General features: G+C 64.6%; 55 protein-coding genes (1 of these 55 cut by a window edge). 24 read left to right on the top strand and 31 right to left on the bottom strand.

Annotated elements, in window-relative coordinates:
• A protein-coding gene (locus tag A3AS_RS0133675; RefSeq protein WP_018321887.1) for a tyrosine-type recombinase/integrase crosses the window boundary here: on the bottom strand, positions 1–591 show its beginning. Its footprint begins 792 nt before the window's first position; 591 of the gene's 1,383 nt are visible here — the first part of the coding sequence; its start codon is at positions 589–591; its stop codon lies off the left edge, out of view.
• 293 nt (positions 592–884) lie between these two features.
• Between A3AS_RS0133675 and A3AS_RS0133670 the strand changes: the two genes are divergently transcribed.
• Together A3AS_RS0133670 and A3AS_RS0133665 are read left to right on the top strand one after the other, a co-directional pair.
• Positions 885–1,115, top strand: a complete 231-nt coding sequence (locus tag A3AS_RS0133670) for a hypothetical protein (protein WP_183230334.1) — start codon at positions 885–887, stop codon at positions 1,113–1,115.
• A gap of 38 nt (positions 1,116–1,153) precedes the next feature.
• The gene (locus A3AS_RS0133665) at positions 1,154–1,552 is read left to right on the top strand and encodes a hypothetical protein (protein ID WP_018321885.1); all 399 of its coding nucleotides are present in this window, start codon (positions 1,154–1,156) and stop codon (positions 1,550–1,552) included.
• A 44-nt stretch (positions 1,553–1,596) separates the two neighbouring features.
• On the opposite strand, the gene A3AS_RS0133660 is transcribed toward A3AS_RS0133665, so the two are convergent.
• Positions 1,597–2,163, bottom strand: coding sequence for an SET domain-containing protein (locus A3AS_RS0133660; RefSeq protein WP_018321884.1), 567 nt, complete (start codon positions 2,161–2,163; stop codon positions 1,597–1,599).
• Between the two features lie 163 nt (positions 2,164–2,326).
• On the opposite strand from A3AS_RS0133660, the gene A3AS_RS0133655 reads away from it, so the two are divergent.
• On the top strand, positions 2,327–2,932 hold the full coding sequence (locus tag A3AS_RS0133655) for a hypothetical protein (RefSeq protein ID WP_026202631.1): 606 nt from the start codon (positions 2,327–2,329) through the stop codon (positions 2,930–2,932).
• Positions 2,933–2,955: 23 nt separating this feature from the next.
• Here the strand turns inward: A3AS_RS0133655 and A3AS_RS0133650 are convergent, their stop codons facing one another.
• Entirely contained in the window at positions 2,956–3,684 is a 729-nt protein-coding gene (locus A3AS_RS0133650; protein WP_018321882.1) for a TetR/AcrR family transcriptional regulator, read from the bottom strand.
• 106 nt (positions 3,685–3,790) lie between these two features.
• Here A3AS_RS0133650 and A3AS_RS0133645 point away from each other — a divergent pair, with 106 nt between their 5' ends.
• The 6 genes from A3AS_RS0133645 (at position 3,791) to A3AS_RS0133620 (ending at position 8,101) form a co-directional block, all read left to right on the top strand.
• On the top strand, positions 3,791–5,188 hold the full coding sequence (locus A3AS_RS0133645; protein WP_018321881.1) for a carotenoid oxygenase family protein: 1,398 nt from the start codon (positions 3,791–3,793) through the stop codon (positions 5,186–5,188).
• 83 nt (positions 5,189–5,271) lie between these two features.
• On the top strand, positions 5,272–5,544 hold the full coding sequence (locus A3AS_RS0133640; protein ID WP_018321880.1) for a hypothetical protein: 273 nt from the start codon (positions 5,272–5,274) through the stop codon (positions 5,542–5,544).
• 76 nt (positions 5,545–5,620) lie between these two features.
• Positions 5,621–6,196, top strand: coding sequence for a hypothetical protein (locus A3AS_RS0133635; RefSeq protein ID WP_018321879.1), 576 nt, complete (start codon positions 5,621–5,623; stop codon positions 6,194–6,196).
• A gap of 12 nt (positions 6,197–6,208) precedes the next feature.
• Positions 6,209–6,763: an inner membrane-spanning protein YciB gene (locus A3AS_RS0133630; RefSeq protein ID WP_018321878.1), complete on the top strand. Its 555-nt coding sequence runs from the start codon at positions 6,209–6,211 to the stop codon at positions 6,761–6,763.
• Positions 6,764–6,869: 106 nt separating this feature from the next.
• A complete protein-coding gene (locus tag A3AS_RS0133625; protein WP_018321877.1) occupies positions 6,870–7,166 on the top strand; it encodes a hypothetical protein in 297 nt (98 codons plus the stop codon).
• Positions 7,167–7,180: 14 nt separating this feature from the next.
• Positions 7,181–8,101: a hypothetical protein gene (locus tag A3AS_RS0133620; RefSeq protein ID WP_018321876.1), complete on the top strand. Its 921-nt coding sequence runs from the start codon at positions 7,181–7,183 to the stop codon at positions 8,099–8,101.
• 182 nt (positions 8,102–8,283) lie between these two features.
• Here A3AS_RS0133620 and A3AS_RS0133615 read toward each other — a convergent pair whose 3' ends face one another.
• Positions 8,284–9,939: a fumarate hydratase gene (locus tag A3AS_RS0133615; RefSeq protein ID WP_018321875.1), complete on the bottom strand. Its 1,656-nt coding sequence runs from the start codon at positions 9,937–9,939 to the stop codon at positions 8,284–8,286.
• Positions 9,940–10,149: 210 nt separating this feature from the next.
• Here A3AS_RS0133615 and A3AS_RS0133610 point away from each other — a divergent pair, with 210 nt between their 5' ends.
• The 3 genes from A3AS_RS0133610 (at position 10,150) to A3AS_RS0133600 (ending at position 11,929) form a co-directional block, all read left to right on the top strand.
• The gene (locus A3AS_RS0133610) at positions 10,150–10,623 is read left to right on the top strand and encodes a hypothetical protein (RefSeq protein ID WP_018321874.1); all 474 of its coding nucleotides are present in this window, start codon (positions 10,150–10,152) and stop codon (positions 10,621–10,623) included.
• 341 nt (positions 10,624–10,964) lie between these two features.
• The gene (locus A3AS_RS48625) at positions 10,965–11,138 is read left to right on the top strand and encodes a hypothetical protein (protein WP_018321873.1); all 174 of its coding nucleotides are present in this window, start codon (positions 10,965–10,967) and stop codon (positions 11,136–11,138) included.
• A gap of 116 nt (positions 11,139–11,254) precedes the next feature.
• Complete coding sequence (locus A3AS_RS0133600) at positions 11,255–11,929, top strand: isoprenylcysteine carboxylmethyltransferase family protein (protein ID WP_018321872.1); 675 nt, start codon at positions 11,255–11,257, stop codon at positions 11,927–11,929.
• A gap of 340 nt (positions 11,930–12,269) precedes the next feature.
• Here the strand turns inward: A3AS_RS0133600 and A3AS_RS0133595 are convergent, their stop codons facing one another.
• The 10 genes from A3AS_RS0133595 to flgB all read right to left on the bottom strand — a co-directional run bounded on the left by A3AS_RS0133595 (position 12,270) and on the right by flgB (position 21,511).
• Complete coding sequence (locus tag A3AS_RS0133595) at positions 12,270–12,977, bottom strand: glutathione S-transferase (protein ID WP_018321871.1); 708 nt, start codon at positions 12,975–12,977, stop codon at positions 12,270–12,272.
• A gap of 203 nt (positions 12,978–13,180) precedes the next feature.
• Positions 13,181–13,864 (bottom strand): hypothetical protein, encoded by a 684-nt coding sequence (locus tag A3AS_RS0133590; protein WP_018321870.1) that lies wholly within the window; start codon positions 13,862–13,864, stop codon positions 13,181–13,183.
• A 144-nt stretch (positions 13,865–14,008) separates the two neighbouring features.
• Positions 14,009–15,016 carry a Tim44 domain-containing protein gene (locus A3AS_RS0133585; protein ID WP_018321869.1) on the bottom strand — a complete coding sequence of 336 codons (1,008 nt, stop codon included), beginning with the start codon at positions 15,014–15,016 and terminating at the stop codon, positions 14,009–14,011.
• Positions 15,017–15,347: 331 nt separating this feature from the next.
• Entirely contained in the window at positions 15,348–17,927 is a 2,580-nt protein-coding gene (cckA, locus tag A3AS_RS0133580; RefSeq protein WP_018321868.1) for a cell cycle histidine kinase CckA, read from the bottom strand.
• A 154-nt stretch (positions 17,928–18,081) separates the two neighbouring features.
• Positions 18,082–19,161 (bottom strand): flagellar biosynthesis protein FlhB, encoded by a 1,080-nt coding sequence (gene flhB / locus A3AS_RS0133575; RefSeq protein ID WP_018321867.1) that lies wholly within the window; start codon positions 19,159–19,161, stop codon positions 18,082–18,084.
• A 4-nt stretch (positions 19,162–19,165) separates the two neighbouring features.
• Positions 19,166–19,942 carry a flagellar biosynthetic protein FliR gene (fliR, locus tag A3AS_RS0133570; RefSeq protein WP_018321866.1) on the bottom strand — a complete coding sequence of 259 codons (777 nt, stop codon included), beginning with the start codon at positions 19,940–19,942 and terminating at the stop codon, positions 19,166–19,168.
• 17 nt (positions 19,943–19,959) lie between these two features.
• Positions 19,960–20,223 carry a flagellar biosynthesis protein FliQ gene (gene fliQ / locus A3AS_RS0133565; protein ID WP_018321865.1) on the bottom strand — a complete coding sequence of 88 codons (264 nt, stop codon included), beginning with the start codon at positions 20,221–20,223 and terminating at the stop codon, positions 19,960–19,962.
• 92 nt (positions 20,224–20,315) lie between these two features.
• The gene (gene fliE, locus A3AS_RS0133560) at positions 20,316–20,624 is read right to left on the bottom strand and encodes a flagellar hook-basal body complex protein FliE (RefSeq protein WP_018321864.1); all 309 of its coding nucleotides are present in this window, start codon (positions 20,622–20,624) and stop codon (positions 20,316–20,318) included.
• 16 nt (positions 20,625–20,640) lie between these two features.
• A complete protein-coding gene (flgC, locus tag A3AS_RS0133555) occupies positions 20,641–21,066 on the bottom strand; it encodes a flagellar basal body rod protein FlgC (protein WP_018321863.1) in 426 nt (141 codons plus the stop codon).
• A gap of 40 nt (positions 21,067–21,106) precedes the next feature.
• Complete coding sequence (flgB, locus tag A3AS_RS0133550; protein WP_018321862.1) at positions 21,107–21,511, bottom strand: flagellar basal body rod protein FlgB; 405 nt, start codon at positions 21,509–21,511, stop codon at positions 21,107–21,109.
• Between the two features lie 352 nt (positions 21,512–21,863).
• On the opposite strand from flgB, the gene A3AS_RS0133545 reads away from it, so the two are divergent.
• Both A3AS_RS0133545 and fliP read left to right on the top strand, forming a co-directional pair.
• A complete protein-coding gene (locus A3AS_RS0133545) occupies positions 21,864–22,835 on the top strand; it encodes a flagellar biosynthetic protein FliO (protein WP_018321861.1) in 972 nt (323 codons plus the stop codon).
• Positions 22,832–23,590 carry a flagellar type III secretion system pore protein FliP gene (fliP, locus tag A3AS_RS0133540; protein ID WP_018321860.1) on the top strand — a complete coding sequence of 253 codons (759 nt, stop codon included), beginning with the start codon at positions 22,832–22,834 and terminating at the stop codon, positions 23,588–23,590. Before A3AS_RS0133545 ends, fliP begins: the two co-directional genes overlap by 4 nt.
• Before the next feature lie 38 nt (positions 23,591–23,628).
• Here the strand turns inward: fliP and A3AS_RS0133535 are convergent, their stop codons facing one another.
• From A3AS_RS0133535 to A3AS_RS0133525, 3 genes are all read right to left on the bottom strand, one after another.
• A complete protein-coding gene (locus tag A3AS_RS0133535) occupies positions 23,629–27,351 on the bottom strand; it encodes a hypothetical protein (protein WP_049815064.1) in 3,723 nt (1,240 codons plus the stop codon).
• A gap of 181 nt (positions 27,352–27,532) precedes the next feature.
• Positions 27,533–28,423, bottom strand: coding sequence for a tetratricopeptide repeat protein (locus A3AS_RS44160; protein WP_063707634.1), 891 nt, complete (start codon positions 28,421–28,423; stop codon positions 27,533–27,535).
• Positions 28,424–28,527: 104 nt separating this feature from the next.
• On the bottom strand, positions 28,528–29,154 hold the full coding sequence (locus tag A3AS_RS0133525) for a FecR family protein (protein WP_312009933.1): 627 nt from the start codon (positions 29,152–29,154) through the stop codon (positions 28,528–28,530).
• A 440-nt stretch (positions 29,155–29,594) separates the two neighbouring features.
• On the opposite strand from A3AS_RS0133525, the gene A3AS_RS0133520 reads away from it, so the two are divergent.
• Positions 29,595–33,695 carry a VCBS domain-containing protein gene (locus A3AS_RS0133520; RefSeq protein ID WP_198293746.1) on the top strand — a complete coding sequence of 1,367 codons (4,101 nt, stop codon included), beginning with the start codon at positions 29,595–29,597 and terminating at the stop codon, positions 33,693–33,695.
• Between the two features lie 22 nt (positions 33,696–33,717).
• On the opposite strand, the gene A3AS_RS0133515 is transcribed toward A3AS_RS0133520, so the two are convergent.
• The 5 genes from A3AS_RS0133515 to fliL all read right to left on the bottom strand — a co-directional run bounded on the left by A3AS_RS0133515 (position 33,718) and on the right by fliL (position 37,460).
• The gene (locus A3AS_RS0133515; RefSeq protein ID WP_018321856.1) at positions 33,718–33,915 is read right to left on the bottom strand and encodes a hypothetical protein; all 198 of its coding nucleotides are present in this window, start codon (positions 33,913–33,915) and stop codon (positions 33,718–33,720) included.
• Positions 33,916–34,518: 603 nt separating this feature from the next.
• The gene (locus tag A3AS_RS0133505; RefSeq protein ID WP_018321854.1) at positions 34,519–35,283 is read right to left on the bottom strand and encodes a MotE family protein; all 765 of its coding nucleotides are present in this window, start codon (positions 35,281–35,283) and stop codon (positions 34,519–34,521) included.
• A gap of 9 nt (positions 35,284–35,292) precedes the next feature.
• Entirely contained in the window at positions 35,293–35,730 is a 438-nt protein-coding gene (locus tag A3AS_RS0133500) for a DUF6468 domain-containing protein (RefSeq protein WP_018321853.1), read from the bottom strand.
• Entirely contained in the window at positions 35,727–36,929 is a 1,203-nt protein-coding gene (gene fliM / locus A3AS_RS0133495; RefSeq protein ID WP_018321852.1) for a flagellar motor switch protein FliM, read from the bottom strand. The genes A3AS_RS0133500 and fliM overlap by 4 nt, the downstream gene beginning before the upstream one ends.
• Positions 36,930–36,959: 30 nt before the next feature.
• The gene (gene fliL, locus A3AS_RS0133490) at positions 36,960–37,460 is read right to left on the bottom strand and encodes a flagellar basal body-associated protein FliL (protein WP_018321851.1); all 501 of its coding nucleotides are present in this window, start codon (positions 37,458–37,460) and stop codon (positions 36,960–36,962) included.
• Between the two features lie 377 nt (positions 37,461–37,837).
• On the opposite strand from fliL, the gene flgF reads away from it, so the two are divergent.
• Genes flgF through flgH form a run of 4 tightly spaced genes read left to right on the top strand, consistent with a single transcriptional unit; the run spans position 37,838 to position 41,334 of the window.
• Complete coding sequence (flgF, locus tag A3AS_RS0133485; protein WP_018321850.1) at positions 37,838–38,602, top strand: flagellar basal-body rod protein FlgF; 765 nt, start codon at positions 37,838–37,840, stop codon at positions 38,600–38,602.
• 16 nt (positions 38,603–38,618) lie between these two features.
• Positions 38,619–39,407: a flagellar basal-body rod protein FlgG gene (gene flgG, locus A3AS_RS0133480; protein WP_018321849.1), complete on the top strand. Its 789-nt coding sequence runs from the start codon at positions 38,619–38,621 to the stop codon at positions 39,405–39,407.
• A gap of 22 nt (positions 39,408–39,429) precedes the next feature.
• The gene (gene flgA / locus A3AS_RS0133475; protein WP_026202628.1) at positions 39,430–40,563 is read left to right on the top strand and encodes a flagellar basal body P-ring formation chaperone FlgA; all 1,134 of its coding nucleotides are present in this window, start codon (positions 39,430–39,432) and stop codon (positions 40,561–40,563) included.
• Positions 40,564–40,572: 9 nt separating this feature from the next.
• Positions 40,573–41,334, top strand: a complete 762-nt coding sequence (gene flgH / locus A3AS_RS0133470; RefSeq protein WP_018321847.1) for a flagellar basal body L-ring protein FlgH — start codon at positions 40,573–40,575, stop codon at positions 41,332–41,334.
• A gap of 134 nt (positions 41,335–41,468) precedes the next feature.
• On the opposite strand, the gene A3AS_RS0133465 is transcribed toward flgH, so the two are convergent.
• The 5 genes from A3AS_RS0133465 to A3AS_RS0133445 all read right to left on the bottom strand — a co-directional run bounded on the left by A3AS_RS0133465 (position 41,469) and on the right by A3AS_RS0133445 (position 46,617).
• On the bottom strand, positions 41,469–42,635 hold the full coding sequence (locus tag A3AS_RS0133465; RefSeq protein WP_018321846.1) for a PcfJ domain-containing protein: 1,167 nt from the start codon (positions 42,633–42,635) through the stop codon (positions 41,469–41,471).
• Positions 42,636–43,141: 506 nt separating this feature from the next.
• Complete coding sequence (locus A3AS_RS0133460) at positions 43,142–43,921, bottom strand: 2-keto-4-pentenoate hydratase (protein ID WP_018321845.1); 780 nt, start codon at positions 43,919–43,921, stop codon at positions 43,142–43,144.
• Between the two features lie 441 nt (positions 43,922–44,362).
• The gene (locus tag A3AS_RS0133455; protein WP_018321844.1) at positions 44,363–45,163 is read right to left on the bottom strand and encodes a phytanoyl-CoA dioxygenase family protein; all 801 of its coding nucleotides are present in this window, start codon (positions 45,161–45,163) and stop codon (positions 44,363–44,365) included.
• 261 nt (positions 45,164–45,424) lie between these two features.
• Complete coding sequence (dksA, locus tag A3AS_RS0133450) at positions 45,425–45,790, bottom strand: RNA polymerase-binding protein DksA (RefSeq protein ID WP_008554760.1); 366 nt, start codon at positions 45,788–45,790, stop codon at positions 45,425–45,427.
• Between the two features lie 215 nt (positions 45,791–46,005).
• The gene (locus A3AS_RS0133445; RefSeq protein ID WP_018321843.1) at positions 46,006–46,617 is read right to left on the bottom strand and encodes an NAD(P)-dependent oxidoreductase; all 612 of its coding nucleotides are present in this window, start codon (positions 46,615–46,617) and stop codon (positions 46,006–46,008) included.
• A 149-nt stretch (positions 46,618–46,766) separates the two neighbouring features.
• Between A3AS_RS0133445 and A3AS_RS0133440 the strand changes: the two genes are divergently transcribed.
• Positions 46,767–47,138 (top strand): helix-turn-helix domain-containing protein, encoded by a 372-nt coding sequence (locus tag A3AS_RS0133440; protein WP_018321842.1) that lies wholly within the window; start codon positions 46,767–46,769, stop codon positions 47,136–47,138.
• A gap of 181 nt (positions 47,139–47,319) precedes the next feature.
• Here A3AS_RS0133440 and A3AS_RS0133435 read toward each other — a convergent pair whose 3' ends face one another.
• Positions 47,320–47,733, bottom strand: a complete 414-nt coding sequence (locus A3AS_RS0133435; protein WP_018321841.1) for a flagellar assembly protein FliX — start codon at positions 47,731–47,733, stop codon at positions 47,320–47,322.
• 284 nt (positions 47,734–48,017) lie between these two features.
• On the opposite strand from A3AS_RS0133435, the gene A3AS_RS0133430 reads away from it, so the two are divergent.
• From A3AS_RS0133430 to A3AS_RS0133415, 4 genes are all read left to right on the top strand, one after another.
• Entirely contained in the window at positions 48,018–49,142 is a 1,125-nt protein-coding gene (locus tag A3AS_RS0133430) for a flagellar basal body P-ring protein FlgI (RefSeq protein WP_026202627.1), read from the top strand.
• Positions 49,142–49,510 (top strand): flagellar assembly peptidoglycan hydrolase FlgJ, encoded by a 369-nt coding sequence (gene flgJ, locus A3AS_RS0133425; RefSeq protein ID WP_018321839.1) that lies wholly within the window; start codon positions 49,142–49,144, stop codon positions 49,508–49,510. Before A3AS_RS0133430 ends, flgJ begins: the two co-directional genes overlap by 1 nt.
• Before the next feature lie 11 nt (positions 49,511–49,521).
• On the top strand, positions 49,522–50,016 hold the full coding sequence (locus A3AS_RS0133420; RefSeq protein ID WP_018321838.1) for a hypothetical protein: 495 nt from the start codon (positions 49,522–49,524) through the stop codon (positions 50,014–50,016).
• 163 nt (positions 50,017–50,179) lie between these two features.
• Entirely contained in the window at positions 50,180–50,539 is a 360-nt protein-coding gene (locus A3AS_RS0133415; protein WP_018321837.1) for a hypothetical protein, read from the top strand.
• Between the two features lie 70 nt (positions 50,540–50,609).
• On the opposite strand, the gene flaF is transcribed toward A3AS_RS0133415, so the two are convergent.
• The 3 genes from flaF to A3AS_RS0133400 form a co-directional block, all read right to left on the bottom strand.
• Positions 50,610–50,978, bottom strand: coding sequence for a flagellar biosynthesis regulator FlaF (gene flaF, locus A3AS_RS0133410; protein ID WP_008554779.1), 369 nt, complete (start codon positions 50,976–50,978; stop codon positions 50,610–50,612).
• 294 nt (positions 50,979–51,272) lie between these two features.
• The gene (locus A3AS_RS0133405) at positions 51,273–53,561 is read right to left on the bottom strand and encodes a DUF1522 domain-containing protein (protein WP_018321836.1); all 2,289 of its coding nucleotides are present in this window, start codon (positions 53,559–53,561) and stop codon (positions 51,273–51,275) included.
• 219 nt (positions 53,562–53,780) lie between these two features.
• Positions 53,781–55,372, bottom strand: a 1,592-nt coding sequence (locus tag A3AS_RS0133400; protein ID WP_018321835.1) for a DUF1522 domain-containing protein, incomplete at its 5' end; no start/stop codon positions are given.

Raw genomic sequence — 55,372 nt, 5'->3', positions numbered from 1 at the left:
AGCCTGCATCGCCCGGAAGAAGGCAAGCACGTCAGGACGCTTGATGTCCGGCCGGTAGAGCTTGCCGAAACGATCCTTCAGGTAGCCGGCCCATCTTTCGAGTAGCGCGATGGTTTCGGGACTGCGCACGGTGACAAGCCTGCCACGTTTGATCTTCTCGGTTTTCTTCTCGGCAAGCCATTCGTCGATCCACGCGCCGAATGGGCGTTCAGCTGCCTGGCGATGCCGTTCGAATTGCTTTTCGATTGAGGGATCGACCGGCCTGTCTTGTGCGAGCAGGGCCTTTGCGGTGTCACGTTTCTGGCGGGCTGTGGCGAGCGAGACGGTGCCATCGTTGCCGTTTCCGTAAGACCCGATGGAGTAGGTCTTCTGCCTGCCGTGAAAGCGATAGGCCATCCGCCAGAGCTTGGAGCCGGCCTTGCCCGGCCTGTTCGGGTCTGGCGCGATCAAGAGATAGAGACCGCCGCCAGTCACGTCCGAAATCTTGGTGGCTCTCCACGCGCCGTTCTCGAACTTCGGTCGGGCGACGCGGCAGTCGACATCGGTCCTGATCTGTTCGGGAGCGGCGTGCTCCTCCTTGTTGCGTGCCATCTGCTTTGGATTTCCTGTTATTCGGAATATCGAAAGTTGCCAAGAACGTTTGTTCTTCCGGTACCAACAGATACCAACAAAAGTGCCAACAAATCGGATGGCTAGGAGCGTATGAGAACAAACAGTGACGAACACCGATGTACGTAGAAGCATTTGTTTTTCAAGGGATTTTGTGCACCTCGCGAATAGCGTCGAACAATTTAGAACGGTCTTGAATAGGCGCCTTTCTTACCCACGAGGTAATCGAATTGGCCCTCGGGCCGGCGCATCTTCGGTTGCAACAGGAGATGACCATGATCGCGCTGCTGCTCTACCGGACCGTCGCAGACCACCTTGTTCCCTGGGCCACGGCCTTCGCAACGCGGATGCTGGCGCGCAGCCTCAACATGCCGGAGCCGCTGGTGCATTCGACCGGCGACTATGTGCTCGCGCAGGTCACGGCCTTCGAGCACGGCGTCGGCAGGAGCCTTTGTCCGTTCCGCCTCGCTCGCCTGCTCCGCGCCTGGTGGCGCGCATGGCACTGAGTTTCACCCCGAGCCCACCCCAACCATGGAGACCTCTGATGATCGATGCTTCCACCTTCCTGCGCCGCGCCCTGTTGGCCGACGCCATCTTCAGCGGCGTTGCCGCCCTCGGCTTCACTTTCGGCGCGAGCGCGTTCGCTGCTCTGTTCAACCTGCCCGAAGCGCTGCTGCGTGAGACCGGCCTGTTCCTGATCGCCTACGCCGCGCTGGTCGGCTGGCTGGCATCACGGGCCTCGGTGGCGAAGGCGCTCGTGCTGCTGGTCATGATCGGCAATGCGGCCTGGACCGTCGGCAGCATTGCGCTGCTGCTCTCCGGCGCGGTGTCGCCGAATCTTGCCGGCGCGCTCATGGTCGTCGCGCAGGCGATCGCCACCGGCGTGTTCGCCGAGCTGCAATATGTGGGATTGCGGAGAAGTGCGAGCGTTGTGGCGGCTTGAGGCCCGGGCTTGGCCGCGCATCAGTCGCGGCCATCGCGCCTCGGCTACGCCTTGGCGCGGCCGACCTTGCCGGCAAAGTGCTTGCCGTTCAGCTTCTTCTTTTTCACGGACGCGGTTTTCGCGCCCGCCTTCTGCGCCTTGCGCTCCGTGCGCGCCTTCACCTTGGCGCGCTCGGCCCGCGCCTCGGCGCGCAGCTTCTTGCGCTTCTTCTCGCAAGACTCGCACTTGCAACCGATCGGCTTCAGATAGGCTTTGAAATAGTCGGTGCCGTAATCGTAATTGATCTCGTCGCCCGGCTCGATGTTCCTGATGGCGCGGATGAAGACCTTGCGCTCGCGCGGCCGGACGTCGGACTCGGCGTTGGGCCGGCAGGAGTGGTTGATGTAGCGGGCGAGGTTCTTGCGCACCGAACCGTCGATGGTCCAGCGGCCATTGAGCTCGAACAGGTACTTATTCTCGATGTCGTCCTGCTCGGGGATCCGCGAATCCAGGATCGGTCCGAAATAGCGGATGATCCGGGTGCCCTTCTTGATCGGCTTGGTGGCGAAGAGGCCGAGCCCGGTCTTGGAGCGGCCGACGCGATAGGGTTTTTGCGAGGAGATGGCTGACATGATCAAGTAAAGGAGGACGCGAACGAGGCTGGAAGAGCCCAAGCGAAGCCGCTCTTCTAGAACGATTCCGCGCCGCTGTCAGGTCTATCGCACACCTGTTTGAACCTTGCCCACAATGAAGACGTCTGATGCTACGGAGTTCCCTGCGCTCGAAGCCCTCATGATGAACCACGTCACCTGCATCGGCCTGGCTGTCGTGATGATCTGCATCGGCCTGAACAGCGCCGCCGCCCAATCCGTGGGCAGCACATACACCTCGACCGCGCCCAAGGATTGCCGCAAGATCGGCAAGTCCAGCGAGCTCGACGGCAGCACCATGCGCATCTGTCCGGGCAAGGACGGCCTCCTGGTGCTGATTGCCAAGGACGATCTTCGCGAAATCGTCTCGGTCGGCCGCAATCGCAGGACGGCGGCCGAGGAACCGGCAGCTAAGGTCTGGTTCGCCCCGTTCAATTCGTCGGAGACCACGATCGAATGGCGCGCCGTGGGCGCAAAGCCGTTTGCGATCATCCAGCGCTGGCACATCGCCGATAACGCCGATCCCGACAAGCAGGGCCGGCCCAACACCAAGGCCATGCTGGTCGTGACCCGGCTGCCGCCGAGCCCGGTCTGTCACGTCGCCTATGTCGATGCGATCGCCAATCCCACCGCCAACGAGCTTGCGCGCAAGGCTGCGGACGATTTCGCCCGCGGCTTTGCCTGCGGCAAGGACGAGGTGAAGATCATCGGCACGCGCGGCCGCGCCGTCGAGCTGGCGACGATGCGCTAGAGCGTTTTCGGGCTCAACAGTCTCTACACGGGAAGTTTCGTGCTGATGGGCGCCGTCAGCATCGCCTCCAGCAGGCGTTCGGCCGTCGTCCCCTCGGGCAGCCGCCCGAGGATGTCCGCGAGCCGTCCATCGAGCAGCAGCATGGTGAAACCGTGCACCATCGACCAGGCGCGCGCGATCGCGGCGCCCTGGTTCAGCGTCAGCGCGTCTTCGCTGATCTGCTCCTGCCGCATCATGCCGATGGCGTTGGCAAGGCCCGCGAAGGAGGCTTCGGCGGCCTCGTGCAGCGAGGGTCTCGAATAATCCAGCCGCTCGGTGCGGAACATGATGCCGTACATGCCGGGATGCGCCTGCGCATAGGCGACATAGGCCTTCGGCCGCGCCAGCGCGCGCGCGAGCGGCGTGGTGGCGGCGTCGGACGACGAGGCCATCGCGGCGTTGAACTGGCGGAAGCCCACGGCCGCGAGTTCGCTGAGCAGGCCGGTGAGATCGCCGAAATGATGGGTCGGCGCGGCATGCGAGACGCCCGCCTCGCGCGCCACCGCGCGCAATGTGAGACCGGCGAGCCCGTCGCGTTCCAGCACCCGTTCGGCGGCCTTGAGCAGCGCCTCGCGCAGGGCGCCGTGATGGTACGGCGACTCGGTCTTCGCGCTCGCCGCGCCGCGCCTTGGGCGCGATGCCGCAGTCGACGTTGTCTTGCTGGGGGCACGCGCGCTTCGCGCCGTTTCGCTCTTGGTATCGGTCTTGGCCATTTGCAAGCTATATGACGCAATATTGACAGTGTAAAGATTTCGCTTGACCGATGCGGCAACCGGCGCTATCTGATCTTTACGATGTAAAGATAGGGAGGGATACGCCGTGCAGCACGACGCCGTCGCCGAGCGCCGCAACAATATCGCGCCGATCCCGTTTGAAGCGGACGCGCCATTCCTGAAGATCATCGGCGAATTGCCGCGCGAGTTAAACGGCGTGCTCTATCGCAACGGTCCCAATCCGCAGTTCGATTCCCCCGGCGCGCATTGGTTCGTCGGCGACGGCATGCTGCACGCCTTCCATCTCGAGAACGGCCGCGCCAGCTATCGCAACCGCTGGGTCCGCACGCCGAAATGGCTCGCCGAGCACGATGCCGGCCGCGCTTTGTTCGGCGGCTTCGGCCGCAAGCTGCCGGACGCGCCGGCTGATCTCACCGATGGCGGCGTCGCCAACACCAACATCATTTTCCATGCCGGCAAGCTGCTGGCGCTGGAAGAAGCGCATCTGCCGACCGAGATCGAGCCGGGCACGCTGGCGACGCGCGGCTATCACAACTACCAGGGCCGCGTCGCCGGCAGCTTCACGGCGCACCCGAAGATCGATCCGGTGACCGGCGAGCTCGTGTTCTTCGGCTACAACGCGGCGGGGCCGCTGACGCCTGCCCTCTCCTACGGCTCGATCGATGCCGCCGGCAAGGCGACGCGCTTCGAGCGGTTCGAGGCGCCCTATGCCAGCATGGTGCACGACTTCATCGTCACCGCGAACCACGTGCTGTTTCCGATCCTGCCGATCACAGGCAGCATGGAGCGCGCGATGCGCGGGCAGCCGCCCTATGCATGGGAGCCGGACAAGGGCGCCTATGTCGGCGTGATGAAGCGGAGCGGCGCGGCAAAGGACATCGTCTGGTTTCGCGGTGAAGCCTGCTACGTCTTCCACATCATGAACGCGTGGGAGGATGACAACCGCATCATCGCCGACGTCATGCAGTTCGAGGAAGCGCCGCTGTTTCCGCATCCCGACGGCCGGCCGACCGATCCGGAGAAGTCGCGCGCCCGGCACTGCCGCTGGACCTTCGATCTCTCGGGGAATACCGATCGCTTCCAGCAGACCTATCTCGACGATCTCACCGGCGAATTCCCGCGCATCGACGACCGCCACGCCGGGCTGAAAAATCGCCACGGCTGGTACGCCTGCGCCAATCCGCGCCAGCCGATGTTCGGCGCGCTCTCCGGCGTCGTCCATCTCGACGGCAACGGAAGGCGTCTCGGCCATTATCTGCTGCCCGCCGGCGACACCATCTCCGAGCCGGTGTTCGTCGAGCGATCGAAGGATGCGGCTGAGGGCGATGGCTGGCTGCTGGCGGTGGTCTGGCGGGCGCGGGAAAACCGCAGCGACCTCGCCGTGTTCAATGCCACCGATGTCGAAGCGGGTCCCGTCGCGCTGGTGCAGCTCGGCCACCGCGTGCCCGACGGCTTTCACGGCAATTGGGTGGGAGCGCAGTAACTCCCGTCCTTCTGGGGCGCGCCACTTGGCGCGCGCGCCCGGAGCCACAGCACGGACGTGTCACCAAAGAGGCCCGTATCCAGATGCCCTCAATCACCGCAGACTTCCTCGCCATCCTCGCCCTGGTCTGCGTCGCGCTCACATTCGAAGTGATCCATCTGCGGCGGAGCGGCCAAGTCATCTTCAACGGCGTCATCTTCAACGGCGGCATCCTGCTCGCCCTCGGCCTCGCGATCGCCTGCGCGCTCCCCATTCTGTCGCGCCTGCCCTGGGCGGAATTGGCCGACGAGGCGTCCGACCAGGCCGTTGCAGCCCTTCATCTTTTGGAGGTTGCCTACGTTATTTTGACACTGTAAAGATTCCTCTTGACCCGACCTCGCCTCTGAATTATTGATCTTTACATCGTAAAGATCGGCCTGACCGAGGTAGGCAATGGCGATTTTCCTGATCCTTGCGCCCTACGGCGCTTACAGCCTCCTGATGCTGGTGACGTCGGCCGCGATGAGCGTGTTCGTGGCCTCCGCGATCTGCCTCGGCACCGTCGCAATCGATGTGGCGCGCGGGCGCTCGGTGAAGACCCTGGCCGCAGGCTCGCCGATCGTGTTCGCCGCAATCGGCCTCTACCTCGTGCTGCTCGACCCGCAGCTCGGAACGCTCGGCGTCAAGCTGTCGGTCGATATCGGCATCTTCGTCATCTCGCTCGGCTCGCTGCTGGTCCGCCGTCCCTTCACGTTGCAATATGCGCTTGAAGCAGTGCCGGCCGAGACCGCGGCGATGCCCGGCTTTCTCTATGCCAATTACGTCATCACCGGCGCCTGGACCGTGGCCGCGCTGTTGATGGCGGCTGGCAATCTCGCGCTGCTCTACGTCCCCGGCCTGCCGCTCTGGTCGAGCCTTGCAGTCGCCTTCGCCGCCCGCAACAGCGCCATCTACTTCACAAAATGGTATCCCGAGTATCGCCAGATCAAGTACGGTACGCCTGCCCGCGCATTGCCCAACGCCCACTGAACAGGATTGACGATGAAGGACGTATTCGCCCGCCTCGGCTCCGATCTCTTCTCCGCCATCCTCTTCCTCGTCATTTATCTTGTCACCGACAACGTCATCCTGGCGACGTCGGTGGCGATCGCCGGCGCGATCGCGCAGGTGATCCACGCCCGCATCAAGGGCCAGCAACTCAACTACATGACGTATGCGAGCCTCGCGCTCGTCGTCGGACTGGGCGGGATCACACTGCTGACCAATGATCCCCGCTTCATGATGGCAAAGCCTTCGATTGCGCATTTCGCCATCGGCGCGATCATGCTCAAGCGCGGCTGGATGCTGCGCTACATGCCGCCGATCGTCGTCGAGACCGTTCCGGAATATGTGACGGCTGCGGGCTATGCCTGGGCGCTGCTGATGTTCGTCATCGGCGTCGGCATGATCGTGGTCGCTTCCACGGGCGATCTGAAGCTGTGGGCCTTCTATCTCACGGTGGTGGCCGGCGGTGCCAAGATCCTCGCCTTTGCCGTGCAGTATGTCGTTCTAAGGCTCATCGTCACCAGCCGCCGGCGCGCTGCAGCCCGCGCTTAAATGCCCTATCGCAGGGTTAGGCAGGAGCTGCGAGTTGGGTTATAGGCTCGCTTAAGGACTGGCCGCGGATCGTCGCGGTCCGCCGGGATTTGTTCGGGAGACGGGAATGGCCGTAGACGGCAACTGGAATCTGACCATGACGACGCCGATGGGCGAGCGCCAGACCACGCTGAGCCTGAAGGCCGCCGGCGGCACGCTCACGGGCACGCAGCAGGCGGAAGGTAATACCACCGAAATTTTCGACGGCACCGTCTCCGGGGACAACGTCTCCTGGAAGGTCTCGATCGACAAACCGATGCCGCTCACGCTCGAATTCACCGGGACCGTCTCCGGCGATAGCATCAACGGCGAGATGGGCATTGGCCCGATGGGCAGCTTCCCGTTCACCGGCGCCCGCGCCTAAGGCCGCGCAACATCATGCGCGTGCTTCGTCTCATCGCGGCGACGATGCTGTGCGTCGCGACACAAGCGGCGCGCGCGGATGACACCGAACCGGCGTGGCGCGCAAGCGCGCTCGCCCTGCTCCCGGCAGGCTATGTCGCCGGCGCCGCTTATCGAACCGATGGCTCGATGGGATATCTCGCGGTCTATCCGGCGACGTCGAACGATCCGAAAACACCGGCAAGTGTGTTCGCTGCGCGCCAGGCCCTCGTGGTCACGCTGACGCCGGATGCAACACGCGCCGTGTCAGCCGAGTTGAAGCCGCGCGCGGAGCCCGATCCCGACAATGACGAGACCGATTTCGCAAAGCTGCACGCCGATCTCGCCGCCGGACGTGCAAAGCTGCCCGAGGGCACCGAGCCCTGCAGTCTCGGCGCCTGGTCCGTCGACAAGGATCCTGCTGGCCTCAACGTGCGCGCCGAGCCGTCAGCGACGGCTCGCGTGCTCGGCACGCTGCCGCCGCCCTACCGCTTGAAGTTAGGCGGCGCCGAGAACACGCCCGACGGCGGCTGGCTCACCGAATTCCGTATCATCGGCTTCAAGAACGGCTGGTTTCTGATCGAAGGCGCCAAGCCGCCGGGCAAGGACTACGAGGACGAGAAGATATATCCGCGGAACGCGCCCAAACCCTATGCCGGGCGCGGCTGGGTCGCCTCCAACAAGGTCGGCGCGAGCTACGCCAACGGCTACACGCGCGCGGGCGGGCTGTTCCAGGCTCCCTTCGTCGATGCGAAATGGATGCCGGCCCAGCGCGAGCTCGGCGGCCCGATCGATGGTGACGGCGGCCCGAAGCGCCTCTTCGCCTGCAGCGGCTTCTGGGGTCTGGTCGAGAGCCATGATGGCGTCCGCGGCTGGTGGCGCGCGCTGTGCTCCAATCAGGTAACGAACTGCAGTTAGTGAAATAGAGCGACCAAGCACCGCTCTCGTGTCCCGGACGCGGTGCAGCGCATAGCGCTGCTCCGCAGAGCCGGGATCCATCTTTCGCCGATGGACGCCGGATCAGCAGCGCATCACCATAGCGCGTCGAACACGCGCGTTAACGCGCTTATGGTGCTGCGCAGCGTCCGGGGAACGCGGCCTCAGCTCAAATTCAACTCCTTGAAGAAGTCGTTGCCCTTGTCGTCGATGATGATGAACGCCGGGAAGTCGACGACTTCGATACGCCAGATCGCTTCCATGCCGAGCTCGGGATATTCGAGCACCTCGACCTTCTTGATGCAGTGCTCGGCAAGGTTCGCCGCGGCGCCGCCGATCGAGCCGAGATAGAACCCGCCGTATTTCTTACAGGCCTCACGCACGGCCGGCGCGCGGTTGCCCTTGGCCACCATCACCATCGAGCCGCCGGCGGCCTGGAACTGGTCGACGAAGGAATCCATGCGGCCCGCGGTGGTCGGACCGAACGCGCCGGAGGCGTAGCCCTCGGGTGTCTTGGCGGGACCGGCGTAATAGACCGGATGGTTCTTGAAGTAGTCCGGCAGCGGCTCGCCCTTCTCCAGCCGCTCGCGCAGCTTGGCATGGGCGCTATCGCGCGCGACGATCATGGTGCCGGTCATCGAGACCCGGGTCTTGATCGGATACTTCGAGAACGTCGCCAGAATGTCCTTCATCGGCTGGTTGAGGTCGATCTTGACGACCTCGCCGCCGAGCGCCTGCTCGACCTGCGGCAAATATTGCGCCGGGTTGTGCTCGAGCTCCTCGAGATAGACGCCGTCCCTGGTGATCTTGCCGAGCACCTGTCGATCGGCCGAGCAGGACACGCCGAGCCCGATCGGGAGCGATGCGCCGTGACGCGGCATGCGGATCACGCGGACGTCGTGGCAGAAATATTTGCCGCCGAACTGCGCGCCGACGCCGAGCGATTGCGTCATCTTGTGGATTTCCTTCTCCATCTCGACGTCGCGGAAGGCGTTGCCGTCCGGCGAGCCGTGGGTCGGCAGCGCATCGAGATAGCGCGCGGAGGCGAGCTTCACCGTCTTCATGCAGAGCTCGGCCGAGGTGCCGCCGATCACGATCGCAAGATGATAGGGCGGGCACGCCGCGGTGCCGAGGGTGAGGATCTTCTCCTTCAGGAAAGCCAGCAGCCGGTCCTTGGTCAGCACCGAGGGCGTCGCCTGGAACAGAAAGCTCTTGTTGGCGCTGCCGCCGCCCTTCGCCATGAACATGAACTTGTAGGCGTCATCGCCCTCGGCGTAGATCTCGCACTGCGCCGGCATGTTGTTTGCGGTGTTCTTCTCCTCGTACATCGAGAGTGGCGCGACCTGCGAGTAGCGCAGATTGCGGCGCAGGTAAGCGTCACGCGCGCCTTCCGACAGCGCCGCCTCGTCGTCGCCGTCAGTGATGACGTTGCAACCCTTCTTGCCCATGATGATCGCGGTGCCGGTGTCCTGGCACATCGGCAGCACGCCGCCCGCGGCGATGTTGGCGTTCTTCAAAAAGTCCAGCGCGACGAACTTGTCGTTCGGGCTGGCCTCGCCGTCCTCCAGGATCGCGCGGAGCTGCTTCAGATGGCCGGGGCGCAGGTAATGATTGATGTCGCCGAAAGCCGCCTCCGACAGCGCCCGCAGCGCCTCGCGCGACACCACCAGCATGTCCTTGCCCAGGACCTTCTCGACCCTGACGCCCTCGGCCGTGATCTTCTTATAGGGCGTCTCGTCCTTGCCCAGCGGGAACAGCGGGGTGTGCTTGTAGGGCGGAACGGGCTTTGACGGGTCGGGAAAGGCGGTCGGAGCGTTCATGGGCGAATCTCGGGGTTTGGGGCCACGCGCGGGCCCTCGCGTAGAAGCGTTCTAAGCCCATTTTGGACGGAAAAGGAAGGGACCGATACGCATGAGAGCGCGCGGCCAGGGCTCGGGAAGGCATTGGCGCAGCACGTGGAAATGCCCGTTCCCACCCTTGCACTTCGCGCCCGACGACGCTTGAATGCGCGCCCTAAGGGGCTTTTCATCATGACATTGAACTTGAACGTCCGCGGCGCGATCCTGGTCGCCGCCGCCATCAACGGCCTTGTGACCCTCATTTCGCCCGCACGCGCCGACCGCTGCGACGACAGTGCCAAGGAGCTGGCGAACCAGGTCGATCGCCTCAAGGTGAATTTCCGGGCGGCCAACGTTGTTTACCTGACGCACCCGGCGGCCAAGGAGCTGTCCGTGGGTTGCCGCGGCGACAAATATTCGATCGAGCTCTATGCCAAGGGCGATCGCAAGCCGACGCCGGAATTCTATGCGCTGGTGGGATCGATGGCGGCGATCGTCTTCACCGTGACCAAGGACGACACCACGACGGGGGCGACACGCTGCCTGAAGCGGATGGGTCTGCTGCGCGGCGACAAGATCAGCATGCGCTATCGGCGACTCAACATGGAATGCACCCGCACCAAGAAGGATGCGTCCATCGCGATCACGCGCGGCAAGGACGAATAGGCGGGGTTGCCCTCCTTCGTAACTGCTGCGGACACGGTACACATCTGGTTCGACGCACTTGGCCACATACTCCGTCATTGCGAGCGTAGCGACTTGTCCGCCGAAGCCTTGGCGAAGGCGGAAGCAATCCAGAATCCCTCCGCGGAAAAATTCTGGATTGCTTCGTCGCAAGGGCTCCTCGCCATGACGGGAGAGATCCATCGACTCTCGAATCGTGCTCCGCGGACGCAAGAACAGCGCCTCCCGCCTCGCTAGATCGCTCGCATTTTAACGATTGCCTTGAAGGAATTTTCGCTCCTCGCAGCGCAGGGTCAGTTGTTTCCATGTGTGAGGATTTGCGGATGAAGGTTTCCACCGTTGCGCCGCCGCCGATCGCGATCGTGGTTCCGAGCTACGACACGACCAAGCAGCAGGACGACCAGACCAAGACCAAGGACGCCGACCCCACCTACAAGCCGCAGCCGCCCGCGCCGCTGCCGCCGGGTCAGGGCACGCGGATCGATCAGCTCGCCTGATCAGGTTTGCCTAGGCTGAAGCGCCCGATCCGGTCGATCGGGCCTTTCGTACGTCTGGCCCTATCTTTGCCGGATAGCAAAGCCAACATCGTGCGAGATTGCCGGGGGAGCCGCGCATGATCGCCAGACTGCTGCTGCAGAACACGATCACCACCGCCGCGATGGGCGCGCTGCTGTTCGCCTCCGCAGGGACGCTGCGCTGGCCATCGGCCTGGGTGTTCCTCGCGACCTGCACCCTGCTCGGCCCGCTCTGCGGCTGGTGGCTCTACCGGATCGATCCGGCGCTGCTCGCCGAGCGGCTGCGACCGGTGCTGCAGAAGGATCAGCCCGCCGCCGACAAATTGTTCATGAGCGTCTTCGTCCTCGCGATGCTGGCCTGGCTGGTGCTGATCGGCATAGACCGGCGCCTTCAATCGTCTGACATGCCGGTCGCGCTTCAGGCGTTCGGCCTCGCGCTGTTCCTGGCCTCGACATTGTTCACGATGTGGGTGTTCCGCGAAAACTCGTTCGCTGCTCCCGTGGTCAAGCTGCAAGCCGAGCGCGCGCAGCGCGTGATCTCGACCGGCCCCTACGCCCATGTGCGTCATCCCATGTATAGCGGCATGGTCCTGTTCTTCGCCGGCGTGCCGTTGCTGCTGGGCTCGTGGTGGGGACTGGTGATGGTCCCGATTCTGGTCCTCCTGTTCGCGATCCGCATCGGCATAGAGGAACGCACCTTGCGCGATGGCTTGGCGGGCTATGACGATTACGCGGAACGGGTGCGCTATCGCCTGCTGCCGGGCGTTTGGTGAGCGTGCGTCGCGCTGCCTCCTCCGAACGGCTGACGCCTGGGAATGCGGACTTCGCTAGACAGCGGCGGCACGCAACGCAACGAAAGACGCGACGATGTTCTGCAAGCCGCCCTGCCCCGACGAGCATGACCTCTCGCCTCTGCCCGATGATTCAGACGACCGCTCTGGGCCGCAGCGTCTACAGACGCTCGCCGGCCACGACGCGTTCGGGCGATTGATCGCGCCCGAAGCGGCCGGTCCGGAACGGGGGCTGCCGCCAGCCTCCCTCCGGACCGGCTAAAGTTCTTCTTTTGACGCGTTTTCTTGACGCGAACCGGTCTCCACTTCGCTCGAAAACGCTTTAGCCATCCAGTTCGCGATAGCGGCGGAAGATGCCCTGCTCGTTGAAGGGAATGCGGCGCTCGCTTGCCAGATAGGCCTTGATGTTCGGCCGCGCAGCGATGCGGTCGTGCAGGCCGAGGAGGCCCGGAATGTCTGTCTCGAACGCCTTCATGCGCCTGGGAAAGGCATAGCGCAGCCCCGCGACGATCTGGAACAGCGAGAGATCGACATAGGTCAGCCGCCGGCCAGTGACATAGGCGCCGCCATTCTCGGTGAGACGCTGCTCGAAATAGCCGAGATATTTCGGCACCCGCTCCTCCCAGAAATCGGCCGTGCTTTTCTTCGCCGGCGGCTTCTGGTCCTCGTAATAGAGCGAGGGTCCGAGCGGATGATGGGTGTCGTGGATCTCGACCACGAGGTCGGTGATGGTGAGCTGAAGCTGGTGCACCCACAGCCTGCCGGCTTCCGTCTTCGGCGCGAGCGCATGGCGGGCGCCGAGATAGAGCAGGATATTGGCGGTCTGGCCGATGACGAGCTTGCCGGCTTTCAGGAACGGCGGCGCAAAGGGTGGCGTGTCCTTGTGTGCGTCCATCATCTTCATCATCGCAGCCGTGCCGCGCGGCCCGCGCGCGACATCGACGTAGGCGGCCCCCGCCTCCTCCAGCGCCAGCCGCACATATTCGCCGCGGCCCTGGATCTCGGGCCAGTAGTAGAGCTCGTATTTCATGAGAGAGGTCCGTGAGCGTGAACACGTACGGACCAATGTAGCATGTGGCTCGGAGTTCCGGCAGGGTGAGACGGAACGGCGCCACCAAACACTCCGTCATTGCGAGGAGCGAAGCGACGAAGCAATCCAGACCGCCTTCGCGGAAAGATTCTGGATTGCTTCGCTGCGCTCGCAATGACGGGTGGAGAGAGTTGCGTCCAAACTCAATTCGCAGCGAAACAATACAGCAGCCCGTCGCCGCCGGTGCTCTTCAGATCAGCCTGCGAGCAGCCACCATCGGGACCGCGCGAGGGGTGCGAGCTGTTCCAGGACTTTGACGGTTCGTCGTCGCGCAGGCCGCGGCGATCGAAATGGCCGACCATCGCGGTGCCTTGCGTGCTCGACGTCCAGTTCTTGCAGGTGCGATCGTCCGGACCGGCAAACGCGGTGCCGTCTGGTTGCGATCCCGTGAGGACGTCGTGCCGGTTCGGCTGGTCACCCATACCGTTGATCCCCTCGCCCTTCTCGCTGAGCGCGGTCTGCTTGGTGAGGTTGTTGGCGGGGCCGTGCAGTTCGGCAACATCCTTGGCAATGACCGCGCCCTTGGCGTTCTGCCACGGTCCCTTGCCGATGCGATCGCGCGCGTTGACGGCCGGCTTGCCGTCGGCGGCCTGCGTCGAGAGATAGGCGCGCCAGGTCTTGGCACCGGCGCCGGCGGTCTGAGCGAGCCTCGCGCACTGCGCATCGGCTCCCTCCAGGCCGCCGAGATCGGCACCCTTGCCCGGGCCATTGGAGGTCACGAAGAACGTCATGTCGGCCGACTGTGCCTGCACGGCTGGCGCCGCAAGGCATGCAAGCGAGGCCGCAGCGAGCGCTGAAATCGTCACGGATCTCTTGATACGGATCATCTTGTCCTCCCGTTGTGTTTGTCGTTGGCCGCCTGATTTCAACCCGATGCGCCCCCACTTATTCCGATGCCGCGATGAAAGGGGTACAAAAGAAAAGGGCGCCGTGCGGGAAGCACGACGCCCTTGTCTTCAATCGCTTTGCAATCAGTTGGTCTGCTGGATCGCCGACAATTCCCAGCCGCTGCCGGGCCGTCGGGCAAAGGTCCAGACTTCGGTGACTTCGCCCGGCTGCTCGCTGCCGGCGACGACCGTGCCGCTGTTACGGTCGAGCGTCTTGTCGGTGAGCGCGAAGCGCAGCGCCACCGTGGCGTAGTCGGTCTCGCCTTCGCGCCAGGCTTCCGCGAGGTCGCCCTGCAGCAGCTTGACGCCAGTCACCTTGTTGACGACGTTGCGCGCGCGGTTCTGGGCGAGGTCCTGCTCGAAATAGGAGACCATCTCCGGCGTCGCGAGCGTGTGCAGCTTGGCCACGTCCTCGTTCGACCATGCGGTCTGGACATCGCCGAGCAGGCGCTCGAACGCCTCGTAATCGTCCGGCTTGATCTCAAGCGGCGCGTTATTGGCGTTCGCGCCGAAGCCGAAGCCGCCAAGACCACCACCGAGGCCGCCGCGCTGGTTCGGCTGCGGTCCGGAACCTGCGCCCGCGTCGGCATTGGCATAGGCCGCCTGCGGCGTGTGACGGCGCTGCCACCAGGACATCGCCAGCCGCACCACCAGCACCACGAGCGCGATCTGGATGATCAGGCCCAGGATCGAGGACAGGCCGCCGAGGCCGCCGAACAGGCCGCCGCCGAACAGCATGCCGAGCAGGCCGGCGCCGAGGAAGCCAGCCGCGAGGCCGCCCATAAAGCCGCCGGCGCGGCCGAACAGGCCGCCGCGCGCGGGCGCGGAAGCAGCCGAGTTCATGCCTGCACCCGGCTGGGTGTAGGTGCGGTTGAACTGCGAGGTCGAGCCGGGCGCCGTCGTGGTCGGGGGCGGGGCCGAATAGGTGCGCGAGCCGCGCGAACCGGACGAGCCACCGCCGCCGACACGCGCGTCGGCAGACGAGATCGCCAGCGCAGTCGGCAGCGCAAGCGCCAGCACGACAGCGATCGTCTTGAAGAGACTGCGGGAGCGTAGCGAGAAATTCATGTGCGTTTCCCAAATCCCCGGCATGGGGACGTGCGCCTAAGATGGGCAGACTTCCCGAAAAGTGAAGCCGGTTTCGGAACCTATGGCTGCGGCCCTCAGTCGCGGGGATGTGGCAAAAGCCCATATTTGGCGGGGGCTTGGCCGGGTGCGTCGGGGAACCGTGGTCGCGGGATACCGGCGGTTTTGGGCCGAGATTTCCGCTCTTTCCCCGTCATTGCGAGCGTAGCGAAGCAATCCAGACTGCCTCCGCGGAAGGACCCTGGATTGCTTCGTCGCACCAGCGCAAAATTGCTCCGCAATTTTGTCGCGGGCTCCTCGCAATGACGGAGGAGCGAACGGCGTGCGCCGCCGACCCTCACCCCTGCTTCGCCATCGTCTCCTTGACCGCCGCCACGAGCTGGCTGAGCGTGAACGGCTTCGGCAGGAAGTCGAACTGCTGGCCTTCGGGCAGGCTCTTCTCGAACGCATCCTCGGCATAGCCGGAGACGAAGATGAACTTGATGTCGGGGTTCTTCTCCCGCATCGCCTTGAGCAAGGTCGGGCCGTCCATTTCGGGCATAACGACGTCGGAGACGACCAGATCGATCGCGCCGCTCTGCTCCTCCAGCACTTCCATGGCCTCGACGCCGTTCTCGGCCTCGACCACGGTGTAGCCGCGCGAGCGCAATCCGCGTGCGTTCAGCGCGCGCAGGCCCTCTTCGTCCTCGACCAGCAGGATGGTGCCCTGCCCCGTGAGATCGGTGCGCGGCTTGGCCTCGGCCGCCGCGGCGTCCTTGCCGGCGCCGCTGGTCGCGCTGACCACAGCCGCCGGCTGCTCGACCTGCGCTTCAGGCTCGGCATGGTGACGCGGCAGAAAGATATGGAACGAGGTGCCCTGGCCCGGCTCCGAATCGACGTAGATGAAGCCGCCGGTCTGCTTGACGATGCCGTAGACCGTGGAAAGGCCGAGACCGGTGCCTTTGCCGACTTCCTTGGTCGAGAAGAACGGCTCGAAAATCTTGTCGCGGATGTCGGCGGGAATGCCGGTGCCGGTGTCGGCGACCTCGATCCGGACATAATCGGCGGCCGGCATCCCCTTGTAGGCGAGCTTGGCCGCTTGTTCCGCGGTGACGTTGGCGGTGCGGATGATCAGCTTGCCGCCGTCGGGCATGGCATCGCGCGCGTTCACCGCGAGATTGACGATTACCTGCTCGAATTGGGAGACGTCGACCTTGACCGGCCAGAGATCGCGGCCGTGGATGGTCTCATGCTTGACCTTCTCGCCGATCAGGCGGCGCAGCAGCATCGCGAGATCGGACAGCGCATCGCCGAGATCGAGCACCTGCGGCCGCAGCGTCTGCCGCCGCGAGAACGCCAGCAACTGCCGCACCAGGGTCGCGGCCCGCGTGGCGTTCTGCTTGATCTGCATGATGTCCTGGAACGACGGGTCGGTCGGCTTGTGCGCGTTCAGCAGGAAGTCGTTCGCCATCATGATGGCGGAGAGCACGTTGTTGAAATCGTGGGCGATGCCGCCGGCGAGTTGGCCGACCGTCTCCATCTTCTGCGACTGGTTGATCTGGTTCTCCAGCGCGCGCCGCTCGGTGGTCTCGAGCATGTGCACGATGGCGGCTTCCGCCTCGTTCTCGGCCGCATCGACCGGCGTGACGAAGAACTGGCCCCAGCGCTCCTTGGTCCCTTCCAGCGCCACCTCGACCGGGGCGATGTCGGCCTGGCCGTCGGCGGCCTGGTTGATGGCCGCGATCAGGAGGTGCCGGTCGCGCGAATTGACCGCGCGGAAGATCGACTTGGAGGCGCTGTCGAGCCCGAGCGCCTGGCCGAGCTTGGCGTAGCGCGCATTGGCGCGCACGACATTGCCGGCACGGTCGACGGTCGCGATCGCCATCGGCGTATGGTCGAAGAAGCGCATGAAGCGCACTTCGGCGGCGCGATCGGGATCGCTGCGCTCGTCGCGGGCGCGGCTGATGACGAGCGTGCGCGACGGCCCCGGCGCGCCGTCGGCGCCGAAGGCGAGCTTGTGATAGAGCCGCACCGGCATGGTCTTGCCGGTGCGCATCCGCAGGTCGATGTCGAAGACCTCGGTCTTCACCTCGCCCGGCACCGCCACGATCGCGGTGAGCAGGGAGGCGCCATCGCCGGAGACGATGTCGGTCAGCTTCAGGCCGCCCGAGCCGATCTCGGCGAGGTCGTAGTCGAGCCAGTTCGCCAGCGTCGCGTTGACGTAAGCGAGCTCGCCGGCCGGATTGACCGAGAAGAAGCCGCACGGCGCGTGATCGAGATATTCGATGGCGTGCTGGAGCTCCTGGAACACGTCCTCCTGGCGCTCGCGGTCGCGGGTGATGTCGGCAATCGACCACACCGCGTATTTCGCCTCGCGCTTGCCGGTGCCGAGCGGGCGCACCCGCATGCGCAGCCAGCGGCCCTGGCTGCCGTCCTGGCCGGAGATGCGGACCTCTTCCTGCTGCCGTTTGCCTTCGCGCGCGGCCTTGAGCAGGCGGAACACGGCTTCGGAGACGTCGGGGTTGCCGATGAAGACACGCTCGACCGGGCGCACGTCTTGCGGACCGGTCGCGCCGGTCAGCGTCAGATAGGCGGCGTTGGAATAGACCACGTGGCCGCGCGCATCGGTCACGGCGAGGCCGTCGAACCCGTGATCGGCGATGCGGCCCACGACCGGGTCATCAAGACTGCGGTCGGCGAAACGGATGATCCCGGCGGCGAAGGCGAACAGGTTGAACAGGCCGACCATCGCCAGCACGGCGAGGATGCCGAGGATATAGGGCTGCGCCTGCGCGCGCCCGAGCGTCATCAGCCCGACGGCGACGGCGACGAGGCCGGCAGCCACCAGCAGCACCAGCGCAATGCTGCCCGAGCGCGGCGACGGCTCGTGCGTCGCAACGGGCTCGCGGGTGAGGTCGTGGTCGGTCTCGGCGGTCATCTCAAGCTGGCGCAGCCTGTCGGCAGAGAATCAACGCGCTACGGGGCGCGTGGGGTCCTCCCTGCCTGAATCGGACCCTGAGGTGCAAGGGCAGCGGGGACGAAAGGTACGCTGATTCCCAGATTACGGCCATTTCCGGTACTTTTCGGGTGTTTTATCCTCGCCCGGCGCTGAATCCGCGCTTCAGCCGCATGACGTAGCCGATGACTTCGGCGACCGCATGGTAGTGCTCAGTCGGGATTTCCTGGTCGATCTCGACGGTGGCATAGAGCGCGCGTGCCAGCGGCACGTTCTCCACGATCGGGATGTCGTGCTCGCGCGCGATCTCCCGGATCTTGAAGGCGAGATTGTCGACGCCCTTGGCGACGCAGATCGGAGCCGTCATGCCGCGCTCGTAGGACAGCGCCACCGAATAGTGGGTCGGGTTGGTGATGATCACCGCGGCCTTGGGAACCGCCGCCATCATGCGCTTCTTGGCGCGCTGCTGCCGCAACTGCCTGATCTTGCCCTTGATGTGCGGATCGCCTTCGGACTGCTTGAACTCTTCCTTGATCTCCTGGAGCGACATCTTCTGCCGCTGGAACCAGCTTCTGTACTGGAAAAAATAGTCGGCGATGGCGACGATCGCGAGCGCGGCGACCACCGCACCGAGCAGATGGATCGTCATGCTGGTGCTGGCGCCGAGCATGGCGGCCGGATCGAGCCTGACCATCGCCTCCATGCGATGCCGCTCCGGCCACAGGATCATGGTCATGACCACGCCGAGCAGCACCAGCTTGCCGATGCCCTTGAGAAAATTGGCCGCCGCCTGCTTGCCGAAGATGCGCTGGAAGCCGGCGCCGGGCGAGATCTTGCTGAACTTCGGCGTCAGGGATTCGGTCGACCAGACCAGGCGGTGCTGCAGCATGTTGCCGGCAATCGCAGCCAGCATCAGCAGGAAGAGAGGCACGCCGATCGCCGCGAGCAGGGCGAACTCGATCTGCTGCATCAGCGCGAGCAGGGCCTTGCCGTCGGTCTTGATCATCCAGGAATTGGCGAGCAGGTTGCGCATCGGCGTCAGCAGCCCGCTGCCCACCGAGCCCGAAAAGGTCGAGACCACGAGCGTGCCGCCCGCCATCATGAACCAGGTGTTGATCTCCTGGCTCTTGGCGACGTCGCCGCGTTCGAGCGCGTCGTCCAGACGCTTTTGCGTCGGGTCTTCTGTTTGACTCTCTGGGTCCTTGTCTTCTGCCATCGATCTACCGTGACCTCAGCGGCATCAACTGGTGCATGACACCGATGAAGTAATCCAGATACGTCCCCATCATCGCCGTGAGCACCACGGCGAGCACCAGGAAGCCCGCGAAGATCGAGAGCGGCACACCGACGAAATAGACCTGCATTTGCGGCATCAGCCGCGCCAGCACGCCAAGGCCGATGTTGAAGACCAGGCCGAACACCAGAAACGGCCCCGAGAGCTGCAGGCCCAGGCGGAACGCGGCGGCGAAGGCGCGCGTCGCGAGCGAGGCCACATCGCCGCTTGATATGGTCTCACCCGGCGAGAAGATCGTGTAGCTGTCGTTCAACGCCGCGATCACCAGATGATGGCTGTCGGTGGCGAACAGCAGCGTTACCCCGAGGATGGTCAGGAAGTTGCCGACCAGCACGCCCTGCTGGCCCTGCGTCGGGTCGACCGAGGTGACGAAACCGAGCCCCATCTGCTGCGCGATCACCGATCCCGCAACCTGGAGCGCCGAGAGCGTCACGCGCGCGGTCGCGCCCAGCACGATTCCGATCGCGATCTCATGCAGCATCAGGACCAGGAGCGGCGCGAGCGAACCCATGTCGACCTGGTAGGCGTTGCGATGCAGCGGCAGGATGATCAGCGTGAGCAGCAGTGCGATCGACAGCTTGATCCGCGTCGGAATATTGGTCTCGCCCAGCCCCGGCAACAGCATCACCATCGCACCGACCCGGGCGAAGGCGAGCATGAAGGAAGCGGCGAGCGCCGGCAGCAGCGAGACGTCGATGCGCATAATTGACGCATCTTGCCTCAGCCGCCGATGATTCGCGACGAGATCCGCAGCATGTGGGCGTGGAGCGCGTCGGCCATGAACGGCAGCGCCAGCAGCATCGTGGCAAAGATGGCGAGGATCTTCGGCACGTAGATCAGCGTCTGCTCCTGGATCTGCGTCAGCGCCTGGAACAGCGACACGATGACGCCGACCACCAGACCGACCACCATCAGGGGAGAGGACACGATCACGATCGTCCAGATCGCATCGCGCGCAACGTCGAGGGTTTCGGGTCCGGTCATTGCTTGTTACTCGCTATTGGTTGTCTGACGTGCCGGGAAATGCGAATGGCGAATCGGAGACGTCCCCATTCGCTACTCACCATTCGCCAAAATCAGATCGGCATCTTCATGATGTCTTCATATGCCGCGATCACGCGGTCGCGGACCGAGACCAGGGTGGACACCGCGACGTCGGTGTCCGCCACCGCCGTCACCACGTCCATCACGTTGGCCTTGCCGGAGGCCATCGCCACGGTCTGCGCATCCGACTTGCGGCCGGACTCCATGACGCTGCCGACGGCGTCCTTCAGCATCGAGGCAAAGGATTGCCCGCCGGCCTCGGTGGCTTTGCCGGCACCGCTGTTCTCCAGCACCCGGGCGAGGTTGGCATAAGCGTTGGCCGCGATTGTCGGTGATGCCATGGCTCAATTGTCCTGTTCAGCTCTTGAGGATGTCGAGCGTGCGCTGGATCATCCGGCGCGTCGCACTGATGATGTTGAGATTGGCCTCGTAGGACCGCTGCGCGTCGCGCATGTCGGTCATCTCGACCACCGAGTTCACGTTGGGATATTTGACGTTGCCGCTGGCGTCCGCGACCGGATTGTTCGGCTCGTATTTGACGCGGAAGTTCGACTGGTCGGGCTTGATCCTGCCGAGGGTGACGACTTGCGCGTCGAGCGTGCGGTCGAGCGCGGAGGAGAAGGTCGGAACCTTGCGCCGGTAGGGATCGCCGCCGGCGGTCTGCGAGGTCGAATCCGCGTTCGCGATGTTTTCCGAGATCACCCGCATGCGGCCGGCTTGCGCCCGCAGACCGGAGGTCGCGATCGCCATCGAGCGGGCAAAGTCGCTGCTGTCATTGGCCATGATGCGCCTCCTCTAGCTGTTCTGTTCCCGGATCATGCGGCTAGCCCTTGCCGATCGCGGTCTTGAGCAGATGCAGGCTCTTCGAATAGAGCGAGGTCGCCGCCGCGTAGTCCATCTGGTTGCTGGCCGCCTTCATCATCTCCTCTTCGAGATTGACGGCGTTGCCCGCGGGGCGGGTCTCGAACCCCGCGTTCCTGTTCTGGTCGAATCCGGAAGCAGCCCCCGACGGCGTCATGTGAGAACCGCTGGTGCGGGCGAGCGCGAGGGGGCCCATCGAGCCGGTGACCGCCCCGGACTTGTCGAGCTTCGGCTCGACCAGGTCGCGCGGCCGGAATTTGGGCGTGTCGGAATTGGAGACGTTCTCGGACAGGACGCGCTGGCGCTCCTGGTGCCACTGCATCTTGGTGCGAAGCGCCGACAGTACCGGGAGGTCGTTGATGGACATCGTCGCGGCTCCTTCCGCCTCTTGCGAACCTTGAGGTCCGCAACTAGGCAGAATTTGCCGCGTGTATGGTTAACAGCTGGTTAAGGACGCCCTCGCGGCGTGTCCCCGGGCGGGACACTATTTTGCGCCCCGTGATTCTACGCGTCCAAAAATGGCATTAACCCAACCATTTGGCGGCGCATGCACGGACCAAGAAGTCGTTTTGGATCGGACGATTCATAGGTTATTAAGAGTTGGGGACGGCAAAACTTGCCGTGGGACGTTAAGAGATCGCAGTTTGGGGCATCGTTAAGCCGGTGGTTGGCGCGTCTGACCATGGGCACGAGAACAGCGCCATTTGTCGGGGACAAGTATGCAAGGCAGCCCTATCACCTTCATCGTCGCGTTCATCGTCGTTCTGGCGTTGATCGGCGTCGCTGCCTGGCTGGTTCGCCGATTCGCCGGCAGCCGGGTCGGCGCCAACACCCAGCGCGGCAGGATGCCCAGGCTTGCGGTGATCGACGCTGCCGCGGTCGACGGGCGGCGCCGCCTGGTGCTGGTCCGGCGTGACAATGTCGAGCATCTCCTGATGATCGGTGGGCCCACCGATATCGTCGTCGAACCCAATATCGTTCGCGCCGCGCCCGGCCGCGACCAGCTTCCGCAGCGTCCGAACGCCGCGGAACCGCCGCGGCTTGCGCCCATGCCGGATACCAGCAGCTGGGCCGACGAAGCACCGCGGCCCGAACTGCTCGACCATCCCGAGCCGCAAATGCCCGAGCCGCCGCCGCGGCCCGCGCGCCCGTCCTTCGCCGACGAGGTGCGCCGGCCCGCTCCCGCGCTGGCCGAACGCCGCAGCGATCCCCTCGCCGGCTTCACGGCCGAGCCGATCGCGCCGCGCCCCGAGCGCGAACCGCGGCCCGAGCCGCTGCCGCCGCGCGTTCCGCGCAGCGAACCGCCACTGATGCCGCGGCCGCCGCGCCAGAGTGAGCCGCCGAAGATGCCGCCGGTGCGCGCCGAGCGCGCACCTGCCCCGCCGCCGCCTCCGCCGGTGCCGCAGGCTCCGCCTGTTCCGCCGCCGGCTCCCGCCGCGTCCCCCTCCAGCGCCGAGCAGAATCTCGCCGAGATGGCGCAGCGGCTGGAGGCAGCCTTGCGTCGCCCGGCCGGCGAGTCGGTCGCGCCTCCGGTTGCGCCCGAACCTCCTGCGCCGCCGCCCCGCGCCGCACGCAGCGAGCCGCCGGCACCACCGGCCCCGCCCGCAAAGCCGGCCACGGAAAAGACCAGCTTTGAAAATCTCGAAGACGAGATGGCCTCCCTGCTTGGCCGTCCGAAGCCGTCTTCGTGAGGCTGCCGTCCCTCCCGCGTAGAGTATTTTTTCTTTCTGTCCTGATCGGCGCGGCATCGGCAGCGATGCCGGCGCATGCGCAGGACATCAGCATCAATCTCGGCGGCGGCGCTGGCGGCGGCGGCGTCACCGAGCGCGCGATTCAGCTGATCGCGCTGCTCACCGTGCTGTCGATCGCGCCGTCGATCCTGATCATGATGACGTCGTTCACGCGCATCGTGGTCGTGCTGTCGCTGCTGCGCACGGCGTTGGGCACGGCGACCGCTCCGCCGAACTCGGTGATCATCGCGCTGGCGATGTTCCTCACCTTCTTCGTGATGGGACCGGTCCTGCAAAAATCCTACGATGACGGCATCCGCCCGCTCGTCGCCAACCAGATCGGCGTCGAGGACGCACTGCAGCGCGCCTCCGTTCCCTTGCGCGGCTTCATGCAGAAGAACGTGCGCGAAAAGGACCTCAAGCTGTTCCTGGATCTCTCGGGCGAGGCACCGCCGGCCACCCCAGACGACCTCGCACTGCGCATCCTCGTCCCCGCCTTCATGATCTCCGAGCTGAAGCGCGCCTTCGAGATCGGCTTCCTGCTGTTCCTGCCCTTCCTGATCATCGACCTCGTCGTCGCCTCGGTGCTGATGTCGATGGGCATGATGATGCTGCCCCCGGCAACGATCTCGCTGCCGTTCAAGCTGATCTTCTTCGTGTTGGTCGACGGCTGGTCGCTGGTGGCCGGAAGCCTGGTGCAGAGTTACGGGGGGTGAGACGGAGTTGCGGGCCGCGCTTCGCGCGGGCAGCAGTCCTACCGCGTCATCTTGATCTGCCGCACGACGGGGATCGTCGGCAGCGAGCCGGTGTGGTCGGCTTGTTCCTTGGCCTGCGGTGAGCCAGGGGCGCGGGCGGTGGCGTCGGGGAAGCGCTGCTTCATCTCGCGGAGGAAGCCGTCGAGCGTGTCGACGCTGGCAGCCAACTTGGCGATCTCGGCGAATTCGGCGCTGGAGGCCGCGGCCGGCTTGCTGGCGATGTCGAAGGCGAGACGGTCGGCGCTCTCGCTCATCAGCGGCGCGTATTTCTCGCGGAAGCGCGACAGGCCGATCGAGTCGTCGGCGAGCGCATAGCCGACGGCGGCGCGGATGATGTCGCTCTTCTCCACCGCGTTGAGCGGCTTGAAGTCGCGGAAGCGCTCGCCGTAATAGAGCTCGATCTGCTCGGCAGACTCGCGCCAGCGCCGCCCCGCCCAGAAGATGTCGGAACGCAGGCGCAGCACTTCGCGCCCGGAGACGTTGGAGACGATGTCGAGCGCGAGATCGTGGCGGCCGACGTCGCTCTGCGCGCGCGCTTCCAGCAGCAGGCGCTGCTGCCTGAGCTCGCCGGAGAGATCGCTGATGCGGCTCGCGCGTAGCGCGGTGATCGCCATGTCGGGCTTGCGGTTGGCGAGATAGATCATGGACAGGCGCGCGGCGACCTGGGCGCGCGCAGCGCCTTCGAGGCGGTGATCGACCTGATATTGCAGCAGCTCGGCGGCCTGGTCGAGCAGGTCGATCGAGGCGAGACGGTCAGCGAGACGGCGGATCAGCTCGTCGCCGCGCCGGCCGATCGGCGTCAGCTCGCGGAATTCGTAGAACATCCCGAGCGCCTCGACCGGCGGCAGCTCGTCGCCCTTCGGTCCCAGGAAGATCTTGGTGAACAGGTCCGAGGCGAGATCCTGCGCTTGGCGCGAGGCTTCGGCGTTCGGCTGCAGCCTGGTCGCGGTGCGCGCGGCGGTGAGCGCGTCGCGGTAGCGCCCGTTCTCGGCAAACATCTGCGACAGCATCTGCAGCGTCTTGACCTCGATCGCGTCGCCGCGCCAGGTCATGGACAGGGTCTCGAGCTCGCGCAGCGCGTCTTCCTTGCTGATCTCGTCGCGCTTCTGCCGCAGCGCGACCTCGAGCTGCTTGGCCTCGGCCGCAGCCGGCCGATCGGCCGAGGCGGCCGCGAACTTGTAGTCGTCGAGCGCGTCCTTGTCGTGGCCGAGCGCCTCGGCGAGCCGGCCGCGCAGCACGGCGAAGCCGGGCGCGGCCTCGGGCGAGACGCCGACGACCTCGAGCTCGCTGCGGCGCTTGGAGGCGCCGGCATAGTCCTTCACCTCGAGCGAGGCGCGCATCGCGTCCATCGTCACGATGCGCTGGATGTCGAGCGGCAGCGAGGCGATGGCGAATTCGACGTTCTTGAATTTTTCGCGCGCATCGGCCCATTTGCCCTGGCGCGCATAGGCGAGCGCCTTCCAGAGCTGGGAATCGTGGCTGTTGCCGATCACGGGATTGGCGAGGTCCTTCAGGCCCTGCGCCGGCCGGCCGATCAGGATGCTCGCGATCGCATGCATGATCAGCGCGCCGCTCTCCTCCTTGTTCAGCGGATCGCTCAGCATCAGCTCGGTCACGGCCTTGGCCTCGTGATACATCGCGCGCGACATGTAGAACTGCGCGAGATCGAGCCGCGGCAGGGAACGCAGCGCCGGTTCGACGTTGGAGATCGCCGTGATCAGGTCGCTCTGACGCGTCATGAAGTTGTCCGACTGACCCTTGCGCCAGCCTTCGGGGCTGAAGATCGGGCGCACTGCGGTCGGCGCCCGCTCGGCAGAGATGTCGACCGGCGACAGCGTCAGCCCGCCCTTCTTGCCGAGGATCACCTTGTCGGCGCCGACCTCGACGCCGACCTCGTCGGAGTTCGGCCGGATCGCGATGCCGTGCGCGGATTCCAGCAGCGAGAGATCGACGAGGTCCTGCCGCTTGATGAAGCCGCGCACCGGCCGCTGCGCGGTGACGACGTAGAGCGCGTCGCCGGCGTCGGGGTCGGTGAATCTGTGCAGCAGGCCCGGATTGGCGAAGGGGATTGCGATGTTGGCGAGCGCGGGGTCGGTGATGTTGCGCGACATCATCAGCGGAAGCGGCGTCGACTGGATCTTGTCGGCGAGCGTCAGGAGCCAGTTGGTCTCCTTGCCGACCTCCTCGCTCGCCAGCGAGTAGACCAGCGGACGGGTGAGACGGATACGCACCGCCTGCCCCTTGTCGAGCGGGATGCGGCCGACCTCGCCGATCATCGCCCCGCCCCTGGCGCGGATCGCCTCGACGTCGATCGGCTTCGGCGTATCGAACACCAGCCACACCGTGTCGCCGCGGCGGAAGGCCGCCGCCGGTGTTGCGACCTGAATCGGGAACGTCACGCGCAAGCCGTCGCTGTCGCGGCGCGCATCGACGCTGGCGACGGTGGGCTGCGGCGCGGCCGGCGCCTCGGCAGGCGCAGCCTTGGCGGCTTCCTTCACGGCCTCTTTCGGCGCTTCGGCAGGCACCGGCTTGGCCGGCGCGGCTGCAGCCTCGGAAACCGGCGGCGCGGGCTTCGCAGCTTCCTTCGCCATTTCCTTGGGCGCTTCCGGAGCGTGCACAGCCTCAGTGGCGGCAGCCGGCGCCGGTTTCGGCGCTTCAGCGGGCGGCATCGCGGCGGGCGCTTCCGGCCTCACCTCGGGCTTGACGTCGATTTTGGCGTCGCGCGCGATCGTCTCGGAGGTCGGCGGCGCGATCTCGCGATGGGCCTCCTTCGGCTTCTCGGCCGCGGGCTTGTCGGGCGCGGGCGACGGTCCGTGACCGGCAGGCTTCATCTGTGCGATCGCCGCCTCGGGCGTCGCGGCGGTCTTGCCCTTGTCGGGCTGGAAAGAGACGTCGACGACGTAGTTCTTCTCGTCGCGGAACGAATGCACGTCGGAATCGCCGATCAGCGCGATCTCGACATTGGTCTGATCGATGTCGGCCTTCTGCTTGATCGAGGCGACGTTCGGCGGCGCCGCGACCACCGCGTCCGCTAGATCGAAATTGAGGTTGGCGTTGAAGGCAAGCGTGAGCTTCTGCTCGTTGAGCACGGAGGAGACGCCGACGCCGTCGGGCATCTCGAACACGAAGCGCACGAAGGTCGGCTGCACCGAGGCCCGCACGCGGATCTGCGGACGCTTCTTGGTCTCGGCCGCGGCGCGCTGGGCACGCAGCGCGCGCTCGGCGACGCGGGCGCGCTCGGCGAGCTCCTTGACCACGTCCATCGGCAGGCTCGGCGGCGGTCCCTTCCAGCCCTCCGGCAACAGGTCGACGAAGGTGCGCTCGCCGGCATTCATGGTGTTGACGGTGACGCGCCGCGCCAGCGACAGGCGGATGGCGCCGCCATCAGGATCGCGGCGCGCGGAGTTGACGTAATCGGGCGCGCCTTCGGGAACGCGGTCGACGGGAACGTCAACCGCGCGGTCGAAGCGGATGATGAGGATGGAGCCTGCGGTCGTCACCTCGGAGGGGACGTCCTCGCCGAGCTTGATGACGAGACGGGCAAAGCCGCCGCCGGCCGAAAAGCTCGCCTCGCCCCTGATCGGATCGGCCGCCCGGGCAGGCGCACCGAGACCGATCAGCAGGCAGGCCGCCAGCGCGCCCGCCGTTCGGACATGACGCGACAGCCCCGGCGCCAAGGCGCGGGCTCGCGACACAAATCCAGCGGCAGCCTTTCGCGCCATTGGCGGCATTTCTTCCGGTTCGGCGGTCCATGCCGGCATCAAGGCCGGCCCATGCCGTCGACTGTAGGTCCCGCCAATTAAGGACTTGTTAATGCTATATCTTGATTTGCTTTGGAGGCAGCACGCCGTGCCGCATCGAGCGTGGGCGGATCCGCCGGGTCTGAATTTGAGACGCCGATGGTTAAGGTTTCGTTAACACCTGCAAGACGGTGCTGTCGCGGTCGGCCGGCACCCCATAGCGGACAAAGGCTTCGTCGATTCCAGCGTCGATTTTTCTGGCCGCCGAGATATCGCTTTGGCCACCAACTGCGTCGCCGAGCTTGAATCTGGCAATCCCTCGGCCGTAGAGCGCGCTCGCAAGCTTGGGCGCCAACCGCAGCGCTGAGTTGTAGTCGTCCACCGCCGCGGAGAATTGCCCCATTTTCAGATTAATGAGAGCGCGCGAGTCGTATGTTGCCGCGCTGTTTGCTCCCGATCGAAGCGCAATATCGCAATCTTCCAGCGCAGCCTGCAGAGCGCCAAGGACGGCTCGGGTCCAACAGCGTCCGCTCCGCGCCGCCTCCAGCTTCGGATCAAGGCGAATTGCCTCGTCATAGTCCCGCGCTGCGCGGTCGTACGCGTTCCCCTGCAGGAAGGCCGTCGCACGGTTGGCAAAAGCCGCGCCATAGTTCGGGTTGAGCTTGAGCGCCTCCTCAAAGGCGCCGATCGCCAGATCGCGCGCCCCCGTTCTCAGATAGGCCACGCCGAGGTTGTTGAACGCTTTCGCATAAGTCGGGTCAAGCCTGGTCGCTTCGACGAAATCCTTGATCGCGCGTTCGTAGTCGGCTTTGGCGCTATAGGCATTTCCCCTGTTGTTGTAGGCGATAACGAAGCCGTTCACGGCTCCCTCGCCCGCATCGATAAACGCCGTGCAGCCATCGATCCGAGCTTCGGGTGATACGCGGTCTGAGCCGTTACACAGTTCAACATTCTTGAGGGAGCTGCCCTTCTTCTGTGCCCAGCCCGACGAACTGGACAGCCCAAGGACAAGAATGAGCATCACGGCCTTGATGAAACTGGCTCTTGCGGTCATTTCCACACCAAGTGTCCGACACCGACGGCGAACGAAGCGCCAATCCTGATCTCAGTGCCGGCCGGCACTGCGGCGTCACGGCGGCTTCGGGCCAAGCAAGTTTCTCAGCACCCCCGACAGATGTTGAGCCTCCGATTGAGGCTTCGATCGGGCTCCGGCGCCGCGGATGTCGACGGCTTCTTCAAGAGCTTGCTCTTGCCCTCTTCGATCAGGGTCGAAATTTTGACTGACCCATCGTCCGAAATCTCGACATGCGGCGTCGTGCCTCGAATCCCCAGCGTGGCGACGGGAGTATCGACCTTCATGTCGCCGGTCTTTGCGACCCCGCCCGCAACAAAAGTGAACGTTCCCTTGGCGAGATTGAACAGAGTCGCATTGGACTTGCCGGCCGGCTCATACACATAATGATCCAGCACCATACGGGCGTTGCTCGATAGATTGAACGAGCTGCCGTCGGTAAAGTTGATGCCGACGCGGCCGTCGGCGCCGGTGTACACCACGTCACCAAGATATACCGGATCACCCGTGTTGGTGCGGCCAGGGTCACTCGACACATTCGCCTGAACAATCACTGCGCCCGCATGTTCGATCGTGACCGAGCCTGAGACCACCACCACCTTCCCAATCGGTTTCGGCGATGAGGCCGCGACGGCGGGCTTGGCGGAATCGCTCTGCGCTTGAGCCGCGCTCGGCGAGAAATTGGCAAGCGCCAAAACAAGACCAATCGCCAAAGCAGCTATCGTAGGTCTGCACATGATCCCCCCTTTCTGAGAAGATCTTGTCGCTATCGGTGGCCCATTTCTTGAACCGCGTAGCGCAGCCACAGCAAATATAATTGTTGTTTAATTCTATTAACCAGCCTAATTTATCTCCGGCGCTACGCAAGCGCCACAAATTAAATGCGTTCCGTTTGTCAATTTAATCACATTGGCGGGAGGGGGCACGGCGGGAATGGCGGTACGCGTCGCCGTCCCCCCGCGCAATGCGTCTCTCTCGATCAGACTTGATTATTTCGGCGGGCAAGCCTTCGGGCTGCCAGCGCCCAGGAAATTTTGTCCCTTGGCGAGGGCCCGAGCAGGATTATGGCAGCACGCCGAGCCTGAATCGATCACCCAGGCGNGGNCGAGCCATGTTAGTTGCATCCGGCATCCACGCTGATAACGGGGCCACCATGGCCCTGCCCGTCGAGCTCATCGGCCACATTCATACTGCGGTCGGTTGCTGTGCGCTTACGCGAGCGAGCGGTGTCGCTACACAGGCGGTAGCTGGTGCGCCTATCTACCGGGGCGACGTGCTGGAAACCGATGCCGACGGGCGGATCACAATTGGCTTCATCGACGGTACTTTTTTCAACATCGCCTGCGGCACTCATGTTGTGCTGAGCGAGTTCGTCTTCGACGTCGAAGGCATGCCATCTGCAGCCTTGTTCGACGTGACCCGAGGGAGCTTCGGTTTCGTACCGGGCCGGCTGGCGGAAACCGGAGCGCTCCGGCTGAATACGCCCATTGCAGGCATTCGCGCCCGGGGCCACGCGGGCGGTTTCGGGATGCTGACACTTGCAGCATTGACTTTCTCGGCCGCGCAGAATGCCGAGGCCGCGGATCCGGATGTCACATTCCTGGATGACGACTCCATTACCTACAAGGACCTTGCGCACGGCGCATTTGAGCTCGTGACCAAGGAGCGGGTCCCGCGACACATCATCGTCGAAGATCCCGGCGAGACGATCGTCATCAAGAAGGTGGGATCCACCATCAGCGTCAATCAGGTCGCGAATACGGCGGCTCGCATGGAGGAATTGCGCGCCGCCCAACAGGATGTGCTCGCCAATCTAGGAGAACAAGGGCCCCGTGGCTCGAGCACGCCTTTCTTCGTCAAACCCCAGCCACTGCAGCCGATCAATTTCATTCAGCCGGATGCGCCCACGCTGCAGATCTTGCCGACCACGTTGCCACCCATCACTTTCGCGCTGGTGGACCCTGTACCGCCGACTCTCAGCACCGGGGCTGGGCCAATCGAGCTCGATACGGTCGTGTTTGACACATTCACGGCGACGACGGGAACCTTCAGTGCCAGTAGCACCAGCGGCGGTGGCAATCTGACCTTCGGCATCGTCGGGGCCAGCGCCGGCAGTACGGTTCTGGATGGAGTGACGTACGATCTGTCGAAGACAAGTTCCTACGGGATTCTCTACGTCAACAGCACGAGCGGCGCTTATACGTTCGTGCCCGACAATGCCGCAATCAACGCGCTGAAGGCGCCTACGACCGACGGTTTCGTTATCACCGTCTCCGATGGACTCACCTCCGTCACCCAGACCTTCACGATCACCATCAACGGTGTCAACGACGCCGCAAACATCTCCGGCACCACGACCGGTTCGATCATCGAGGCTGGCGGCATCGCCAATGGAACGCCCGGCACGCCGATTGCGACCGGCACCCTTTCCGATACCGACGTCGACGATCCGCCCAATACGTTCACGACCGTAAGCTCGCCAACATCGAGCACCGGTGGCTACGGCACCTTCACGATGACGGCCGCCGGCGTGTGGACCTACACCTTGGACAATGCCAACCGCGCAGTGCAGGCACTCAATGCCGGCGAGACGCTGACCGACAGCTTTACGGTGACCTCGATCGGAGGCACCCCACAGGTGGTGACGATCACCATCCACGGGACCAGTGACGCGGCGATCATCTCCGGTGAGACGACCGGTGCAGTTATCGAAGCCGGCGGCACCGCCAATGCAAACCCCGGCACACCCATCGCGACCGGCACGCTCACCGACGTCGACGTCGACACCACCGCAAACGCCTTTACGCCCGTCAGCTTGCCCAAGGCAAGCGAGGCGGGCTACGGCACCTTCACCATGACGGCAGCGGGCGTGTGGACCTATACGCTCGACAACGCCAACGGGGCAGTGCAGGCGCTCAATTCAGGCGAGACGCTGACCGACAGTTTTGCGGTGACCACGCTGGACGGAACCGCTCAGGTGGTAACGGTCACCATCCATGGCACCAACGATGCTGCCGTCATTTCCGGCATGACGACCGGCTCGGTGACCGAGGCTGGAGGCCTTGCCAACGCGGCGCCCGGCACTCCGAGCGCAACCGGCACGCTGCTTGCGGCTGACGTCGACAATCCATCCAATACATTCACGGCAGTGACCTCGCCGAAGGCAAGCATCAGCGGTTTCGGCACCTTTACGATAACCGCCGCCGGCGTGTGGACCTACACGCTCGACAACGCCGGCGGCGCGGTGCAGGCGCTCAATGTCGGCGGCACGCTCACCGACAGCTTCACTGTCACGACCCTCGACGGTACGCCGCAGGTGGTGACGATCACCATTCAGGGCAGCAACGACGCCGCGCTCATTTCCGGCACCACGACCGGCTCAGTGACGGAGGCGGGAACTTTCTCACCCGGCGTTCCCATCGCGACCGGCACGCTCACCGATACGGACGTCGACAACGCTCCGAACACGTTCACCGCAGTCTCCTCGCCGGCTGCGAGTGACGGCGGATACGGCACCTTCACGATGACCGCAGCCGGCGTATGGACTTACACCCTCGATAACAACAACACCGTGGTTCAGGCGCTCGATGTCGGCGACACCTTGACGGACACCTTCTCGATAACTGCCATCGACGGTACGTCACAGACGGTGACCGTCGCCATTCATGGCGCCAGCGACGCAGACCCGAACGATTTTGATAATTTGGCCACCGGATCTGCCGTGATCTCCGATCCCCCCAACGTGTATGGAACGCCGGGGAGCGAAACCATTGCCGGCGGCGGCGACACAGGTCAGATCATCTACGCGGGAGCCGGCAGCGATACCGTCAACGGCACTGGTAAAGCCGACGTTCTCTACAGCGGATCAGGCAATGACACGATCAAAGGCAATGATGGGGATGACACCATCTACGGCGGCTCGGGCAGCGATACCATCAACGGCAACAACGGCGCCGACACCATAACCGGTGGGTTTGGTGCGGACCAGCTCACTGGCAGCAATGGGAACGACCGTTTCGCTTACTTGTTCGTAGCCGATTCCAACGCAAGCCAGTTCGACACCATCACCGACTTTGCATCGGGAGCGGACAAGATCGACTTGACCGCCATGGGCGCGCTTGGGTTCGCCATATTGGCATTGAGCTCAACCAGCACGGCCGTGCCGGCACATACGATCGCCTGGCTCTATGACAGTGCGGCGAATGAAACGATCGTGTACGTCAATTCAACGGACCAGACCCTGCACGTCGGCGATTCCAGTCTGCTCGAAATCCATTTGCAGGGCATCGCCACCATCGACGCGTCGGACTTCATCACGGCGCCGGCAGCGGCACCTGCGACGGCGGTTGCCGGCGATCTGCTCGACCTCATCGCAACCTCGCAGGGTGACGCGACCGCCGTGATGACGATCACTTCCGAAGGCTTGTCCGACTCCGGCAGCGCCGACGGCACGCTTCTCGCTGCAGAGAGTTCGACCATCCAATCGACCGAGGCGACCTACAGCCTCGATTCGAACTGGGACCAGATCGGACAGGCCGAATATTCCAGCTTGTCCAGTTCAGACGAAACGCAAACGCTCGCGACCGAAACGCTCCGCAGCGACACGGCAGCTCCCTCAGCCAGCGGACTGTCTTTGATCGTGCAGCACGTGATCCCACTCACCGAGGCCAGCTTTGTCTTCAACAACCCGACCGGGTTCAAAAATGGCGCGGTTGTCGCAAGCGGCCAGATGCCTGACGTCGCCATGCTGAATTTTGCCCACGACGCCGCCGGACAGCACGCCGGTAGCGGGCTTGCGCTCGGACACGATGCAGGGAATGACGGCGTCGCGTCATCAAGAGGCGCCGCCCAGGCGGCTCATGCCCATGGTTATACCAGCGGTGAAACGGCAGACACGACGTTCAACCCAAGCCTGCTGAACCCAAGCCTCCTGAAGTCATCGACCGGCGGTGCCAACCATTCGTTCTCAAGCGGGGCGGACCAGCACAACCCCTCCCTGGAAGCGTCTGGATCAAAGCCTGCCAATCCGCTTCAGCTCGGCGACTCGTTTCGGTTCAGGGATGACGCGTCGCAAGGCTCACTGCACGGCGCAGTGTTGGATCATCTCTCAGACTTCGTCGGTCATCACGAGCACGCTGGGGAATTCCATGGATCCGAGCCGGCATTCATGCCTGAAGCATCGCCGTCCGATGTTGATCCACCTTTCCCGGCAGGTACCGTTCACGGCCATGTGTCGCACGATCTGATCGTGTGACGGCCTCAAGCCGATTGCGGCTTCAATGTTGCTTGCCGGCGCCTTCCGGTGCCGAGGAGCTGTCTTCGTCGAGAGAAGATTCATCATCGTTGCCGTCGTCGCCTTCTGGCGGCTCTGCATGCTGATGGCTGAGGGCGGATGTCCACGCCGATGTCATCGCCGCGATGAGCAGCCGGTTGAGGGCCTCGATGACGCGTTCTGCTGCGGACGAGTAGTTCATGGCCTCCTCCTGCGCTGCCGATTGCGACTAGCCAAAGCGTAGGACCGGGCCTTGAGCGCCACTGTACGCCACTTCACACCTGCGCGCGTCAACTCATCGCAGTCTCAGAAGATGCCGCCAGCTTCGACTGCATCCGCCACGGGAGCTTGATCTGCCGCATTGAGGAGTTGCTGAGCGCGCCCACTCACAACCTTCGGGGCGTTGCAGTTCGCGCGCGACTCTGACTCAGATGTGACCTCGGCGATGCGAATCGCATTGGTTAGCTTTGGGGGTAATCAATGAGCGGAGAAGCCGGTTGCATTGTGTGTAGCAGGGCAAGAGCGGTCGTAGCGATCGTTCCGATCGCCAGAGGATATGCCCTGAAAATATACGAGTGCTCCTGTTGCCATAGCACCCTGCAGCTCGTGACTCGCGTCACGAAGGCAGCGCTGATCAAGCAGCAGGCCGATACTCTTCCTCAGGTAGAGAAGCAGTTGCGCCCGCCTGTTCGCAGGGTGCAACAGGTCTTCGCGAGCTAGACCCCGCAAGGCCTCTCGCGGGGCGCCAGTCGAACGACCACGCGACAACGCGCCGGGTCGCGAAAGCGCGCTTCGCCTCGCGCCCTCAATTCGGCTTTTGCGTCGGCTTGCCGTCGATCTTGGGCAGCTCCGCCGCCGAAGCCGACTGATCGCCGCCGCCATTGGCACGGCGGGCCATCTCGACCGTCAGCTTCTCGGCGGCCTCCGGCGACATCAGTCCCATGATGTCCGACATCTTTCGCGGCGCGATCGCCGAGGCGATCTCGATCAGCACGCCCATCTCGAGCCGGTCGAACACCCGTGCGGCGTCCTTAGGCTTCATGCCCTCATACATGGTCACGAGGCCCTTCATGCGCTGGGCTTCGGCGGCCTTCTGCTCGGCCTGCGTCGCGGAGATGCGGGTTTCCACCGCCTTCATCTCCTCGACCTTGCCTTCGATGCGCTTCTCGGCCGACTTCAACAGACTCTCGCGGATGTCGATCTCGCGCTGGCGGGCCTCGATCTCCTGGCGGCGCGCCTGCAACCGCTCGAGGATCGCGCGCTCGGAGGCCGAGACCTGCGGCTGGGCTTCGTCGACCTTGACCACGGTGCCTTCCGGCTTGGTCTCGGGCGCGGCGGGCTTGGGCGCTTCCTTCGGCGCGCCATGAGTCGAGCCGGTGATGATCTCCGGCTCCTCGCGGCCGGTCGGGAAATTCAGATTCTCCTGCGCCCAGGATTTCTTGGCCTGGTTCGGCTTGTAGTCGAACACATAGCCGCCATTGATCACGAGGCCCGCCACCTTCAGCGTGGCGAGGCCTGCGACGGCAACCAGGACGACCGGGATGACGCGGATGTTACGAAAGGACTTCATACCCTGACTTTATGCGGCAAGGCCATTGGATCGTCGGCGTTCGGAGAAGGCTTCGGCCGCAGCCGCCACCGCCTTCGCCGTCGACGGCTTGGCTGCGGGCGCAACGACCGTTTCCGGAGGGCGCGCCGCGATCGCGATCTTGGACAGCCGCCGCACCACGTTGTCGGCCTCGCCGAGCTGCTTGTAGAGCTGGTCCGACATCTGCGTCGCCGCGGCGAGCTGGCTGCCGAGGTTCTCGTTGACGTCGCGCACCGCCAGCTTCAGCCCGCCGATCGCGCGCTCGGCGATCTCGGTCGCGGTGATCAGCTCGCCGATCACCGCCTTCAGCGAGTGCTCGTCCGCCTTCAGCCGCGTCAGCCGCTTGTTGAGCATGACGCAATAAACGATCGTCAGCATCAGCAGGATAGCCACCAGCGTCTCGATCGCCATTCCCAGGGAGTGGTTCATGGGGCCTCCATCATCTTGTTCTGCTCGTCCACCTTCTCGAACATCGCAAGTGTCGTACTTGGCTTGCGCAAGGGTTTCGTTACGCGGATGGCGACGCGGTCGCCGACCCGGCCCATCCGCCCTTCGGTCAGCGTGACGTCGCCGCAGCGCACGGTGACGTTGGCGTCGGCGCGCATGTCCAGCGGCAGGGTGTCGCCGACCTTGAGCCGCATCAGCTGCTTGAGCGGGATGTCGGCCTCGTAGAGCACGGCATCGACGGCGATCTCGGCCTGCACGATCTCGGTGGCGAAATGGCCTTCCCAGACCGGGTCGCGGCCGAACTTTTCGCCCATGAACATCTGGAGCAGGACGCCCCGGATCGGCTCGATGGTCGCATAAGGCAGCAGCAGCTCGATGTTGCCGCCGCGGTCCTCCATGTCGATGCGCAGGCGCACCAGGATCGCGGCATTGGCGGGACGGCTGATCGCGGCAAAACGCGGGTTGGTCTCGAGCCGGTCGATCGTGAAGGTCACCGGCGACAGCGGCCGGAACGCCTGCTCGGCGTCGGCCAGCACCACCTCGACCAGCCGCTTGACCAGCTCGGTCTCGATCGTGGTGTAGGGCCGGCCCTCGATGCGGAGCTGGCTGGTGCCGCGGCGGCCGCCGAGCAGCACGTCGATCATCGAATAGATCAGGTTGGAATCGACCGTCGCCATGCCGAAGTTTTCCCACTCCTCGGCCTTGAAGACGGTGAGGACGGCGGGCAGCGGGATCGAGTTCATGTAGTCGCCGAAGCGCACCGAGGTGATGCGGTCGAGCGAGACTTCGACGTTGTCGGAGGTGAAATTGCGCAAGGATGTCGTCATCAGCCGCACCAGGCGGTCGAAGACGATTTCGAGCATCGGCAGACGCTCGTAGGAGACCATCGCCGAGTCGATAATCGCGCGGATGCCGGAATGGTCGTCCAGGGTGACGTCGCCGACGGTGAAGCCGAGGAGATTGTCGATCTCCTCCTGCGACAGCACCCGCTCACCGGAATTCTTGCCGCTGCCGAGATCGCGGCTGCCGTCCTCGACCATGGCCGCCCATTGCAGGGCCATGGTCTCCGACAGCTCGTTCTCGGCCGCAGCCTTCGCGGCCTCGGCGGGATCCTCGGAATCGAGCGACGCCTCCCATTGGGCGGCAATCGCATCCTGGTCCATTTGCTCGTTGCCGGCCATGACGCTAGCCCATCACCTTCCGCAGCGTCCTCACTGGATCACGACTTCCTTGAACAGCACCGCGCTGACCTGGACCGGGGCAACCGCCGCGTTGACGCGCTTGGTCAGCTCCTCCTTGAGGCGGAAGATGCCGGCGGAACCGTTGAGGTCGGAGGGCCGCAGCTCGCGCACATAGGTCTGGAAGATGTCGGTGACGCGCGGCATCGTCGGCTTGATCGCCTCGATCTGCTTCTCTTCCTTCAGCTCCAGCACGATCTTCAGCCGCAGATATTGCACGCGCTCGCCGGGCGCGCCGGCAAGGTTGACCATGATGTCGGGGACGTCGACGAAGGACGGCGGCTTCGGCGGAGGCGCGGCCTCGGCATGATGCTCGTCGTCGCCGTGCCGGAAGAAGAAGAACCAGGTCGCAGCGCCGCCGCCGAGAACGGCGAGCAGGCCGACGGCCATGATGATGAGCTTGAGCTTGTTCTTCGGCGGAGCGGCTTCCGCGCCTTCGGCAGCTGCGCCGCCTTCCGCTTCATTCTCTGCCATGGTCGCCGCGCCCGGATCTCTCAAAGGGGTCGAAAGAGCGAAGCCTTAAGACAAGGACGCGATACAAATGCCCCGGCGCAATGCGCTCCTCTTCATGGCAAACGCTACGGTAATAATGGTTAACGGAATCTTTCAATTGGGCCTCCACTAGGAAAAATCTGCCGGGCAGACATGGCTAACAGAACCTTTCTGCCGCCCTCCTGCGCCCCTTCGAAATCAGCAAGCCACTGAAATTACGAAGTTTTCCAGGTTGGCACGGCTTTCGCTGAGAAAGGGCCGAGACCCGACGGTTTGGGAGAACCCGACGGTCTCGTTCACGGGGTCCGCCAAGGCGCTTGGGAGAGCGAAATGGCAGATCCGCTCAGGGGAGATTTCCGATGCAGAACGCGCTTCTGATCGGCTTGTCACGGCAGATGACGTTGGAACGGCAGATGGATGTCATCGCCAACAACGTCGCCAATGCCAACACCAACGGCTTCAAGGCCGACCATTCGCTGTTCGAGGAGTACCTCAACTCGAACGCGCGTGAGGACAATTTCATCGGCGCGGACCGCCGTGTCTCCTATGTGCAGGACCGCGGCACCTATCGCGACATCGGCCAGGGGCCGATGGAGCCCACCAACAACCCGCTCGACATGGCGATCGACGGCAACGCCTATTTCGCGGTGCAGGCCAATGGCGGCGAGATGTTCACCCGCGACGGCAAGTTCTCGCTCAACTCGACCGGCCAGCTTGTCACCCCCGACGGCAATCTGGTGCTCGGCACCGGCGGGCCGATCACCTTCCAGCCGACCGATCACGACATCAACGTCGCGCCCGACGGCACCATCACGGTGCTCGAGGGCACCGCCAAGACCGACTCGATCCGCGGCAAGATCCGCATGGCCTCGTTCGACGATCCGACCAAGCTGACCAAGCTCGGCGCCAATCTCTATGCCGCCGGCTCCGCCACCCTGCAGCCCGACGCCAAATCCAGCAGCGTGCGCCAGGGCTATGTCGAGAAGTCGAACGTGAATTCGGTCGGCGAGATGACCCGCATGGTCGAAGTCATGCGCAGCTACACCGCCATCGCCAATCTGCTCCAGCAGCAGAGCGACCTCCACAAATCGGCGATCGAGAAGCTCGCCGACGTTCCGGCCTGATTGAGGGAGAACTGACATGCAGGCGCTTCACACCGCAGCGACCGGAATGGCGGCACAGGAACTCAACGTTCAGGTGATCTCCAACAACATCGCCAACCTGCGCACCACCGGCTTCAAGAAGCAGACCGCGGCGTTCCAGGACCTGATCTACGAGCACGTCCGCCGCGTCGGCGCGCAGGCCTCGGACCAGGGCACCATCCTGCCCGTCGGCGTCGACATCGGCGGCGGCGTCAAGACCGTCGGCACGCCGCGCAGCATGACGCAGGGCACGCTGTCGCAGACCGGCAACGATCTCGACCTCGCGATGTCCGGCGAGGGCTTCTTCAAGATCCTGATGCCCGACGGCACCTACCAGTACACCCGCGACGGCACCTTCCAGATGGACAATCAGGGCCGCGTCGTCACCGCCCAAGGCAACCCGGTGCAGCCGAGCATCACGATCCCGAACAACGCCTCCGGCATCAGCGTGAGCGAGCAGGGCCAGGTCTCGGTGACGCTGCCGGGCTCGTCGACTTCTACGATCGTCGGCCAGATCGGCGTGACCCGCTTCATCAACAAGGCGGGCCTGCAGCCGGTCGGCAGCAACCAGTTCACCGAGACCCCGTCGTCCGGCCCGCCGCAGGACGGCACCGCGAACTCCGAGGGCTACGGCAAGATCACCCAGGGCAGCCTCGAGCAGGCCAATGTCGACGTCGTCTCGGAGATGAGCGACCTGATCGCCGCCCAGCGCGCCTACGAGATGAACGCCAAGGTGATCAGCGCCGCCGACCAGATGATGCAATCGACCACGGCGCTGTTCCGCTGAGGCCAAGACTGAAGCAATGATGATGATCCGCACCACCCTCGCCACCATCTCCGCCCTGCTCGCGCTGGCCCTGCCGGCAGCGGCCGCGGACGACTTCATCGCCTCGCCGACGCTGCGCGCGAGCGTCACCGTGACCTCGGACGTGGTGCGGGTCGGCGATCTCATCGACAATGCCGGTTCGGCCGCGCTGATCCCGGTCTACCGCTCGCCCGATCTCGGCACCACCGGCACGCTGACGGTCGCGCAGGTGCTGTCGGTGCTCCGCGCAAAGCAGGTGATCGGCGTGATGACCGGCGACCTCAAGGAGGTCCAGGTCACCCGCCTCGCCCGCACGCTCGCGAACAAGGATCTCGAAACCGCCGTCGCCTCGGCGCTCGAGCGCCGCTTCGGCCTCGGAGACGCCGCCAACATCACCGTCACCTTTGACCGCGGCGTCGCCGAGATGCGGCTGGATGCCTCCAACTCCGGCACGCTCCAGCCGGTCGCAACCCGCTACGACGCCCGCAGCGGCCGGTTCGACATCGCCTTCGAGATTGCCAACGACAGCAATCCGACCGCGACCAAGCTGCGCTTCACCGGGACCGCGATCGAGACGGTGGAAGTGGCCGTGCTGACGCGCGACATCGAGCGTCTCGATCTCTTGAAGTCCTCCGACGTCACGCTGGAACGCCGGCCGAAGGCCGAGGTCACCGGCGAGCCCGCCTCGCGCGACCGCAGCATCGGCATGCAGCTGCGCCGACCGATGCGCGCGGGCACCCCGCTCCGTGCCGCCGACATCGTCAAGCCCGATTTCGTGGTGCGCGATCAGAACGTCACCATCATCTACCAGGTGCCCGGCCTCTATCTCACCTCGCGCGGCAAGGCGATCGAGAGCGGCGCCGAGGGCGACACCGTCAGCGTGCTCAATGTGCAATCCAAGCGGACGCTGACCGGCGTCGTCACCGGCCGCGGCCAGGTGACGATCCAGGGCGCGAGCCAGTCGGCACCGATGGCGCCCGCGGTCGAGCAGACTTCCTCGCTCAAGCGCGATGAGGCGCCCGTCCCCGTCGACACCGCAGCCCTCGTCCGGAACCTAGTGCAGGCCCCCGCCTCGCCGGCCCAGATCGCACAAGCCCAGATCCCGCAAGCTCGCGTCTCGCAAGCTCAAGCCAAGTAAGAGTTCGTCATGTCCGCTTTCAGTTCGGCTTACCGTCTTCGTCGCATAGCGATCTCTGCGCTGCTGCTGGCCAGTTGCGCGCTGGGCGGCTGCTCCTCGATCGACCGCCTGTCGCAGATCGGCGAGCAGCCGAAATTGTCCGCGATCGACAATCCGACGGCGCAGCCGGGCTACAAGCCGGTGCAGATGCCGATGCCGAAGCCGGAAGTCGCCTCTTACAATCCGAACTCGCTGTGGCGCAACGGCAGCCGCGCCTTCTTCAAGGACCAGCGCGCCCGCCAGGTCGGCGACCTCCTCACGGTGACCGTCAACTTCACCGACAAGGCCAACATCGCCAACGAGACCCAGCGCAGCCGCACCAACTCGGAAAATTCTCAGGTCACCGACTTCCTCGGCGCGAAGACGATCACGCAGGCCAACAAGATCCTGCCCGGCAGCCTCCTCACCGCCGGCTCCACCGCCTCCAGCGACGGCAAGGGCTCGGTCAACCGCACGGAAGCCTTGCAGACCAACGTCGCCGCGGTCGTCACCCAGGTGCTGCCGAACGGCAATCTCGTGGTCGAAGGCAAGCAGGAGATCCGCGTCAATTACGAGATCCGCGAGCTCGTGGTCGCCGGCATCGTCCGCCCCGAAGACATCCAGAGCGACAACACCATCGATTCCAGCAAGATCGCGCAGGCCCGCATCGCCTATGGCGGCCGCGGCCAGATCACGGACGTGCAGCAGCCGCGCTACGGCCAGCAGGTCATGGACGTGCTGCTGCCCTTCTAAGTCTCTTCAAGAGCTCCCACATCGTGTTCGCGAACCTAGGCGCGAACGACGATGTACGACGCGGCCCTCGCTAGCTCCCCTGGCGAGGGCCGCATGTATTTTGCCTGCGCCGCGGAAAGCGGCGCAGGCAACTCTCACAGCAGCATGATCCCGCGTGCTTGCGCCCACCGCTCCAGGATCTTGCTCTCCTCCGCGAGCGGCGGACGGTTTGCAAACCCGCGAACCTGAACCGCCCGGGAACGGGAATCCAGCTCGATGGTCAGCAGCCGCTGGACGTCGCCCGAGGCACGGCGACGGAGCGACCAGATCGACGCCTGCCCGGCAATGCACTTTGTCGCGTAAGAGGCAACGCAGTGGCGCATACCCCGCGTCTCGGCCACGAGATCGGCTGCGGTCCGCAACTGGACCACAACATACTCTTCACGCTTGGCCCGGTCCTTGGACGACCTGGTCCATGACCAGTCCGCAATCGCTGCACCGAGCCAACGCTCCTCGATCTGCTCGGGCCTTGCTGCCAGCCCTCGCGCACGGTTTCGCGCCGCCTCGGCGCGACGGCGTGCGGCCTCGATACGAGCGATCGCATCGAGATCGCGATGCCATTCGCGCATCTGCCGACCAAGCGAGATCAGTGAACGCCCCTTGAGGATGTACTCCGGATCACGCCGGTGGCAATCGGCGAGGTAATCGTGGAAGTCATCCATGTCCTCGACCGTGGTGGGATGCGCGCAGAAGAAGCGCACCACCTCGCGCCAGAAGCGATTCTGAGCGCGCGGCGTCTGCGTGATCCTGGTGCGTGCGATCCGCATCGCAATGGCGGGATCGTTCGCATAGGATCGCGCGATCGCCTGCCAGATCGCAGCCTCGAAGCCAACGCTCCCCAACGGATTGAGGAACGCATGGACCTCCTTGCGAGACAGCCATTCGGCCGCACCGGCAGTGTAGAGCGAACCGCCGCCGGCCGCCGCGATATACCAGCGCTTGCGCAAATGAAGCTCGCCGGCGCCCAGTCCCGCGCCGTCGATCCAGATCTGCTCCAGATGTTCTGCGACAGGATAGCGCGCGAAGAGATAGCGAGCCGCGGCAAGACGAAGACGCGCGGCATCGCGAGTCTTCATCCGCGGCTTCCAGGCCTCGGCATCGCGCACGATGTCGGCCTCGAAGCCACGCCTGGCCTCGTAGATCGCGGTCTCGAAATCCGGTGGAGGACGCGTCCGCTGCGACACATGCCGCAGCGACAGCTCGTAGGCTTCAACCCGCGCGCGCTCGGCCTCCCGCCGGCGCTGAATCAATGAATGTGCCATTGTCGTTCAACATGATTGGATGACTGTCAGCCGGACGCAGTGAGAGCGTCGGCACGGAGCGTGTCGATCGCCACAGACTGTTCACGGCTGGTCTCCTCATTGTTGAACGCGCAGGTTGAATGGGACGGGGCTCATAGACCCGATCGCCGGCGGGCGCAAGATATCTCTGTCGGATGGAGACAGAAACTGCACATCACCAGAGAGGCTCGCGACATTTTGGCAACGCTGTCGCCGCACGCGGTCTTTGCCAGCGGCTCGTCCGCCGAAGCTCAAAGAGCGAAGGCGGAAGCGAAGCAATCCAGAATTGCTCCGCCAAGGGGTTCTGGATTGCTTCGCTTCGCTCGCAATGACGTGGATGAGGGTACAGCATTCAAGCCACCCCTCTGTCATCGTCCGCGAAGGTGGACGATCCAGTACTCCGAGATATTCGTGATTGTACTGGTGCAGCGCTGCGTACTGGATTCCCCGCCTTCGCGGGGAATGACTGCGGGGACTACCGGTGCCCCTCAGGTAAACTTCACGTCCACCGCTCCCAGCCCGTCCAGTTCCATCCGCACCTTGTCGCCGGCCTTCAGCCACAGCGTCTTGACCAGGCTGCCCGTCAGCACGAGCTGTCCCGCGTGAAGACCCTTGCCTTCGGCGGCGAGATGATTGGCGAGCCAGGCGAGCGCGTTGTGCGGATGACCGAGCACGTCGGCGCCGGTGCCGTGGCTGACCTCCTCGCCGTTGAGGATGGCGCGGCCCTTGACCGCCTTCAGGTCCGGCACCGACGAGCGCGGAACCGCCGGGGCGAGCACGCAGCCGGCGGCGAAGAAGTCGTCGGCGATCAGCGTCGGGGCGCCCATCGCCTCCCACTTCACGTAGCGGTCATCGACGATCTCGATGGCGGGATGATAGGCCTCGACCGCCTCGCCGACCCATTCGGCCGTGAACGGCGCCTCGCCGGCGGCAAGGTCGCGCTTCAGCCGCACCGCGATCTCGCATTCGACCCCGACCCGGACATAGTTGGAGGCGGCGAGCTTGGCGCCGGTGTCGTGCACGCCCTTTTGGAACACGCCGCCGCCGCAGGGATGCGGGATGCCGATATAGTCCTGCATCACCTGGCTGGTGCAGCCGATCTTGTAGCCGACCAGCGGCCCGAGATGCGGCAGCAGCAGATCGTGCACCGCGCGCTGGACCTGGTAGCCCTCGGCTTCATCCATGGGGGGACGTTCCAGGGCCGCGAGCGGCGCATGGTTGCGGCGCGCCAGCGCGATCGCCTTTGCGGCTTCGAGAATCTTATCCATCGGCGCCGCCTCCCACGCTACGCAACATTGCGGCTCAGTTCAGCATCCCCGTTCGCGCCTGACAAGCGCTGGTCGGCGCTCAGCCGGGCCGAATACGGGGGGCTCCCGCCGCTTAAGGAAATATTGAGTTCTCCGGTCTTTATGGAGCCAAGCGCCAGGCCCACCCCGGCCCGCGCGGAACGAGACCCTGATTGCAGCGATGCGTGAAGCCGCTGCGCCGCCGTCTCAAGATGTCGGTCGATCTCCTTGATGCGACTCGCAAAACTTCCCGCACCTGAAGTGAAGGCTTTTTCTCATGCGAACTCACGTGAGCATGCAGGATTCGACTCTAGCCCATTGATCGCGATTCATTTTTCGCGATCCCGGAAATTGGCGTCGGACGACAGCGGCGTTGTGGCGCAGGAACCCGCCACAACGCCGCGTGCAGGGACATCGCTTCCGTCAAATGTGTCCAAGCGCGAGGCGGATGGCGACCTCGACCGGCGAGTAGTCGCCGTCGCTCCGCTCCAGCCGGTACGGCTCGGCGAGATGCAGCGGTGGTTGCGCCAGGAAGCGCGGTCGCGTTCCCCGATGCTTCTGCGCGGCATGGATCAGGAAGGGATGACAGAGATAGACCGTGCCGGCCGCACCGGTCGCGAGCGCCACCGGACAATCGGACCCCATGTGCTCCAGCATCATGTGCGCCCGCCCCGCATCGCCGGCTGGCGCCAGATAGCGCGCCATCGGCCGATGCGAGCCGACCCGGATCCGCGTCGGCGCATCGTCGTCACCGACATCGGAGAACAGGAACAGCAACAGCAGCGCCCGCCCCCGCGAGGTGATGTTGACGCGCCAGGCCGAGAAATCCTGCGTCTCGTTCGGGTTGCTGGCCTCGCCGGGAAAGCTGAGATCGACATGCCAGCCGTCGTCGCCCGGATCGTCCGGGTGCGGAAAACGCACCGGAAAGGTGCCGACGTCGCGTCGCGGCCGCCACCGCCCCTGCCCGACGATCTGGTCGAAGGCGGCATGGAGCACGGCGGTGTTGATGGCATCCCCGAACGGCGGGCCGCCATAATAGGGCAGCCGCACCACGGGCCGGGTCCAGCTCGCGGGGTCGTGCTCGCTGCATGGCAGATCGCGCCAGATGATGGCGCGGGCGGCCTCGGCGAGCTCACTTGGGAAAGCATTGTCGATCCGGACAAAGCCGTCGCGGATGAATTGGGCTATTTGCGCGTCGTCCAACGCGCGCGAATTGGCAGTCATGATGATCTCTCAATTGCTCGCCAGCCCTCATCGTCCGCTCGCTGCGGAACCGGCTGGCTCAATCGGTTGGGAAGCCGCAAGTCGAACTCGCGGGACGCAATGCCTCCGCGACGGAGGCGCCTGCGCTCAGCCCAGGAAGAAGACCGATGCGATGTTGAGAGTGCAAATCATCATGGCGGCGCGAATCTACGCGCCGTACCAGCGGCGTTCAAGCGACGCCGTGAGCCAAAAACAAAAGAGCCGCACGCGGCGGCTCGGGCTCTATTCGTCGCGATAGACCTTCTCGCGCTTCTCGTGGCGCTCCTGCGCCTCCACCGAGAGCGTCGCGATGGGCCGGGCCTCGAGCCGCTTCAACGAGATCGGCTCGCCGGTGTCCTCGCAATACCCGTAGGTGTTGTCCTCGATACGCTGGAGCGCGGCGTCGATCTTGGCGATCAGCTTGCGCTGGCGGTCGCGGGCACGGAGCTCGATGGCACGGTCGGTTTCGGACGATGCCCGATCGGCGAGATCGGGGTGGTTCACGTTCTCCTCCTGCAGGGCTTGCAGGGTGAGCTTGGACTCTTTGAGGATCTCATCCTTCCAGGCGAGGAGCTTCAAACGGAAGTACTCCTTCTGCCGGTCGTTCATGAAAGGCTCTTTTTCGGTCGGTCGGTAGTTTTTCAACTTTTCCAAGGGCGGCCTATCTGTCTAATCAACGACTCGCAACGGAAACAGGGTCCGTTGAGCCGGGCCTTATATAGTGGCGTCCTGTGACAGACAATATTTCCCTGAAGCCCCGGCTGGCGCCCCCAAGCCCTTGCACAGGAAGGTTTATCCTGGAGGGCCCGGGGACCGCCGAAAGCCTAGTAACCGACCGTGAAACGCTGCCGCAGATGGGCTGGCCGCTCGATCTCATCGGCGAGCGCAATGGCGTAGTCGGCGAAGGTGATCCAGCTTTTTCCGTTCGCATCTGCGAGAAGCTGATCGGTGCCGAGGCGGAACTTGGCCGTGCGTTCCCCTTCGACGAACAGGGCCGACGGCGAAATGAAGGTCCAGTTCAAATCCTTTTCCTGCCGCAAGAGGTCGAGGAAGGTCGAGCCTGCCTCCGCTTCCGCCTTATATTGGGCCGGGAAATTGGGAGTCGTGACCAGTTTCACGCCCGGCGCGACCTCGAGGCTGCCGGCGCCGCCGACGACGAGGTAACGACCAACCCCGGCGTCCTTCGCCGCACCGATCAACTTCCGCGCGTCGCTGGCCAGGAAGTGCACGGAACTCACGGCGACGTCGTGCCCAGCCCACAGCTTGGCAAGACCCGCCTGGTCGAGCACGTCCCCCTTGGTCGGCGTGACGTTCGGCAGGGCCGCGATCTTCTCGGGGTTCCGGGCGATGGCCGTGACGGCATGGCCGCGGCGGGAGAGTTCCTTGGTGATCTCCGACCCGGCCCGACCCGAGGCGCCGGCAACTGCGATTTTCATGGAAGGCTCCTTTGCTTCTATGGTAACTAGCAGTGACTAGATATCGCAAAGAATGCTGGTGTTAAGAGCGCACTTTGTGCTTACCTGATTACGCAAGGGTAACCGCCACGCGTAGCGCAAGCGACGAACATGGATTCCGAGGACCGACGATGAAACCCGACGTCTATGCAGCGAACTGCCCCACGCGCCAGATCCTTGATCGCATCGGCGACAAATGGGCGGTGCTGATCCTGCTGCTGCTGCGCGAGGAGCCGATGCGCTTCAATCATTTGCGCCGCACGATCGAAGGCATTTCGCAGAAGATGCTGAGCCAGGTTCTCAAATCGCTCGAACGCGACGGGCTGATCAAGCGCCATGCCATCGCGACCGTGCCGGTCACGGTGGAATATTCGATCACGCAGCTCGGGCTGACGCTCGCCGGCGCAGTCGATCCGCTGCGCGATTGGGCCGAGCAGAATCTGAAAGACGTTCTCGCCGCCCAGCGCCGCTACGACGCGCAGCAGAAGGAGGAAGCGGCGTAAGGGGTGCGGCGAAGATGCAATAGCAGTCCCGTCATCCTGAGGCGCGAGGCATGGGACGCAACGCGTCCCATGGGGAGCCTCGAAGGATGCACGGCCGAGATGCTTCAGCGGGGCCGTCGCCCTTCGAGGCTTGCCCTGCAATTGCATTGCAGGGTGCGCACCTCAGGGTGACGGATGACGATTAAGCCCGTCCGGCCTTGGCGAGTTCAACCTCGACGCGCAGCTCGATCTCGGAGAGCACCGCATCGAGACCGGGATCGCCGGAGGACGATTTCAGGTTCGCCGCGGCATCGCGCAAGCGCATCACGGTCGAGGCGTCGAGATTGCCGGCCAGGAGGCCCATCTTGAGATCATCGAGCACGTCGAGCGCGGTCCTGCCGCGGGTGACCGAGCGCTTGCGGCGCTCGACCGGATCCTCCTCGACGCCTTGCAGCGCGAGCAGCCCGTCGATGTTGGTGGCGGCCTTCGGTGCGGCAGCGCTCCGGGTCTCCTGCGCCGACGAGGTGTCGGGCAACACGAAGGTGCCGGAGCCGGTCCGCCTGGCCTGGTTGGCCGGCGTTCCAAGCGTCGTGCCGTTCGGTCCGTAGATGCGCATCGGAGGGAATCCGGGTGATCGATGCGGTCACCTTCGCCGTCTTATGGTTAACGGCGCGTAAACGGCCCGGCAAAATCTGCCGACGGGCGGCAGTTTCGCTCCTCAGGGACAACACTCGCTGACACCGGTCGAAACAGATTTATTCAACCTATTCAGCGGCCTATCCCTTCCGCCCCGGGTTGGCACAGCCCTCGCAAGGACAGCGCCGGACCAGCTCGTCATGGGAGTGTCGTGCAGGTCCTTCCGATTTGAGGAGCCCTTTGAGGATCCTTGGGGAGCAGAGGATGCCAAGCGTTCGTTGGGTGAGGATTGTTGGGGTGGCCTGCGCCGCGCTGTCGGCGCTGGTGCTGTCGCTCGCGCCGGCGGCTGCGACCTCGCGCATCAAGGACCTCGCCAATATCGAAGGCGTGCGGCAGAACCAGCTCATCGGTTACGGTCTTGTCGTCGGCCTTAACGGCACCGGCGACACGCTCAACAACATCCCCTTCACCAAGCAATCGCTGCAGGCGATGCTCGAGCGCATGGGCGTCAACATCCGCGGCGCCACCATCCGTACCGGCAACGTCGCCGCCGTGATGGTCACCGGCAACCTGCCGGCCTTCGCCACGCAAGGCACGCGCATGGACGTCACCGTCTCCGCGCTCGGCGACGCCAAGAACCTCCAGGGCGGCACCCTGCTCGTCACCCCCCTGTTAGGTGCCGATGGCAATGTCTACGCCGTGGCGCAGGGCTCGCTCGCGATCTCCGGCTTCCAGGCCGAGGGCGAGGCGGCCAAGATCGTGCGCGGCGTTCCGACCGTGGGACGCATCGCCAACGGCGCCATCATCGAGCGCGAGATCGAGTTCGCGCTCAATCGGCTGCCGAACGTGCGCCTGGCGCTGCGCAACGCCGACTTCACCACAGCCAAGCGGATCGCAGCCGCGGTCAACGACTATCTCGGCGTCAAGACCGCCGAACCGATCGATCCCTCCACGGTCCAGCTTTCGGTCCCGCCCGAGTTCAAGGGCAACGTCGTCGCCTTTCTCACCGAGATCGAGCAGCTCCAGGTCGACCCGGATCTTGCCGCCAAGATCATCATCGACGAACGCAGCGGCATCATCGTGATGGGGCGCGACGTCCGCGTCGCCACCGTCGCGGTGGCGCAGGGCAACCTCACCGTCACCATCTCCGAGAGCCCACAGGTGAGTCAGCCCAACCCACTGTCGCGCGGCCGCACGGTGGTCGCGCCGCGCAGCAGCGTCACCGTCACCGAGGACGGCAAGAAGCTGGCCGTCGTCAAGGACGGCGTCTCGCTGCAGCAGCTCGTCGACGGCCTCAACGGCCTCGGCATCGGTCCGCGCGACATGATCAGCATCCTCCAGGCAATCAAGGCCGCCGGTGCGATCGAAGCCGACATCGAGGTGATGTGATGCAGGCGAGCACGATCAGCACACCGCGCCTCGCCACCTCCTCGGCTTTCTCGGTCGAGAGCCGCAACGGCCGGCCCGATTTCGAGCTCGCCGCCGCCCTACAAAAGGTCTCGCCGAAGCAGCAGGCCAGGGCGCAGAAGACCGCCACCGACTTCGAGGCGATGTTCCTCAACAGCATGTTCTCGCAGATGACATCGGGCCTGAAAGGCGAAGGCCCGTTCGGCGACACGCCCGGCACCGGCGTGTGGCGCTCGATGCTGACCGAGCAATATTCCAAGAACTTCGCCAAGGCCGGCGGCGTCGGCATCGCCACCGAAGTCTACCGCACCCTCATCATGCAGCAGGCGAAAACGATCCGCACGGCATAAGGTCAAACGAGATGAACCATTTCAACGCCTCACGTCAGCCGATGCAACAGCGCCCGAACACCGCGCCCGGCAGCGCCGAGGCGCGCAAGCTCGCCGAAGACCTGATGGACGCGATGAGCGCCCTGCTCGGACTGATCGAGCGCGAGACCGAGCTGGTTCGTGCCGGCAAGGTCCGCGAGGCGATGACGCTTGAGAGCAAGAAGCAGGAGCTGTCGCGAAACTATGTCGGCGCCGTCAGCCAGTTGAAGGCAAACCAGGCGCAGCTTGCGAAATCCGCGCCGGAGCTGCTCTCGACACTGCACCGCCACCACGATGCGTTCCGCGCGATGCTCCAGGTCAATCTCACCGTGCTCGCGACCGCGCACGCGGTCTCCGAAAGCGTCGTGCGCGGCGTCAATGCCGAGCTCCAGAAGCGCAACGTGCCGAACACCTATACGGCCGCTGGTCGCCGCGCAGCTCCAGGTCCGCGCCACATCACGCCGTTGGCGGTCAGCCGCTCGCTCTGAGCTGAGCGCCACAAGAACAAGCGACAATTTTACGAAAAACCGCGCGGCGAAATCGTCGCGCGGTTAGTCACGTTTCCTTACCGGGTCTTCAGTCCTGGTGTTCCATGGTTGCGTTATTAGAGGGGTTGGGATTTGACTCACATTAGGCAACCAGGAGGCTGCCATGAGTACAGATTTCAGCATCAGGCCGGTGGGGATCCCGGCCCCCGTGCAGATCGTCACGACGTCCAATGCGGCGGCGAACGAGGCTGTGCAGACTGATCTTCCGGTGCGCCAGACGGTCGCCGCGGCGGATACGGGCGCGCCCGTGCGCAACGATCTGCCGAACCACGAGAACGTCTCGCGCCAGGTCGTGTTCGACCAGGCGGCCGCATCGTTCGTCTTCCAGGTCGTCAACGAGAGGACCGACGCGGTGGTCAACCAGTTCCCCGACGAAGCGATGCTGCGCCGGCGGGCCTATTTCCATGCAATGGATATGAAGTCCGAGCCCTCGCGTCCACTCAGCACCGACGTCAGCGCCTGACGATTGCGCATTGAGCTGGCCGAGGCAATCGCTGGCAAATGCTCGCGATGCCGACCATCACGTGTCCTCGTCACGGCCGTCCGGACAGGCCCGCAGCGATATTGCGGTTGATCTCGATCAGCGGACGGAAGTGATCGAACTGCGGGCTCATCTGCAGCGCGGCGGTCTGGCTCAGCACGAACACGCTGATGTTGGCGATCTTCTGCCGGACGTCGATCGGCTGCGGATTGTTGTCGCGCATCGCCTCGCTCAGGAAGATGGTCCAGAGCTTGCGGTTGAACATCAGGGCCTGCATGGTCTGCTCGCTGAGCGGATCGGCGTTGTTCACCGCATCCTGGAGCTTGTTCGCGGCCTTGAGCAGGGTCTGCGCCTCGATGTCGCGAGGAGATGCGGTGGTTGTTGCAACACGCGCATAAGCCGAGGCAGCGGAATTCGACATCAATCACACCCTGGAGGTTACCTAGCGCGTTGGACGCGCTTAAGGATTTCTTTCCCAACCCTAGGCAGCACCGCTTAAGATTTGCTTACGTGTTGTGCTTGGAAGCCCTCCGGATAATTACGGGTTACGGAGCTCTTCGTCGGCGCAACGCTAGATCCACACATGAACGATGTAAACTCGCTCGCGTGATGCGTGTCGATCTCAGCTAATCTTGTCTTAGCGATCTCCCTCAAAAGAACGGCGGAGCGTTAGCCCCGCCGCGATATATCGTGTGGCGATCTTTGCGCCGCGAAATTAGCGGAGCAGCTGCAACACACTCTGCTGCGACTGGTTGGCCAGCGACAGTGCGGACACCGCGATCGACTGGCGGGTCGACAGCGCCTGGCTGTTGGCCGCTTCCTCGTTGGTATCGGCGAGCGTCAGGTTGGACGAGCCGGTCTGCAGCACGTTGATCAGGTTCTTGGAGAAGTCCTGGCGCACCTGCACGATCGAGAGGTTCGAACCGAGCGAGGAGCCTTCCGAGCGCAGTCTGCTCGAGGCGGCATTCAGGCTGGCCAGCACCTTGTTGGTGGCGCCGTTGTCGATGAAGTCCGTGCCGGGAACGAGATTGCTGAGGCCGAGGCCGGCCGCGTTGAACACGACGCCGTTGATGCCGAGCGTGGAGCTGCCGGTTTCGTTGAAGACCAGCTTCAGCGTGTCGCCGTTGAGCAGGTTGATGCCGTTGAAGGACGAGTCCTGCGACGTCGTATCGATCTGCGCCAGGATGTTGTTGAACTGGCTGACCAGGCTCGAACGCGCCGTCTGCGCGACGGGATCCTGAACCGGCGGCTGTGCAGTGGTAAAGGCGAGCACGCCGGTGAGCGTACCACCGACCGCGCCGCCCGCCGCCGTCGAACCAAGGGTCGAGGAGGCGTATTCGTTGACGGTGGTGACCGTCAGCACGCCGTTGGCGTCGATCGTCGCCGTCAGGTGGTTGGCCTGAAGCTGCACATTGAGCTGATCGAGCGTCTTGACGGTGCCGTTGGTGCCGTCGCCGAAGGTGACGTTCACCGGCGTACCGCCGTTGAAGGAGGAGAAGGTCAGGGTCTTGCCGCTGACACCGCCAACACCGGAGGTTCGCGCCGCGGTAAAGGCGGTCGCCGTTCCCGTGTTGCCGCTGAGGCCGAACGCGCTGAGGGCGTTGCCGGTGCCGGTGATCGAAAGATCGGAGTTGATGCCGGTGGAGAGCGCAAGCTGACCGCTGCTGTTGACGGACGACGGGATCTGGCCCGCAGTGGTCGACAGGGTCGCCGCGCCGTTAAAGAGGCTCGCGGTCTTGACGCCGGTGGCAAGGTCGACCGCGTTGAGCAGGTCGGTCAACGTCGCGCTCTGGATATAGACCGTCGAGTTGCCGTTGCCGTCGGTGACGATGTTGCCGCTGACGCCACCCGACGTGACGCTCGCCGCCGATTGCGGCGTCTGCGCGTTCTTGAACGTGATGGTGTGGCCGTCGATGTTCAGCGTCGAGCCGTCCTGAACGAGAGAGCCGAGCGAGCCGGCGGTTGTCGACCGGTTCGCGGTCACGCTTGCATTGCCTGCGCCGGTCGCCGCGGTCAGACCGAGCTTGTTGAGGAAGTCGGCCTTGCCCGTCACGCTCAGATCGGCGCCGGTCGAGCTCTTCAGCGTGACCTGGCCGCCGGTGATGGACGATGCGACTTGAAGCGTGCCGACGGGACCCGCCGAACCGCTGACCGCGATGGTCGCCGCACCCGCACTGATTGTAGCTGTCTTGACGCCGCTGGCGAGGTCGATCGCGGTGAGGACGTCGTTGATGGTCGCCGCGGGCGCCGCCGCCGTTCCCTCATAGACGATCGAATTGCCGTTGCCGTCGGTGGCGATGTGCCCGCTGGCGTCGAGGCCCCAGCCGGTCGGCTGCGTGGCCGGAGCGACGCCGGTGCGGAAGGTGATGGACTTGCCGTTCACCGTGATGGTGTCGCCATCCGCGGGCGCGGCGCCGAAGGTGGTGGAAGCGGTGGTGCCGACCAGCGTGGCGGTGCCGCTGAGCACGGTGGTGCCGTCGGCCGCGGTCGCCGCAAATCCGACCAATGTGCCGGCGCTCGAGCCCAGCGAGGCGCCAAGTGCGGCGGTTCCGGTGACCGGGGTCGTGCCACCGGCAGCACCGGTATAGAGCACGTTGCTCTTGGCGGTCGCGCTTGCATAGGAGGTCGTCCCGCGCAAGTCGGCCGGCGTCGCACCGGGAATGGTGGTGGAGACGTTGGACTTGGTGGAGTAGCCGACCGTAGTCTGCAGCGCCTGGTTGGCGATCGATTTCGCGCTGTCGATCAGCTTCTGCAGCGAGGTGATGCCGGTGTTGGCGGCTTGCAGCACCTGGACACCATTATTGATGCCATCGAGCAGGTTGCTGATGTCGCTCGCCCGGTTGTCCAACCCCTGCGCCGTGAAGAAGTTGGTGGGATTGTCGAGCGCGGTATTGACCTTCTTGCCGGTCGACAGCCGCTCCTGCGTCGTGGCCAGCAAGTCGGCCGTCGACTGCAGCGACAACAGGTTCTGGCGAACGGACGCCGAGAGAACGATGTTGGACATTGGCGAGTCTTCCTCTTGAACCGGATACGAATCGGCCGCGCGGTCTCGAAAGCGGGCTTTTGTCCAGTTTTAGGAGGTGTCCTTTAAAGTATGGTTAACGCCGGTTTAATCGATAGGGTTAACCGACGGTGAACGCCGCTCTCCGCCTCCGGACGCAAAAAAGAGCGGCGGGGCAAATGACCCCGCCGCTCTGGTTTGTTTAGTGATTTCAGCTGCTTATTAGCGGAGCAGCTGGAGCACGCTCTGCTGCGAGGTGTTGGCCAGCGACAGCGCGGAGACCGCGATCGACTGGCGGGTCGACAGCGCCTGGCTGTTGGCCGCCTCGACGTTGGTGTCGGCCAGGGTCAGGTTGGACGAGCCGGTCTGCAGCACGTTGATCAGGTTCTTGTTGAAGTCCTGACGGATCTGCACGACCGAGAGGTTCGAACCGAGGCTCGAGGCTTCCGAGCGCAGCGTGCTCGACGCGGCGTTCAGATTGGTCAGCACCCGGTTGGCGGCGGCGTTGTCGATGAAGTCGACGCCGACGGTCAGGGCAGCAAGACCAAGACCCTTGGAGTTGTAGGTCACGCCGGTGATGTTCAGGCTCGACTTGCCGGTCTCGTCGAACACCAGCTTGAGCTGATCGCCGTTCAAGAGGTTGACGCCGTTGAACGAGGAGTCCTGCGAGGTCGTGTCGATCTGGTTCAGGATGTTGTTGTACTGGGACACCAGATTGGCACGCGCCGTCTGGGCAACGCCATCCTGGACGGGGTTGGAGGCCGTCGAGAAGGTCAGCGCCGAGGTGAGCGTTCCGCCGATCGCGCCGCCGGCAGCCGTCGAGCCCAGCGTCGAGGACGCGTAGTCGTTGGACGCGGTGATGGTCAGCAGGCCGTTGGCGTCGATCGTCGCAGACAGGTTGTTGGCCTGCAGCTTGGTGTTGAGCTGGTCGAGCGTCTTGACGGTGCCGTTGGTGCCGTCGCCGAAGGTGACGTTGACCGCCGTGCCGCCGTTGAAGGAGGAGAAGGTCAAGGTCTTGCCGGCGATGCCGCCGATGCCGGAGGTGCGGGCCGCGGTGAACGCGGTCGCGTTGCCGGTATTGCCGGCGAGGCCGAACACGTTCAGCGCATTGCCGGTGCCGGTGATCGAGAGGTCGGCGTTGACGCCGGTCGAGATCTTGAGCTGACCGGACGTATTGATCGTCGAATTCGACTGACCGGTGGCGGTCCCAAGCGTCGCGGTGCCGTTGGCGTTGATCGTCGCGGTCTGCACGCCGGTGGCAAGGTCGATCGCCTTCAAGACGTCGTTGACCGTGCCGGCCTGCAGGTAGACCGTCGAGTTGCCGTTGCCGTCGGTGACGACGTTGCCGCTGACACCGAAGCCGCTCGGAACGCTCGGAGCCCCGGTCGAGCCCGGAACCGGCGCGTTCTTGAAGGTGATGACGTGACCATCGACGTTCAGCGTCGAGCCGTCCGCGATCTCCGCACCCAGCGAGGCCGCGCTCGTGGTCCGGTTGACGTTCACGGTGGCATTGCCGCCGCCCACAGAGTTCGTCAGGTTGAGGGCCTTGAGCAGGTCGGCCTTGCCGGTGACGGTCAGATCCGCACCTGTCGAACTCCTCAGCGAGACGGCGCCGCCAGCAACGGTCGAGGCGGTCTGGCCGACGCTCGTGGCGATCGTCGCAGCACCGGAACTGATCGCAACTGTCTTGACGCCGCTGGCGAGATCGATTGCGGTGAACAGATCGTCGACGGTCGCAAGCGTTGCCGGCGTGCCGGTGCTACCGAGATAGACGGTGGTGTTGCCGCTGCCGTCGGTGACGAGATGGCCGCTGA

The sequence above is a fragment of the Bradyrhizobium sp. WSM2793 genome (genome assembly GCF_000379585.1).
In the GTDB taxonomy this organism is placed as follows: Bacteria; Pseudomonadota; Alphaproteobacteria; order Rhizobiales; family Xanthobacteraceae; genus Bradyrhizobium.
Note: the sequence above shows the minus strand (reverse complement) of the source record. Positions and strands in the feature narration are given on the sequence as shown.

Bases quoted from the DNA above. Each gene is read 5' to 3' on its own strand.
- A3AS_RS0133420 (WP_018321838.1), top strand. From the start codon at position 49,522: ATGAACCATTTCAACGCCTCACGTCAGCCGATGCAACAGCGCCCGAAC.
- A3AS_RS0133615 (WP_018321875.1), bottom strand. From the start codon at position 9,939: ATGAACGCTCCGACCGCCTTTCCCGACCCGTCAAAGCCCGTTCCGCCC.
- dksA (WP_008554760.1), bottom strand. From the start codon at position 45,790: ATGAACGACCGGCAGAAGGAGTACTTCCGTTTGAAGCTCCTCGCCTGG.
- flaF (WP_008554779.1), bottom strand. From the start codon at position 50,978: ATGTCGAATTCCGCTGCCTCGGCTTATGCGCGTGTTGCAACAACCACC.
- A3AS_RS0133430 (WP_026202627.1), top strand. From the start codon at position 48,018: ATGCCAAGCGTTCGTTGGGTGAGGATTGTTGGGGTGGCCTGCGCCGCG.
- A3AS_RS0133545 (WP_018321861.1), top strand. From the start codon at position 21,864: ATGCAAGGCAGCCCTATCACCTTCATCGTCGCGTTCATCGTCGTTCTG.
- A3AS_RS0133440 (WP_018321842.1), top strand. From the start codon at position 46,767: ATGAAACCCGACGTCTATGCAGCGAACTGCCCCACGCGCCAGATCCTT.
- A3AS_RS0133620 (WP_018321876.1), top strand. From the start codon at position 7,181: ATGCGCGTGCTTCGTCTCATCGCGGCGACGATGCTGTGCGTCGCGACA.
- A3AS_RS0133655 (WP_026202631.1), top strand. From the start codon at position 2,327: ATGAACCACGTCACCTGCATCGGCCTGGCTGTCGTGATGATCTGCATC.
- A3AS_RS0133415 (WP_018321837.1), top strand. From the start codon at position 50,180: ATGAGTACAGATTTCAGCATCAGGCCGGTGGGGATCCCGGCCCCCGTG.
- A3AS_RS0133595 (WP_018321871.1), bottom strand. From the start codon at position 12,977: ATGAAATACGAGCTCTACTACTGGCCCGAGATCCAGGGCCGCGGCGAA.
- flgB (WP_018321862.1), bottom strand. From the start codon at position 21,511: ATGTCCATCAACGACCTCCCGGTACTGTCGGCGCTTCGCACCAAGATG.
- A3AS_RS0133635 (WP_018321879.1), top strand. From the start codon at position 5,621: ATGGCGATTTTCCTGATCCTTGCGCCCTACGGCGCTTACAGCCTCCTG.
- A3AS_RS0133435 (WP_018321841.1), bottom strand. From the start codon at position 47,733: ATGCGCATCTACGGACCGAACGGCACGACGCTTGGAACGCCGGCCAAC.
- A3AS_RS0133650 (WP_018321882.1), bottom strand. From the start codon at position 3,684: ATGGCCAAGACCGATACCAAGAGCGAAACGGCGCGAAGCGCGCGTGCC.
- flgC (WP_018321863.1), bottom strand. From the start codon at position 21,066: ATGGCCAATGACAGCAGCGACTTTGCCCGCTCGATGGCGATCGCGACC.
- cckA (WP_018321868.1), bottom strand. From the start codon at position 17,927: ATGACCGCCGAGACCGACCACGACCTCACCCGCGAGCCCGTTGCGACG.
- fliL (WP_018321851.1), bottom strand. From the start codon at position 37,460: ATGGCAGAGAATGAAGCGGAAGGCGGCGCAGCTGCCGAAGGCGCGGAA.
- fliE (WP_018321864.1), bottom strand. From the start codon at position 20,624: ATGGCATCACCGACAATCGCGGCCAACGCTTATGCCAACCTCGCCCGG.
- A3AS_RS0133460 (WP_018321845.1), bottom strand. From the start codon at position 43,921: ATGGATAAGATTCTCGAAGCCGCAAAGGCGATCGCGCTGGCGCGCCGC.
- A3AS_RS0133515 (WP_018321856.1), bottom strand. From the start codon at position 33,915: ATGAACTACTCGTCCGCAGCAGAACGCGTCATCGAGGCCCTCAACCGG.
- fliR (WP_018321866.1), bottom strand. From the start codon at position 19,942: ATGCGCATCGACGTCTCGCTGCTGCCGGCGCTCGCCGCTTCCTTCATG.
- A3AS_RS0133405 (WP_018321836.1), bottom strand. From the start codon at position 53,561: ATGTCCAACATCGTTCTCTCGGCGTCCGTTCGCCAGAACCTGTTGTCG.
- flhB (WP_018321867.1), bottom strand. From the start codon at position 19,161: ATGGCAGAAGACAAGGACCCAGAGAGTCAAACAGAAGACCCGACGCAA.
- flgH (WP_018321847.1), top strand. From the start codon at position 40,573: ATGTCCGCTTTCAGTTCGGCTTACCGTCTTCGTCGCATAGCGATCTCT.
- A3AS_RS0133670 (WP_183230334.1), top strand. From the start codon at position 885: ATGATCGCGCTGCTGCTCTACCGGACCGTCGCAGACCACCTTGTTCCC.
- flgF (WP_018321850.1), top strand. From the start codon at position 37,838: ATGCAGAACGCGCTTCTGATCGGCTTGTCACGGCAGATGACGTTGGAA.
- A3AS_RS0133660 (WP_018321884.1), bottom strand. From the start codon at position 2,163: ATGTCAGCCATCTCCTCGCAAAAACCCTATCGCGTCGGCCGCTCCAAG.
- flgG (WP_018321849.1), top strand. From the start codon at position 38,619: ATGCAGGCGCTTCACACCGCAGCGACCGGAATGGCGGCACAGGAACTC.
- A3AS_RS0133535 (WP_049815064.1), bottom strand. From the start codon at position 27,351: ATGGCGCGAAAGGCTGCCGCTGGATTTGTGTCGCGAGCCCGCGCCTTG.
- A3AS_RS0133520 (WP_198293746.1), top strand. From the start codon at position 29,595: ATGGCCCTGCCCGTCGAGCTCATCGGCCACATTCATACTGCGGTCGGT.
- A3AS_RS0133630 (WP_018321878.1), top strand. From the start codon at position 6,209: ATGAAGGACGTATTCGCCCGCCTCGGCTCCGATCTCTTCTCCGCCATC.
- fliM (WP_018321852.1), bottom strand. From the start codon at position 36,929: ATGGCCGGCAACGAGCAAATGGACCAGGATGCGATTGCCGCCCAATGG.
- A3AS_RS0133665 (WP_018321885.1), top strand. From the start codon at position 1,154: ATGATCGATGCTTCCACCTTCCTGCGCCGCGCCCTGTTGGCCGACGCC.
- A3AS_RS0133505 (WP_018321854.1), bottom strand. From the start codon at position 35,283: ATGAAGTCCTTTCGTAACATCCGCGTCATCCCGGTCGTCCTGGTTGCC.
- A3AS_RS0133590 (WP_018321870.1), bottom strand. From the start codon at position 13,864: ATGATCCGTATCAAGAGATCCGTGACGATTTCAGCGCTCGCTGCGGCC.
- A3AS_RS0133625 (WP_018321877.1), top strand. From the start codon at position 6,870: ATGGCCGTAGACGGCAACTGGAATCTGACCATGACGACGCCGATGGGC.
- flgA (WP_026202628.1), top strand. From the start codon at position 39,430: ATGATCCGCACCACCCTCGCCACCATCTCCGCCCTGCTCGCGCTGGCC.
- A3AS_RS48625 (WP_018321873.1), top strand. From the start codon at position 10,965: ATGAAGGTTTCCACCGTTGCGCCGCCGCCGATCGCGATCGTGGTTCCG.
- A3AS_RS0133465 (WP_018321846.1), bottom strand. From the start codon at position 42,635: ATGGCACATTCATTGATTCAGCGCCGGCGGGAGGCCGAGCGCGCGCGG.
- A3AS_RS0133610 (WP_018321874.1), top strand. From the start codon at position 10,150: ATGACATTGAACTTGAACGTCCGCGGCGCGATCCTGGTCGCCGCCGCC.
- A3AS_RS0133600 (WP_018321872.1), top strand. From the start codon at position 11,255: ATGATCGCCAGACTGCTGCTGCAGAACACGATCACCACCGCCGCGATG.
- A3AS_RS0133585 (WP_018321869.1), bottom strand. From the start codon at position 15,016: ATGCCGGGGATTTGGGAAACGCACATGAATTTCTCGCTACGCTCCCGC.
- fliQ (WP_018321865.1), bottom strand. From the start codon at position 20,223: ATGACCGGACCCGAAACCCTCGACGTTGCGCGCGATGCGATCTGGACG.
- A3AS_RS0133455 (WP_018321844.1), bottom strand. From the start codon at position 45,163: ATGACTGCCAATTCGCGCGCGTTGGACGACGCGCAAATAGCCCAATTC.
- A3AS_RS0133445 (WP_018321843.1), bottom strand. From the start codon at position 46,617: ATGAAAATCGCAGTTGCCGGCGCCTCGGGTCGGGCCGGGTCGGAGATC.
- A3AS_RS0133500 (WP_018321853.1), bottom strand. From the start codon at position 35,730: ATGAACCACTCCCTGGGAATGGCGATCGAGACGCTGGTGGCTATCCTG.
- A3AS_RS0133640 (WP_018321880.1), top strand. From the start codon at position 5,272: ATGCCCTCAATCACCGCAGACTTCCTCGCCATCCTCGCCCTGGTCTGC.
- flgJ (WP_018321839.1), top strand. From the start codon at position 49,142: ATGCAGGCGAGCACGATCAGCACACCGCGCCTCGCCACCTCCTCGGCT.
- A3AS_RS44160 (WP_063707634.1), bottom strand. From the start codon at position 28,423: ATGACCGCAAGAGCCAGTTTCATCAAGGCCGTGATGCTCATTCTTGTC.